Origin of the sequence: uncultured Desulfovibrio sp., assembly GCF_902477725.1 — a bacterium.
GTDB lineage: Bacteria > Desulfobacterota > Desulfovibrionia > Desulfovibrionales > Desulfovibrionaceae > Desulfovibrio.
The window spans coordinates 57,672-99,571 of the sequence record NZ_CABSIF010000013.1 but is presented as its reverse complement, the minus strand read 5'-3'; the positions used below and the strand labels follow the sequence as shown (position 1 = coordinate 99,571).

Sequence of the window (41,900 nt, the reverse complement as noted above, 5' to 3'; positions counted from 1 at the left end):
GACAAGGAAAAATCCTGCTTTTGAGCGCAGCGTACTCGTGTACGTGAGCATCAAAAACAGGACTTTAACGCAGTCCGGCCAAAAAAGACGGGTTTGCGTAAATGCGCTCGACAGGCTCACCCCGCCACCAAAAATTTTCTCTGCCTCTCCTGCCTTTCCCCTACACCTTTACAAGACCATGCCGGATGGCAATCTTGACCAAATCCCCCACAGAGCCTGCCTGCAACTTGGTAAGCAGATTGTACTTGTGGGTTTCCACCGTCTTGGGGCTGATATACAGCTCCGCAGCTATGCTCTTGACGCTCATGCCGTCAGCCAGCAAACGAAAAATCTCTTTCTCGCGGGGCGAAAGCGCCCCCAGATCAGCCCCGGCATCGGCATTCGCCGTATCGGCAGCCTCGCGCCGCTGACGCAGCATGGCCGCCACACGCCCGCCCGGATCGGAAAAACTCAGATAAATCTCGCCCGCGCGCACACTTTCAATGGCTCGCAGCAGCACGCCGGGCGATTCAGACTTGCGCACATGCCCCATGATGCCCAGATCAATAAGCTCCGGCAGCCAGCGCTGATCTTCATGCCCTGTATAGACCAAAATGCGCGTCTGTGGCCGCACCTCAAGCACGGCGCGCCCGGTTTCAAGACCGTTCATGCCGGGCATGCCAAGATCAAGCACCAGCAGATGCGGTTGCAGGGATGCCGCCAGCGCCACAGCCTCGCCTCCATTCTGGGCCATGCCCACAACGCGCAGATGCCCGTAAGGCGCAAGCAAACTGCGCACGCCTTCCATAAGCAGCTTGTGATCGTCCACCAGCAAAATGCGGCAGACCTCGCCCGGAATATCACCCATTGGCACGGCTTTGCGGCTCTCGCAGCTGATGTTTCGGCCCGCTTCCCCTGTGGCGGCTGTTGGCGTTGACTCCGGCAATGGGGGACAAAGCCGGAAGGCCTCCATGCCCAGGTCGCGCGGCAAGAAAGCCGCAGCGGCTATGATGCAGCACACGGGGCAACGCAAGGTTGCCCTGTAACAGCCGCGCCGTTGCAGGGGCATGATCCCTCAAACAGACCAAGGGTGACAAATTTTTTATAAAATGAACAGAGAGGCCAGGCCCAAAAAGATAAAAAAGCCTGCGCCATCGGTGATGGTAGTGAGAAAAATGCTTGAAGCCTGCGCGGGGTCACGCCCCAGCGCCCGAAAAATAAGCGGAATGGAGCCGCCAGCCACAGCACCCAAAAGCATGTCGCACAAGAGAGCCCCGCCCATGACAGCGCCCACCATGGGCAGGCCCGTGAACCACCATGCAGCGAAAAGGGCCACCACAGCCATGGCCATACCGGTGACAAGACCGATCTTGCCCTCGCGCACCACGGCCATCCAGGCTTTTTTCTGGTCAAAACGGTCTGTGGCCAACTGGCGGATCATCACCGCCAGAGCCTGCTGCCCCGTATTGCCCGCCTGATTGGCCACCATGGGCATGAGCACGGCCAGCACGGCCATCTGGGCGATGGACCCCTCAAACATATAGACCACAGAGGCCGACAAGGCGGAATTTATCATGTTCACAAACAGCCAGGGCAGGCGCTTGCGCACACTCTCAAGCCAGGGGGTATCCACGCTTTCTTCCGGGTCGGCGCCCACCATGCCCAGCATGTCGGCGCTGGCTTCTTCGTGCATGATGTCCATGATGTCGTCATAGGTAACTACGCCGAGGATATGCCCCTCGTTGTCCACAACGGGCATGGCCATAAAATTGTAGTGCGAAAGCAGGCTTGCCACTTCGCGCTCGTCCGTATCGTAGGTGACGCTGACAACGCTCTGGCCCGAAACCGCGTCGCCCACGATGGTGCCGGGCCGCGCCAGCATGAGGTCGCGCAAAGAAAGCACGCCCACAAGCACCTGATGTTCGTCCACCACATAGGCGTAGTAGGGGCTTTCCTTGTCTTCCATTTCACTGCGGATATGGGCGATAGCTTCGTCTGCCGTGAAATTCTTTTCCAGCAGAATAAGCTCGGTGTTCATGACACCGCCCGCAGAATCCGGATCAAAATTGAGCAGGTTGCGCAATTCTTCCGAATCTTCGCGGTCGAGCTTTTCCAGCAGGGCGTCGCGGTGATCCTCGTCCAGTTCGTCCAGCACGTCGGCGGCGTCGTCAGGCGACATCTCGGCGATAATCTGGGCGGCTACGTCGTCGTCCAGATTTTCCAGCACGTCCACGGCCATATTCTCGTCCAGTTCGGCCAACGCCTCGGCGGCGTCCTCCTTGGACATGCGGCTCAGGGTGCTGACCTGCTTTTCGAGACTCAGATTCTCCAGATGGTCGGCCATGTCAGCCGGATGCACAAACTCGGCATCGGCGTATTCCGCGGCAAAATCTTCATCATGGGCATCGGGGCGCTCCGCAGTCAGCAGAGAGGCCGCGTCCGGGGGCAGGGTGTCTTTTTCAGACGAAGGATGGGGAGGTACTACAGGAGGCTGCGCGCTGCCGGGCTGTTCCGCAGGATCGGTACGGAATTTGTCGTTGTGCTGATCTGCCATGGCGCGCCTCTAATCCAGTCTGTAGCCAAAGTGGAATGGTCGCGCCCAAGGCGCAACCCTGCAACAAGGAGCGGCAAAGCCCCACCACGGCCAATAGCCGGGGCAGCCGCAAAACACTGCCGACTGTTAAGCAAAAAATGCCTGATTGTCACCAGCACGTCATGCTTGTGAAAAAACTCATGAAGTCCCGGCAGCTTGACGCGAAACACGGGGCATTCTATCTATTACACCACACCCGTATTGGGCAACCGCCGCAATCGGGCCATATTTACAGTCTTGCAGCGTGTGCAGAGCGCGCCCTGACGGGCGAGTTTCCACTTAGCACGTGCAAGAAATGGGGACAAGCGCAATGTTCACGCCCTGGGCCGCATTTTTCTCTCCCGAAGGTCAGCGGCTACTCCAAAAATCCATCGATCTCGCTCTTGAGGAAGACGGCCCTGAAATGACCGCTCTGGGGCTTTTTGCCCCAGAATCCTCCATGAACGCCGTTATCCGCGCCAAGGAAGACACCCTGGTTGTGGGCCTGCCCGTTATCGGTGCTGTTTTCAAAAGCATCGGCGCGCCTTTTACGTGGCGCGCGCTGGTCATGGAAGCCGCCTCCGTGCCCTCAATGACAGAGGTTGCGCACATCACGGCCCCGGCCACGGCCATGCTCAAGGCCGAACGCGTCATTCTGAACTTCATCACCCATCTTTCGGGCATCGCCAACCTCACAGCCCGCTATGTGCGAGAACTGGAAGGCACTGGCGTGCGTCTGCTCGATACCCGCAAAACCACTCCCGGTCTGCGCTGGGTCGAGAAATACGCCGTTCAGGCGGGCGGTGGGCACAACCACCGCAAAAACCTGACCGAAATGCTCATGCTCAAAGACAACCACATCGACGCCGCAGGTTCCATCACCGCGGCGGTTGCCAAGCTGCGCGCGCATTACGCGCCCTGCCCGCCCATCGAGGTGGAGTGCCGAACCCTTGACCATGTGCGCGAAGCGGTAGCCGCCAAGGCTGACCGCATCATGATGGACAACATGGACGGCCAGCGCCTTTCCGAGGCTCTCGCCCTTGTGCCCCGCTCCATCGAAACGGAAGTGAGCGGCGGCGTGCGGCTGGATACCATCCGCGCCCTTGCGCTCACCGAGCCGCGCAGGCCCGATTTTATTTCTGTGGGGCGTCTGACCCATTCCGCAGTGTCGGCAGATTTCAGCATGACCCTGCTGGCAGTGTAGCCGCAGCAACAGCCATGCCCGCGTTCTGCTGCCATACTTCCGCACACCGCAAACCGCCAGCCGTGGAAACAACACGCTGACCCACGGCGGTAACCATACGGCGACATTGCGACAACACAGTGACATCACCGGAACAAAATTCCGCATTTGCCACTTCTTTTTTCATACTGCCTGCTGAGGAACCTGACATGCAAGACACAAGCGCTGCAATCGCATCCCTGAAAAAACAGCTTGGCGCGGATCTGTGTATAATGGGGCACCACTACCAGAACGATAACGTGGTGCGCCACTGCGACATCACCGGCGATTCGCTGGAGCTTGCCCGCCGCGTTCCCGGCATTGACGCGGCCCACATTGTTTTTTGCGGCGTCTATTTTATGGGTGAATCCGCCGCCCTGCTGGCAAAGCCCGGCCAGAGCGTGCATCTGCCCAGCCTGGACGCAGACTGCCTCATGTCGCGCATGACCCCGGCCCCCCTGGCCCGCAAGGTACTGGAGCAGCTCGCAGCCACAGGCCGCAAGATTATTCCGCTGGCATACGTCAACACAGATCTGGCCCTCAAGGCCGTGGTGGGCGAATTTGGCGGTGCGGTCTGCACATCGGCCAATGCCAAAATCATGCTGCGCTGGGCGCTGGATCAGGGCGACGGCGTGCTCTTTCTGCCCGACAGACATCTGGGCAACAATACCGCCGAAGCTTTGGGCATCAGCCAGGACGAACGCCATGTGCTGCGCGTGGGCGCTGCGGGGCTGGTACAGCCAGAAACCCAGCCCCTTGACCGCAAGCTGCTGCTCTGGCCCGGTTGTTGCGCCATCCACGCGCGTTTTGAACCCGATGATGTGGAAGCCATCCGCGCCGAATACCCCGGCTGCCGCGTCATCGCCCACCCCGAATGCAGGCAGGAAGTCATTGAAGCCTGCGATGGCGCAGGTTCTACGTCATATCTCATCAAGGAGGCGGCCCGCGTAGCCGCCGAAGAACCGGGCACGACCCTTATTGTCGGCACGGAAAACAACCTTGTGTACCGTCTGGCTGAGCGCCATGCGGGCCAATGCCGCATTCTGCCGCTTGGGCATGCCATTTGCGGCAACATGGCCAAGGTTACGGAAAAGAAGCTTCTGGCCACGCTGCAAAGCGTAGCCGCCGGAGCAGCCTCGCCTCTGCACATTGAGGAGAACCTCTGCCCCCCCGCCCGTCTCTCCCTAACCCGCATGCTTGAAGCTTGCGGTAACTGAGGTTTGCGCCGTGAATTCTATTCGCCGTCATGTGCCCGTGCTGATCATCGGCTCGGGCGTTGCCGGATGCACCGCTGCACTGACCCTTGCCGATTCCGGCTGTGACGTCCTCCTGCTCAACGCCGGAGACAGGCTGGCTGACGGCAACTCCGAGCTTGCCCAGGGCGGCATCATCTATCAGGCAAATCCCACGCCAGAGTATCCCTCGGACGCGCCAGCTCTGGAAAAGGACATTCTGGTTGCAGGGCACAATTATAATTACAACAAAGCCGTCAGTTTTCTGTGCGCGCAAGGCCCGCAGTGCGTGGATGAGGTGCTCATCAAGCGCGCCCAGGTTCCCTTTGACCGCAATGAGGACGGCACGTTCAACCTCACGCGCGAGGGCGGGCACTCCACCCAGCGCATTCTGCACTGCGCCGATTTTTCGGGCCGGGCCATCATGGAAGGCCTCACCGCCCAGGTGCTGGCCCACCCGCGCATCACGCGGCTGCACCGTCGCGCCGCCATCGATCTTCTAAGCAGCCACCACCACGCCAAGGCCTCGCAGTACCGCTACGAGGTGCGCAACCGCTGCCTCGGCGCGTACGTGCTCAATGAAGAAACCGGCGAAACGGAAACCATCCTCGCAGACTGGACAGTGCTTGCCACCGGCGGCGTGGGGCAGGTATTTCTGCACTCCACCAACGCGCCCGGCTGCGTGGGTACTGGCATGTCCATGGCCTTTCGCGCTGGCGTTGACCTTGCCAACCTCGAGTTCATGCAGTTCCACCCAACCGCGCTGTACGAAGAACGCAGCAACCGCCGCTCGCTCATTACCGAGGCCATGCGCGGCGAAGGCGCGCGTCTGCTTGACAGCAAGGGCCGCGCTTTCATGCTTGATCACGACCCCAGGGGCGATCTGGCCCCGCGTGATGTGGTGGCCCAGGCCATGATGGACGAAATGCTGCACACCGGCGCGCCCTGCCTGTATCTGGACGTGAGCGGCGTGGAGCAGGATGTGCCCACGCGCTTTCCTACCGTATACGAAAAGTGCCGCGAGGCCGGCATCGACATCCTCAAGGAACCCATTCCCGTGGTGCCTGCCGCCCACTACTTCTGCGGCGGCGTGCTCACTGACGTGCATGGCCGCACCTCGCTGCACGGGCTCTACGCCATCGGCGAATGCGCCTGCACCGGCCTGCACGGGGCCAACCGTCTTGCCAGCACCTCCCTGCTTGAGGCATTGGTATGGGGCGTGAGCAGCGGCAAGGATCTGGCCCACCGCGTTGTAGCCGAAAGCGGCCTGCCCAAGGCTCTGGCCGCCGCCATCCCCGACTGGAAACACGAAGGCGATGAACGCAGGGACGACCCCGCCCTTGTGGCTCAGGACTGGACAAACATCCGCAATACCATGTGGAACTATGTGGGCATTGCCCGCACTGAAGCGCGCCTGCGCCGCGCCTTTGAAGACATGCGCGACCTTGTGCGGCATATCCACGACTTTTACAAGCGCACGCGCATATCGCGGCGGCTGGTGGATCTTTTCCACGGCTCGCAGACCTCGTACATCATCACGCAGGCCGCGTTGCGTAACAAGGTAAGTATTGGCTGCCATCACCGGGTGGATTAAAGTGCATGTGGGCCACAGCCCTTGCCTGGACACATTTTAGCAAAATCGGCTGAATACCTGCGGTGCGCGACGCATGCCTGCAACTGCGATTTGGCCGCTGAAGTTTTGAAGCTGGAGAAAACTGAATGAAAAAAGCATATTTGCCAGCCGCCGTGGTTATTCTGATCGCGGCGGGTTTTCTGGGCTTGTTTTTCGGCCTGAGCCCTCTGGTGGAGGGACAGGTGCAGAGGGGCATCCAGAGCATCGGCATCTCCGGCGACGGCATATCCACGCAGGCTGCGGTGGATAGGGTGGAATTTTCGCCCCTGTCGCGTACCCTGACCCTGTACGGCCTGCGCCTGCGCGGCGAAACGCCCCAAGGGCCACTTGCGTATGAAGTGGCGGAGGTTTCGCTCCGCATTCCCATGCGCATGCTGCTGGCCTACACCCCCTTGCGGCCCATGGTGCTGAAGGATGTGGGCATGATGCCCGTGGCCGAGAACATCGTGCTGCGCAATCTGGCCCTACGCACGCCCGAGGCCCGTGGCTCGGTGCAGCGTGAAGAAATTGACGAACTGCGCAGCCAGAGCGAGCTGGTGGCCCGTTTTCTTGACGGAGCACCCATTGACGCGCTGGCCGCCACATACCTCATGGGTGCGGACAAGGCGCACAGCTTTTTTCTGAGCGTGAGCCTTCCCGGCAAGGAAGGCCTGGCTCAACTGACCATTAAAGAATCGCTGATCAAGGGATGGGACGGCGCTTCCGTTGAGCATATGCGCATCGAAGACATGCAGAGCCGTCTCGATGGGCACGAGAGCATGCGCATGGCGAGCTTTGAAGCCAACGGCCTCACCCTGCCGGAGCTGGGCCTGCTGCACCGCCTTATGGACACAGCTGCCATGAGCGAAAGCGACATGGACGCAGCCGTTAAGGCCCTTGCCCCGGTTGTGGAAGAAATTCTGGCTGCCGACCCGCCCCTTGTGCGGCAGGTGCGCGCCTCGGGCATGACCTTTGCCGTGGAAAACGGCAGCGTGACTGTTGGCAGCGTGGGTTTTGACTGGCTTTCCAACTCGCCGCGCCACACAACCAGCTTTATCCGCGATCTTGCGGCCTCCAAAAGCCTGCTTGAGGAGGCTTCCGGCCTTGCCATGCCCGCGCTCAAGGCCAGCATGACCTTTGAAAGCCTTGGCCTGAGCACTGCCTCGCACAAAAAAACAATGTCCATCAAGGCCGAAGGCCTCGCGGACGTGGACTGTTCGTTCACCCTGTACGATGCCGGAATCATCAGCACCAGCGAGCAGGCGTTGCTGATGCAAAGCTTCAGCGATCTGCACCTCGCCGTGAAGGATCACGGCGCGCTGGCCTGGGTTGGCCTCAATCTTTCCCACGATGGGCGCGCAGCGGCCACGGCCCTGCACCAGACCCTGGACAAGGGGCTGGATCTCGCCCCCACCCCGCAGAACAACGCCATCCGTCAGGCCCTGCTGACCTTTGTGCAACGCCCCGGCCAGCTTGAAGCCGCCAGCGCCAAAGGCCAGCGCATAGGCATTCTGCAAATACTGGCCGCCCTGAACGACCCCGGCGCGCTCTTTACCTGCACTGCGGTTCCCGGCCAGAAAACCCTGGAAGAACAGATCAACGCCCTTGCGGCGCAAACCGCCACAACATCCACCCCCGCCGAAGCAGCGGGAAAGTAACATATGCGCAAACTCTGTCTCAAAAAAAATGAAGATCGGCGTCTGCGCGCCGGGCACCTCTGGATTTTCGCCAATGAGGTGGACGTAAAACAAAGCCCGCTTACCGACTTTGCCCCCGGCGAAGCCGCAACTCTGTGCGACTGGCGCGGCGCGCCTCTTGGCAGCGTGTACGTCAATCCGGCTTCGCTTATCTGCGCCCGCCTGCACAGCCGCAAGCCCGATGTGGAACTGGACGAAGCCCTGCTGGCCCAAAGGTTGGAATCGGCACTGGCCCTGCGCCAGCGCCTCTACCCTGGCCCCTGGTATCGGCTTTGCCACGGCGAGGGTGATTTTTTGCCCGGTCTGATCATTGACCGCTACGGCGACCACCTGACCGTGCAGGTCACCACTGCGGGCATGGAGCATAGGCGTGAAGCGCTCACAGCCGCCCTGCACACGCTGCTGCATCCCACGTCCATTCTCTGGGCCAATGACCTTGCCGCGCGCGGGCTTGAAAACCTCTCCCGCGAGCAACAGAGCGAAGGGCAATTGCCCGAAAGGCTGGAAGTACCGGAAAACGGCTGCCGCTTTTTCGCGCCCTGCGCCACAGGCCAGAAAACCGGCTGGTTTTACGACCAGCGCCCCAACAGGGCGGAACTGGCGCGCTATGCCAAGGATGCCGATGTGCTGGATATTTTCAGCTATGTTGGCGGGTTCGGCGTTACCGCTGCGGCTGCGGGCGCGCGCTCCGTCACCTTTGTGGATGCCTCGGCCCAGGCGCTCGCCTTTGCGGAAGAAAACGCCAAGGCCAACGCTCCCGGCTGCGAAGCCCAGACCCTGTGCGGCGACGCCTTTGACCTGCTGCGCCAGATGCGCGACGAGGGCCGACGTTTTCAGGCCATCAGCCTTGATCCCCCGGCCTTCATCAAGCGCCGCAAGGACGCGGCCCTCGGGCTGGCGGCCTACAAGCAGGCCAATGATCTGGCAGTGCAATTGCTCGCTCCGGGGGGCATACTTGCCACCTCGTCCTGTTCACACCATCTTGAAACGCAGTCTTTGCGCGCTTGCTTGACGCAGGCCGCCGCCAAGCGCAAACTGCATGCCCGTATTCTTTTTGCCGGGGGCCAGGGGCCGGATCATCCCATCCACGCCGCCATGCCCGAAACGGCCTATCTGAAGTGCTTTATCGCCCAAGTGGGCGCGTAACTAGAAGGATTTGACATGCTGAACAAAGTCCGCCTGCTCACCCCTGGCCCCACGCCTCTGCCGGAGCGCGTACGTCTTGTGCTTGCCAAAGACATGATCCACCACCGCAAAAGCGAATTCAAGGCCGTGATGGGCCGGGTTCAGGAGCGCCTGCGCGTGCTGTTCGGCACGGACGATGTGGTTCTGCCCCTTTCCTGTTCCGGCACGGGCGCCATGACGGCGGCGGTGTACAGTCTGTTTACCCCCGGCCAGCGGGTACTGGTGGTCGAGGGCGGCAAGTTTGGTCAGCGCTGGCGCGAAATCGCGGTTTCACGCGGGCTTGAAGTCACCACTCTTGAAGTGCCGTGGGGCGAAGCCGTTGACCCGCAGGCCGTGGCAACGGCCCTCAAGGCCGATCCGGGCATCGCGGCTGTGCTTATCCAGCACTCCGAAACCTCCACCGGCGTCCTGCACCCTGTGGAAGAAGTGGCCCGCATCACGCGCGATACCGACACCCTGCTGTTGGTGGACGGCATCTCTGCCGTGAGCCTCGCGCCCTGCCCCATGGACCAGTGGGGCATCGACTGCCTTGTCACCGGCTCGCAAAAAGGCCTCATGCTGCCCCCCGGCCTAGCGCTGCTGGCGCTCTCGCCCCGCGCATGGAAAAGGGCCGAAAGCGTCACGCCCGGCTGCTTCTATTTCAATCTGCCCAAGGAAAGGGCCAAGATCGCCCAAGGGCAGACATTGTTCACCTCCGCGGTGAACCTTGTGGTCGGCCTGGACGAAAGTCTTGAAATGCTGCTGGAAAACGGGCTTGAAGCCATTTACGCCAAGCAGTGGGCGCTGACCATGCTGGCCCGCGCGGGCGTTGCCGCCATGGGCCTTGAGCTTTACGCCAAAACCCACTTTGCCTGGGGCATCACCAGTGTCATGCTGCCTGCGGGCGTTGACGGCACCGAGGTGCTGCGCATCGCCATGGACAACTACGGTGTCTGCATGGCTGGCGGTCAGGATCACATGAAGGGCCGCATGGTGCGCATAGGCCATATGGGCTGGGTGGACTGGGCCGATCTTGTGGCCGGGCTGCATGCCCTTAACCGGGGCATCATTGAAGCGGGTGGACACTGCGGCTCGCGTGACTATCTTGAAGAAGCGCTGGCCGCTTATCGCATGGCCCTGGCGGGCAAACCCGGCGAGCCGCTGCCGCTGATCCACAGCTAGGGCGCAAGCTCTTGCGCTGGCGGTAAAAGCTTGTATGTTGAACGCAAGCATTTGGCGCAAACTGCTGTTACCGTAACCGTTTACGTGCCACGAGGTCGCCATGAGTGACAATAACTGCGGCTGCAAGGCCGATGGCCCCATGCCGGAAGTGACGTTTTCGACCTTTATTATTTCCCTGGCGTCATCGGCTCTGGTGCATCTGGGCGAAGTGCCCAATCCCGAAACCGGCGGTACGGAAACAAGCCTGCCGCTGGCAAAGCACAGCATTGACGTGCTGGAAATGCTGCGCGCCAAGACCGAAAACGGACTGGAAGAACAGGAGCAAAAACTGCTGGAAAGCATCCTCTACGAGCTGCGCATGAAGTTCGTGATGAAGTGCGGCCCGGACTGCGCCTGTCAGTCAAAAAAAGCTTAGGGCACTGCGGTGCGGCACGGCCAGCGGCAATCTGCCGTCTGCGCGGCGCGGCTCCGTCACTACTATCGACCATAGTTTCCAAAGGATCGGCGGCATGAAGACAATCAATGTGGGTCTGGTGGGCATTACCGGCTACGCGGGCATGGAGCTGACGCGGCTTCTCGTGAGCCATCCTTCCATGCAGCTTACCATGGCCTGTTCGCGGGCGGAATCCGGCAAGCGGCTGGGGGATTTCTATCCTTTTCTGAACCACATGCCCGGCGCGGATGTGGTCATCAGCGTTTTTGACCCGCAGGAAGCCGCCCGTCAGTGCGATGTGGTCTTTCTTGCCGTGCCCGCAGGCACAGCCATGGACATGGCTGAAATGCTGCTGCGCGCCGGGGTGAAGGTTGTTGACCTCTCTGCGGATTTCCGCCTGCGCGACCCTGAAACCTATGCCGCATGGTACAAGCGCGAGCATGTGTGCACTGATCTGCTGCACAAGGCCGTGTACGGCCTGCCCGAACTGTATGCCGCTGAAATCGCAGGCGCCAAGCTTATCGCCAACCCCGGTTGTTACCCCACCTCGGTGATTCTGGGCCTGTACGCCGCCATCAAGAACGATCTCGTACATACCGACGACATCGTGGTGGACGCCAAATCCGGGGCCACGGGCGCTGGCCGCAAGGCGGCCGTGCCTACGCTGTTCTGCGAAATTTCCGACAATTTCCGCGCCTACGGCCTGCCCACGCACCGCCATACGCCGGAAATCGAGCAGGAACTCAGCCTGCTGGCGGGCCACGACATGCGGGTTTCGTTCAACACGCACATCTTGCCCACCAACAGGGGCATTTTGTCCACCATCTACACAAAGCTCAAAAACCCCGCCACCAGTCTGGACGAAGTGCGCGAGGCCTTTACCCGCACGTGGGAACACAGCCCGTGGATTCGCATTCTGCCCAAGGGGGCGCTGCCGGAAACCCGTTTTGTGCGCGGCAGCATGTTCTGCGACCTTGGTCTTGTGGTAGACCCCCGTACAGGGCGGCTCATCATCGTTTCCGCCATCGACAATCTGTGCAGGGGCGCATCCGGTCAGGCCATGGCCAACGCAAACCTCATGTGCGGGCTGCCGGTTGCTACCGGGCTGGATATGCTGGCCCCGCTGGCCTAATGATATATTAGCAATATGGCCCTGTTGCCCCCTGCCTGCGTCAGAAAGCCTTTTTATTCCTGCTGGATGCAGCACATGCGCGGCGGGTAAAAAGCCTTTCTCCTTGCCGGAACCGCCATTCGTGGCCGTATAATTGTCCCGGAGAATGCCGCCTGAGTTTTGCCCGCTGATCCCCTGCGGGCCGCAAAAAAGGAATGCCCATGCAACTGGAAACCGCCTTTCAGAATCCGCAACTGTGCCACAGCCTTCTTGATCGCCTCAACCGCGCCCTTGATGGTCGCACAATGCGCTTCATGGAAGTGTGCGGCACCCATACAGTTGCCATCTTCCAGAGCGGCCTGCGCTCGCTCCTGCCCAAATCGGTAACGCACCTTTCCGGCCCCGGCTGCCCCGTATGCGTCACGCACGATGCGGAAGTAGCCGCCTTTCTTGAGCTTGCGGGCCGCGACCGCGTCATCATAGCCACCTTTGGCGACCTTTTGCGCGTGCCCGGCCCCGGCGGCCTCAGCCTCAAACATGCACAGGCCCAGGGTGCGCGGGTTGAGATTGTCTATTCGCCTCTGGACGCCCTGACCCTGGCGGCGGCCAACCCCGGCGATACTGTAGTTTTTCTGGGCATAGGTTTTGAAACCACCGCCCCCACCGTGGCCGCCACACTGCTCACCGCCCAGCAACGCGGGCTGAACAACTTCTGCGTGCTTTCCCTACACAAGCTTGTGCCCCCCGCCCTGCGCATCCTGCTTGAAGACAGCCAGTGCGGCGTGGAAGCCTTTTTGCTGCCGGGGCACGTTTCCACCATTCTTGGGCTGGAGCCTTACGCCTTTCTGGCGCGCGATTTTCATGTGCCCGGCATTGTGGGCGGCTTCCAGCCCGCCGACATTCTGCTGGCCCTCTGCCTCATGGCCGAGCAGATGCGCGATGGCAAGCCCGATGTGGTCAATGCCTACCCCCGCGCCGTGGACGACACGGGCAACCCCCGCGCCCGCGCTCTGCTGGAACAGTTTTTCCAACCGGCGGACGCCCTGTGGCGCGGCATAGGCTGCATACCCCAGAGCGGCCTGGCCCTGCGCCCGGAATATGAGAGCATGGACGCCATGAAGCGCCTTGATCTCACCCTGCCGGACGTCCCCCCCCTGCCCGGCTGTCGCTGCGGCGATGTGCTCAAGGGGCGCATTACCCCGCCGGACTGCCCGCTTTTCGGCAAGCGCTGCACCCCCGCCACCCCAGTTGGCCCCTGCATGGTTTCCACCGAGGGCAGCTGCGCGGCCTACTTTAAATATTCGGAGCGATAATGGACGATTGCCTTCTTCTTGATGCTGGCAGCGGCGGCAGAGCCTCGCAGCGCCTTATTGCCCAGTGTTTCATGCGCCATTTTGCCAATCCCCTGCTGGAACGCATGGACGATGCGGCGCTTTTGACCGATATCTCCGGCCCGCTGGCCATGAGCACCGATTCATACACGGTGACGCCCCTGTTTTTCGCAGGCGGCAGCATCGGCAGTCTGGCTGTGCACGGCACCGTCAACGACGTTGCCATGCTGGGCGCGCGGCCCCGCTACCTGAGTTGCGGATTTATCCTTGAAGAAGGCCTGCCCCTCGAAACCCTTGAGCGCGTTGTGGCCGACATGGGCGCGGCAGCCCGCGAGGCCGGGGTGAGCATTGTGACGGGCGACACCAAGGTTGTGCCGCGCGGTGCTTGCGACAAAATTTTCATCAATACCACGGGCATCGGGCAGGTGTTTGCCTCACCCTCGCCCTCGGGGCACAATGCCCGGCCCGGCGATGCGGTACTGGTCAGCGGAGCCATGGGCGACCACGGCCTCACGGTCATGGGCAGCCGCGAAGGCCTGTCCTTCCTTACGGACGTGGCCTCGGACTCCGCCCCGCTCAACCACATGATTGAAGACATCATCAATACTGTGGGCGAGGTGCATGTGCTGCGCGACCCCACGCGCGGCGGTCTTGCCACCACGCTCAACGAAATCGCCGAGCAGTCGCAGGTGTCCATCCTGCTTGACGAGGCCAGCGTTCCCGTTCACGAAGCCGTGCGCAACGGCTGTTCCTTCCTCGGCATGGATCCTCTGTACCTTGCCAATGAGGGCAAGTGCATCTGCATTGTGCCCGAAAACAGCGCAGAAGCAGCCCTTGAGGCCATGCGCCGTTCGCCCTATGGCAAGGAAGCGGCCCGCATCGGCACGGTAACGGAAGGCAAGGCGCAGGTGGCGCTGCAAACCCGCATCGGGGGCCGCCGCCTGCTGGGCATGCTTGAGGGCGCGCAGTTGCCCCGCATCTGCTAGGGCATGACATTACGGTTCTTTTGTCCCCTGCCCACGTCAGAAAGCCTTTTTATTCCGGCGAGTAGCATCAGACCTATGCTCCCTCAATAAAAAGGCCTTCTTCCTTGGCAGGAAACACCCCCCCTCGTAGTGCCAACAGCCCAGAATAATTTATTAAAACAATTTGCCAAAACAATTCGAAAGCAGAGATAGTTACGGAGAAGCCCCTGAAACTGTTGTCTTTGTTTCAACCAAAAGCAGGAGCCTCCTGCCTGAAAGGAAAAAATATGGATTCCACCTACCAACGCGCCATGAACGCTACTGTGACCCCGCAGATTTTTTCCACCATGGTGAGCAATGCGCAAAAGGTGGCCGAAGCCTTTGCCGGTTCCGGCTCCGCCACTGTGGATGCAGAGAGCATTGCCGCCGTGTTCAGCCGCATGGTGGTCGCCCAGATCGAAATGTTTGAGAAAAAATAACTTTCGCTGCACAAGATATGCAAACGCAGAGGCCGTCCCTTGGGACGGCCTCTGCGTTATACGCGTTGCACATTCTGCTCTTGCCCCTGTTTCAGACAAGACCTGACAAAACTGCAAGTAAAACAGCTTGTTATTGGTGTGGGGCGCTTCCCACGCGAAAAATACCAGCTAAATACCCCAGGGCGACATGTCCGCCCCTTTGCGCAGGGCCTCGCGCACATCAGACCAGTGCCGTTCCATATCTTCCAATCGGGCCAGCAGGGCGTCTTCCGCCGGGGTGCGCGCCAGCACAGCGGCCACGGCCCCTTGCTCGAACACCAGCCGCCTGTCTGCCGCCAAGGCCAGCACGGGATCATGCGTCGCCATGACAATAATCTTGTCCGATGCCAGCAGCAGATCAAGGGCCTTGCGCTTGTCCACTCCGGCGTTTTCAATTTCGTCAATGAGCAGTACGGGCGACCAGCTGAGCAGGGCTGTATCCGCAATCATCAGGGCGCGCGACTGCCCGCCGGAAAGCTGGGTCAGCTGCGTGCTCCCGCCAAAGGATTCGCCAGCCAGTTCGTTGGCGGCGGCAAAAACCCTGGCCGCAGCGACTTCGGGGTCTGTCACCTCGCGGCTCAGGGCGTGGGTGCGCAAAAAATCCATGACGCCCATGTCCAGCACAAAGTTCATATTCTGGGTCAGCTGGGCCACCAGCCGCCCCTGCAGATCAAAGCGCGTGTCTTCGTCGGGTTCTGCGCCGTTGAGCAGCACGGTACGGCCCGTTGGGGTATCGCCTGCGGCCAGTGATTCAATATCGCTCAAAAAGCGGCTCTTGCCAGCGCCCGTTGGCCCCAGCAGGGCCGTGATTTCACCGGGGCGGAAGTGAATCTCCGTCTTTTCCGGCTGGCCTGCCTTGTCGCGGCCTGGGGTCAGGCTCAGACTGCGCAGGGCCAGTTCCATATTTTCACGCTCCATGACCTTCTCCAAATTCCGCCTTTTTGACGTTGCCCTTCTGGTAACGCGCGCCAATGCGCATTTCGCTCAGGCAATAGGAGCAGATAGCTGCGGGCATGGCGAAGCGCAGCCGCATGTCGGTAACGGAGGCAATGTCCGGCGCGATGGCCATGATGGCGGCAAGCTCCGCGCAACCCTGCCCTGTCAGACCGTTCACGTGCCGGATAACGGCCCGTTGGTTCATCTGCCGGATGCGGTAGCGGTAGACCTCGCGTTCTGCCTGCGAAACAAGATCACCCTTGGTCACGGCCACCACATCGGCCAGCCGCAGCATGGGGCCAATTTTTTCCGGCGCGTCTATGCCCATGAGGTTGTCGATGACGCACAGGGCCAAAGCCCCGCGCAGATGCGGCGAACAGCGGTTGCACAGGCCTGCGGTTTCGATAATGCAGATATTGGCCCCGGTTTCTCCGGCCCAGGCAAAGGCTTCTTCCAGATTGGTGGCAAAAAAGTGGTCGGGGCAGAGCCCGCCGGAAAGCGCAACGGAAACGGGAATGCCCGCCGCCGCGTAAAGTTCGTCATCGCGGGTTTGCAGGCAGTCAAACTTGATGACGGCGCAGGTCGCGCCCCGCGCCTTCAGGGCCGCGCCAGCCCTGACCACAAGCGAGGTTTTGCCGCACGCGGGCGGCCCCGCCACGGTTATGAGACGCATGCCGTGCCCGCCTGCAACCGCCGGAACTTCAAGGCCAGAATATCGCGCAGGCTGTTCACGTCGTTGCTTTCCACAAAATCCCAGCCCACCCATTTGAGCTTTGCCCCTGCGGGCAACTGCGAGGGGCGCGAACCGTCCACGGGGATGAACCAGGCGGCGCTGTCTATGCCGCCAAAGCCATTGGCAAAGAAATCCAGCACCGGAGCCAGACGCGCCTTTTCTGATTTTTTTGCCAGCAGATAGAGGGGGCTTGCGGCTGCGCCGTCCTCGGGCCAGACAATTTCCACATGTTCCGGCAGTTTGGTGCTCTCGGCAAAAAACAGGGGGATGATAAAGATGCCTCCGGCATCGGGCGCGGCGGTGCCGCAGACCTTTGCCATGCGCGAGGAGTGCATGAAGCTTTTGATGTTGGCGGCAAGCCCGGTAACGCCCGGTTCGCCAAAATCCTTGTACTGGTTGAGCAGCACGGCGTCAGCCATGTCGTCGCCATCGCCGCACATGACAATCTGCCCGCGATAACGGGGGTTCATGAGGTCTGCCCAGTTTTTCGGCGCTGGCAGGCCGTCCAGCTTTTTGTGGTCTACCAGAAAAATGTACGGGGTCACACCGTAGATGGTATAGGCCCCGGCAGGGTCAATCAGCCCGGCATCGGCATACAGGGGGTTCAGCACGCAGGGCTGGATGCTTTCAAATATGCCCGTGCTGACAAAACGCCGCACAAATTCGCCGCGCCAGAAGTCGCCGTAGCCAATGGACGCTATAACGGCGGGCAATTTGTTTGCATCAGATTCCATATACAGCGGGTCGTAAGGATCAACCGATGTGCAGCCCATGGGAATATGCACCGTCAGAGGCGGATTTTCCGCTGCGGCAATGGCCTCGATGCGCTCCTTGACCACAAGCTTTACCGGGCAGGGGGCATAGAGCAGCAGGTCGGTTTTGCCCATGACGGGGATGTCCTCCTGCTGTTGCAATGCTTGCATGAGATGTTCAAGCCTTTTCATGGTGCCTCTTTCCGCAAAAAGTTTGGGAACCGCTCTGGGTAGAGCAAGGAACATGCCGATGAAAGGCCCTGCTCAACATACCGATATGTATATTAATTTACCGTTCACCTTCAGCCGGAGTCCAAACAATATTGTACTATAGCCGCACGACAATACAATATTGTGTCCGCAGTCCGGGACATATTGTGGGTGGTCTCCGAAGCGTCGCTAATCCAGCGCGCTGAAGAGCAGCATGATGTTCAGCACGGTCACGATGCCTGCGAGTGTGTAGAGCAGCAGCTTTGTGCCCTTGCCGTTGGCGTATTTGCCCATGACCTTGGGGGACGATGTCAGCGCCACCAGCGAGACCATGGTGATGGGCAACTGCACCGAGAGAGCCATTTGCGAAAGCAGCAAGCCCTTGAAGGGATCGCTGGTCAGCCAGATGAGCACAAGGCCGCAGCCCAGCGAGCCAACAATGCCCATGACGCTGTGCTTGTCCTTGGTGTTGTAGGCTTCGCCCGCCATGCCCGAGGTCATGATGCCGCCCGCCATGCCCGATGTGACGGACGAGGCCACCCCGGCAAACAGCAGGGCCACGGCAAAAATCACGGAGGCGCTGTCGCCCAGCAGGGGCTTGAGCAGATCGCGGGCCTGCTCAAGTTCCGTCACGTGCTCCCCCGCTGTCCAGAACACCGCAGCTGCCAGAATAATCATGGCGCTGTTGATGGCCCAGCCCACCAGCATGGCAAAGAGCGTGTCAAAAAATTCATAGTCGAGCCTTTTTTTGATAAAGGCGTCGCCCTCAAGATTCCACTGGCGGCTCTGAATAATTTCGGAATGCAAAAAAAGATTGTGCGGCATCACCACTGCGCCAAGCACGCTCATGATCACCAGCATGGAACCTTCGGGAAAGGCTGGCATCACCCAGCCCACGGCAGCCTGGGGGAGCCAGCCGGCGGGCACCAGCCACAACTCATACAAAAAGGCGATGCCGATCAGCGACACAAAACCGATGATCCACTTTTCAACTTTATTGTATGAATTGAACAGCAAAAGGGCACCAGCAAGCAGTGCCGTGAGAGTTGCGCCAATGGGTAGGGGGATGGAAAAGAGCATACGCAGGGCAATGGCCCCGCCGAGGATTTCTGCCATGCTGGTCATGACCGAAGCGCCAAAGGCGCTAAACAGCACAAGCCGACCAATGGTGCAGGGAAAATACTCCGTTATGGCCTCGGCCATGCATTTGCCCGTCACAATACCCAGGTGGGCCGCATTGTGCTGCAATACAATGAGCATAAAGGTGGAAAGGCTCACCATCCACAGCAGGGAATAACCATACTCCGCCCCGGCGGCCAGATTGGCGGCCCAGTTGCCAGGGTCGATAAAGCCCACGGTCACCAGCAGCCCCGGCCCTACAAATTTAAGGAACTCTTCGCCCTTGTGGGTAATGCCCGACACATTGCACTTGTTCCAAAAGCTTGTTGCACTCATGCAAACCTTCCCGATCTTTAATTTTGATTAACCGGCGGTGCGCAGCCCGACCGCGCAGCAACACCGGATGCTGCCGTATTGCAACCTGACGGTATACGCACTCATGGGCAGCAGGCAAGTACGGTCTGCCCCTCTTGCGCGCACGGGGGATAGTACGTATGTGTCCCTTGCCCCCCATCGTTTTTTTCATGTTACATTTGTATTTCAGATATTAAGCTTCTGAAAAACAAACCGATAGTTTTATTAGCGTCAGATCCGCCAGGCTGGACGCACGTCCACTTCAGATTGAGCAGGAGCCTTGCTATGACTATCAGACTGCGCGTTATTCTAGGATTCCTTTTTACAATTATTGTGATGGCAGCAGGCACCCTGCCCTTCATGATCATGACCATGCGCAACAATGCCGAGGAAAGCTATATTTCCAATTCCTCAACCCAGTTGCGCCTCATGAACAACTATGTGGAAACATTCATCAGCGGGGCGGAACGCGATGTTGCCCTGCTCGCGCAGGAACCTTACATTGCTGAAGCTGTGGGTCTTTTCCCCAACTTCTCCAACAATAAAGAAGCGGACGTTTTTCTTCGGGCCGATCTTTCGGTAGATGCCTTCAAAACTGTTCAGCCGCTGGTGCGGCTTGACGAAGGCTCCGAAGATTACGTTGAAGCCTACGCAGGTTACACTGACGGCAGCTACGCGACCTCTGCCGACAATACCAAGGTGCCCGCTGGCTACAATACCAGCAAGCGCCCCTGGTACACGCAGCGCGCGGCTTCGTCGCAAAAGGTCGGCCTGGCCGACAGCTACCTTTCCATCACTGGTGAACTGGTGGTGGCCATCACGCACAAAATGTTTTCGCGCCGGGGCGACTTTACAGGCGTTCTGGGCATCGACGTTTCGCTCAACGGCCTGTCGCAGCGCTTTGCCGAACTCAATTTCGGCAAGACCGGCTACTTCATGCTGCTTGAAAACACGGGGCGCATCCTCTGCGACCCGCGCAACAAGGATCTGACGGGCAAGATCATTGGCAAGGACATACAGGATCCCGGCCTTGTGAAGCTCTTCAACACCAAGGACGGCTCTCTGCAAACAGTTGTAAACGGGCGGGATGTGCGCGCCAATGTGCTCACCACGCCGCACGGCTGGAAGATCCTCATGCTCCAGTCTGAGGAAGAGATTTTTGCGGCCACCAACACCGCCGTGCACGCCAGCGTGATCATTACCCTCAGCGTGGCCCTGATCATGCTGCTGATCGCCTGGGTCATAGCGCGCTCCATCAATCGGCCCTTGAGCCTTATTGTTAAGGAGGCCGACAAGGTCGCCACCGGCGATCTCAACGTGAACCTTGATGCCCGGCAGTTTTACGGCGAACTGGCCGAGCTGCACGCTGCCCTGCTGAACATGGTGAGCAATCTGCAGGAAATGATCACCACCGCCCGCCAGAAAGGCGAGGAGGCCGAACAGCAGACCGCCCTGGCAAAAGCCGCCACAGAGCAGGCAGAGGCCGCCCGCAAAGAGGCGGAAAACGCCCGCCGCGAGGGCATGCTCTCTGCCGCCATGCAACTGGAAGAAGTGGTGAAGGTGATCTCGTCCGCTTCAAACGAGCTTGAAGCCCACATCGGTCAGGCCAACCACCTTTCGAGCGAGTCTGCCCTGCGTCTCGGCGATGCCGCCACCGCCATGAACCAGATGAACGCCACCGTACGCGAGGTGGCGAGCAATGCCTCGTCCGCTTCAGACATGTCTGACCAGACCAGAGCCAATGCCGAAAACGGTGAAAAAATCGTACAGCAGGCCCTGCAAAGCATTGACCGGGTGCATTCGGTTTCCATGGCGCTCAAGGGCGACATGGGTACGCTCAACGAACATGCCCAGGCCATCAGCCGCATCATGAATGTTATTTCAGACATAGCCGACCAAACCAACCTGCTGGCCCTCAACGCCGCCATTGAAGCCGCCCGCGCTGGCGAGGCAGGACGTGGCTTTGCCGTGGTGGCCGATGAAGTGCGCAAACTGGCGGAAAAGACCATGGCTTCGACCAACGATGTGGGCAACGCCATTGCGGCCATCCAGCAAAGTACATCCAAGAGCGTGCAAAGCATGGACAATGCCCTTGAGCAGGTGCAAACCGCCACAACGTTTGCCAACAAATCGGGCGAAGCCTTGCGCGAAATCGTCAACAACGCGCTTTCCACAGCCGATCAGGTACGCGCCATCGCAACGGCCAGCGAGGAACAGTCCGCAAGCAGCGACGAGATCAACAAGTCAATCCTTGAGGTCAATGAACGCTCCGAGCAGACAGCCCACGCCATGAACGCCGCTTCCGGCTCTGTGGCGGATCTGGCAACTCAGGCGAGCACCCTGAGCAAGCTGGTGGCCGACATGAAGCGCGGCTAACACGACACTGACAGTGCAAGACCCATCAGGGCGTCCGCCATGCACAGGCGGACGCCCTTTTTATTTGGCGCGCGGCAAATGCGGCAAAGCCTTGCCCGCGCATCGGCAAATACAGGCTTGCGCCACGCAATTGTAACAAATCCATCATACATAACAGTCGTAAGCGCGGGTAGTTATTGCCCTGATGTTTACGTCAATGCCACGGGAGCACACGATGAAGCCTTCGGCTGTTATGAACAACAGGGAACTGAGCTGGCTCAGCTTTAACGAACGAATATTGCAGGAAGCCCGCGACCACTCCACGCCGCTTATGCAGCGGCTGCGCTTTCTGGGTATTTTTTCCAGCAATCAGGACGAGTTCATCAAGGTTCGCGTGGCTTCCCTTGTGCGGCTCACCCGCTCCAAGAGCAAGATAAAGCCCTTGCTCATGGGCGGCTTAACGCCGGATGAGGCCTTGCAGCGCGTTAACGACAAGGCCGCCACCGCGCAAATGGCCTTTCGCGAAACCTACGAGGAAGTGCTGGATGCCATGGAGCACGAGGGCATACGCGTGCGCGACGAAACAGAACTCAGCGAAGGCCAGGATGCCTTTTGCCGTGGCTATTTCGGCAACGTGGTCTATCCGCATCTGGTGCCGCTTATTCTGAACAAATCCGCCAGGCTGCCCTTTCTGCAAGACAGCCAGATATACCATACCGTCAAGATGGAATCAGACGCAGCCCCCGGCAAATGCCGCTATGCGGTGCTGCGCATCCCCGTCAACGCGGCCTGCCCGCGCTTTGTGGAAATGCCCTCGTCGCCCGGCTGCCACGACATCATCTTTGTGGACGACATCATCAGGCTGTGCCTGAACAATATTTTCTTCATGTTCAACTACGACCGTATTTCGGCATACACCTTCAAGGTAATGCGCGATGCGGAGCTGAGCCTTGACGACGACGTGTCCAAAAGCCTCATTGAAAAAATGGAAGAAGGGCTGGAACACCGCCTGCGGGGCCGCCCGGTGCGCCTTATCTACGACAGCGCCATGCCCGAAGACCTGCTCTTTCTGCTGGCCTCAAAGCTCAACCTCAAAAAGAGCGAGCTTGACCCCGGCGCACGCTACCACATGATGCGCAGTCTCATGAGTTTTCCGCGTGTGCGCCCAGATCTGGAAAACGCCGTCATGCCCGCCCTCACCCATCCGGATATCAAACCCTTTTCCAGCATTCTCAAGGTAGTGCGCAGCAAGGATATTCTGCTGCACTTTCCCTACCATACCTTCAACCACGTGGTGGAATTTCTTTGCGAGGCGGCCATCGACCCCAAGGTGACGGATATTTCCATCACCCTGTACCGTACTGCTGACCATTCACGCATCATCAACGCCCTTATAAACGCAGCGCAGAACGGCAAAAGGGTTACGGCATGCGTGGAGCTCATGGCCCGCTTTGACGAGGAGCGCAACGTCAAAAGCATCGACATGCTGCATCAGGGCGGGGTGCGCGTCATCCACGGCCTCAAAGACCTCAAGGTGCACAGCAAGGTCATTCTTGTGGAGCGCGCCGAGGGCGGCAAAAAAACAGGCTATGTCTACATAGGCACCGGCAACTTCAACGAAGACACGGCGCGCCTGTACAGCGACATGGGGCTGCTGACAGCCAATCCCGGATTTGCGGAAGACGCCCGCACCATCTTCAATTTTCTTAATGCCTCGCACAAGCCGGTTTCGTGTCGGGAGCTGGTGGCGGCCCCCCAGTGCATGCGCGCCTTTTTCACCAACGCTATCGAGCGAGAAATACGCAATGCCAAAGCCGGGAAAAAGGCGTACATCCACGTAAAACTCAACAGCCTCACCGATGAATCCATGATCCGGCTGCTTTACCGCGCCAGCAAGGCCGGGGTGGAAATACGCCTTATTGTGCGCAGCGCCTGCTGCCTCAAGCCGCAGGTTCAGGATCTGAGCGAAAACATCCGGGCCATCAGCATTGTGGACAAATTTCTCGAACATGCGCGCATTGCGCTCTTTTGCAACAACGGCAGTGAACTGGCCTATATTTCAAGCGCCGACTGGATGCCCCGCAATCTTGACCGCAGGCTGGAGGTTGCTGCCCCTGTCCACTGCCCGGCCCTGCGCCAGAACCTGCGGGATATTTTTGACATTCAGTGGGCGGATAACGTCAAAGCCCGCATTCTTGACGGCACCGGGGTCAACAAATACAGCAAGGGCGAATCCGTGGCCCCCTGCCGCTCGCAAACGGTACTGCACGAATATTACAGCCGTATGGCCGCCCGCCCTGCGGCAGATGCGCCTGCCGCTCAGAACGAAACCAGCCGGGCCAAAAAGTCGCGGTCACCCGCAGCCAGAAACCGAAAACCCACGCGCACGGCAGATGCTATCGCGCGCGACGAAACGGCTGCCGCTATGGCCGAACCATAGAGCTGCTTGCCATTCAAAGGTCTGACTGCTCAGCATGAGCGCTGAAAAAATCCGCGCCGACATGCAGGCAGTCAATGTAAAGAAGCCCTGAAGGCGCAGGCTTTCCTGCACCCCTCGCCCTAAAAACCAGTGTATATTCCTGCGGTCTTGGTGTAGTCTTACCGAACCGCGCCTCAGGGCGTGTGGTAACTACCGCAAGGCATTTCACCCACTGCCGAAAGAGCAGTTTACGAATGAAGTGAGTTAACTGCTCTACAAGGATTTTTCAGAAAATCCTTGCCGCGAAATGCGAGCAGGCAGGCTTCGCCTGCCGTAAGCGAGTATTTCAAGTGTTAAATGCTCCAGAGGAGACAGAGTGAAACCCAGCATGCTTGCCGCCATTGACGTGGGCTCCAACGCCATACGCTTTCTCATCAGCAATGTTGAAGAGCTGAGTCCCGACAAGCCAGTCAAAAAAAACGCCTACCTTCGCATTCCCATTCGCCTTGGGACGGATGTTTTCCTTTACGGGGCCATCTCTGAACAAAAGCAGGCTGCCTTTCTGGACGCCATGATCGGCGTTGCCCACATCATGCGGGCATACGGGGTTGGCCACTACCGCATCTGCGCCACCAGCGCCATGCGCGATGCCGCCAACGGGCAGGACATCATAAATCTTGTGCGCGAAAAAACAGGCCTGCGCATCGATATCATCAGCGGGCTGGAAGAAGCGCAGATTCTCTTTAACGCCAACGCCCTTGCCAGATACACCGATGTGGACAGCGCCCTGTATGTGGATGTGGGCGGCGGTAGCACAGAGGTGGTTGCCCTGCGCGATGGCAAGCTGCAAGAGGCTTTTTCCTTTCAGCTCGGCACGGTGCGCATTCTCGCCAAGGCGGTGAACCCGGCAGAGCGCGAGCGCTTTGCTGCAGAAATGCGCAGACTGGGCGAAACCTACGCGCCGGAATGCGTCATTGCCTCTGGCGGCAATATCAACAAGGTTTCAAAGCTGCTTGAAAAACGGGACGGCAAGCCCGTTGGCGCGCCGGAACTGCGCGCCCTCTACAAGGATCTGCTGGCCCTGCCGCTGGAAGGCCGCATGGAAAAATACAGCCTCAACGCCTACCGGGCGGACGTTATTGTTCCGGCACTGGACATATTCCTCGGCGTGGTTGACATGTCGGGCGCAAAGCAGCTTGTCATACCCAAGATAGGCCTCGTGGACGGCATCATCCGCCATATGTGGCTCAATGCGGACAGCCTTGAAGACCGGGCCTGCCCAGGGCTGGCGGACTAGGATGGCGTACTAGGGCGGCGCGATTATGCGCATCTTCCTGTACGTGCAGATTGCGCGGTCCAGCACATTCCTTCATCTTCTGCGGATTGCGCCTCCCCCCGGCGCAATCCGGCAGCACCCGTCCCTGCTTCATGACCGCCGTAGACAAATACTGCCGAATCCGGCATTCATAGCATAGCACCTGTTAACGCGTAGCGTTAGCGGGCACTTTCTTCATAATTCCACCTGTTTTGCAGCGCTCCGGGCCATGTGGGCACCGGATTTTCGCTCCTGCCCTTTACCGCACTGCGGAGGAATCATGCCGACAACGCCACTGCGTTTCCTGCTCATAATTCTGGCTGTTTTTCTGCAAGCCGCTCCCGCGCTGGCCGGGCCTGCCTATAGGGTGGCCGCGCCCAGCAATCCGCAGGAGGACAACTGGCTACGCCGCGAAGGATTTTCCATAACTTTTCAGGTGGATGAAGCCCGCTGCAAAAAAGAATACGGTGCGGACTGGTCGCGCCAGTGCGCCTCTTCCCCCGCAGGGGAGGAGGGCCGCGTTGTGGACGGCGTGCGCATGACTCCTCCCGTGGCTGGCGTGTGGCGCTGGGTTGACGACTCTACCATGGAGTTTACCCCCAAGGAGCACCTGTCGCCCGATACCCGCTACTCCATTTCTCTGGAAAAAATGTCCCTGCCGGGGCGTTTTTCCCTCAAGCGGCAGGCGGTGTACGCCACCCAGCCCCAGGCCGTGCGCGTTGGCAAGGAAACGTTCTGGATTGATCCCTCGCCCAAGGGCGCGCATGCCGTTTCCGTCCCCTTGCGTTTTATCTGGCCCGTGGGCACGCAGGATATGGATGGGCGCATTAGCATTACCCCCAGCGATGCCAAAAGCGGCCTTGCCCTTGGCGCGCCCCGCCTTGTGTGGAACGAACGCCGCGACGAGGTTGTCGTCACCGCGCCCGTCACAGCCTTGCCGGAAAACAACGCCGCCGCCCGCATCAGCATCAAGGGTTTGCCCGCCTTTGCCGAAGGCTCGGGCAAGTGCGTGGTTGCCGCGCCCAAAAAAGACGCCAAGGCCCCGCCGAGCGTGGAGGCCCTCTTCTCCATCACCGGGCGTGCCCGCCTGATGGATGTGGCTAAAATTACCATTAATCCCGTCTATGACGACAAACTGGACAAAAAATTCCAGCTCGAGGTCAAAACCACCCTGCGCGTTCTGCCCACAGAGCTGCTGCGCAAGCTTGAGCTTATCCAGTTGCCCCGCAAGCTCACCGCCGAGGCAGGGAAAGATGCTGACTGGACAAAAATGCCCGCCATCAGCCCTGAAGACGTTAAAAATGGCACTCGCCTCAAGCCGGAGCTGATGCAGGCAGCCGATGAACCGGCAGACCGCATCCTGCTGCGCATTCCCGCAGAGGCCGGGCGCGGCCTGCTGGCCGCAGTGGACAAGGGCCTGCCCTCCACCGCAGGGCCGGAAACAGCGCAGGTTCGCCGCTTTATCATGACTGTACCCTCCCTCGGTACAGAAGTGGGCTTTTTGCAGCCCGGCAACGTGCTGACCCTGAGCGGGCAGAAAAAGCTGGATATTTACGCCACGGGCCTTACCTCCGTGGCCTGGCGCGCCGAGCGCGTCCGCGATCCTTTCCTGGCCCTTGCCGCAAAAGAATCGGGGTTTGAGTATCCCACGGCAGACATGGACGTCATGAGCGATGTGGTGGAAGGCCGCATTGAAGTACGCAAGGAACAGGCAGGCACTTCTTCGTTTCCCGTGCTTGATCTGGCCCCACTGCTGCGAGGCGGCAAGGAGCCGGTGCACGGGCTCATGCGCATAGAGCTGACCGGATACAACGGCGATAAATCCATTGCCTATGCTGCTCGCCTGCTGCTGGTTACAGATATGGGCCTGACGGTTAAAATGGCGGGAGACGGAGCGCGCACGGTCTTTGTGCAACATCTGGGCACTGGTCAGCCCGTGCAGGGCGCGGAAGTGCGTCTGCTGGGCCTTAACGGTTTGCCCCTGCAAAGCGCCGTCACCAACGCGCAGGGCCGCGCCGACCTGCCGCCCGCCAATGGCCTTGAACGCGAAAAACGCCCCGTGGCCGTGGTGGCTCTGGCCCCCGCAGCCGGAAAAACTGCCGATACTGGCAAAGATTCTGGTACGCAGGATCTGGCGTGGCTCTCACTGGACGATGCTACCCGCATGGTGGATTACAGCAACTTTGCCATTTCCGGTCGCCACACCTCGGCCGATGGCCTGAGCGCCTCGGTTTTCAGCCAGCGCGGCATCTACCTGCCGGGCGAGACCCTGCATTTTGGCTGCATTGTGCGGCGGTTTGACTGGCAACCCATGCCCGCCGGGCTGCCGCTGGAGGCAGTGCTGGTCAGCCCCACCGGGGCGGAGGTCATGCGCCGCGCCTTTACCGTGGGCGAAGACGGTCTAAATTCCTTTGACTGGGCCTGCCCCGAAGATGCAGCCGTTGGCTCATACCAGCTTGATGTACGCCTGCCGGGGGACACCACCCGATCCGGCGCTTCTCCCGTGTTGGGCAGCACCCGTGTACGCGTTGAAGAATTCCAGCCCGACACTCTGGCCCTTGCGGCCTCGTTTACGCCCGCAGCGCCCAAGGGCTGGATACGCACCGGGCAGGACGCCCCGGCTGTGGAGGCTCAGGCGCGGCTGGACAATCTGTATGGCGAACCTGCGGTCAATCACCGGGTTCAGGCCACCCTGCGCACGGAAAAAAGCCGCCTGCACTTCGCAGGGTACGAAGACTATACATTCTATGAGCCTGCGGGCTTTGAGGGCGAAGGCCAGTCGCTGGAACTGCCCGCCGCCTTTACCGACAGCAAGGGCATAGCCGCCTTTGCCCTGCCCCTGGGCAGGTTGCAGGCCGGTACCCTGCGCGGGGCTGTGCAGATAGAAGGCTTTGAGCCAGCGGGCGGCAGGGCCGTTACCCGCCAGCTTGATGCGCTGTTCTCGCCTCTGGCGGTGGCCCTTGGCTACAAGCCTGAAGGCGAGGTCAACAACCTTGACTACATTCCGCAAAACGCCAAGGCATCCCTGCGCCTGCTGGTGCTGAACAACGACCTTGCGCCCGTAAACCTTGCCAAAGCCGAAGCCGTGTTTTCTGCCCGGCGCTACGTCAACAGTCTGGTGACGGATTCCAGAGGCGAATATCGCTATGACGCCACGCCCGTCGATACGGAACTGGCGCGAAAAACTCTTGATTTCGGAACGCAGGGCCTCTCCCTGCCCCTGCCCACCACTGATGCGGGTGATTTTCTGCTCACCGTGCGTCAGACAGACGGGGCCGTGCTGGCGGTCATTCCCTACACGGTGGCTGGCGACAGGCTTGCCCAGCCTTCGGCACTTTCCACCGAATCCCTTGCCAAGGGCGATCTGCGCCTCAAGCTCGACAAGCAGCAGTACGCCCCCGGCGACACCATCAAGATGCGCATTTCCACGCCCTACGCGGGCGCGGGCCTCATAACCATTGAACGCGAAAACGTGCTGGCTCAGGCATGGTTCACAGCCCAGGCTGGCGAAAGCGTGCAGGAGATCCGCATTCCCGACGACTTCCAGGGGCGGGGCTATGTAAACGTTTCCTACGCCCGTTCGCTGGATTCGGACGTGGTCTATATGAAACCGCACGTGGTCGCCGTGGCTCCCTTTATGGCGGGCATTGACCAGCGCGATCTGGGCCTTGCCCTCACCGCCCCGGCGCGCGCCTTGCCGGGCGATACCGTCACCGTGCGGCTTACCTCCCGGGTGCCGGGCCGCGCGCTGATCTTTGCCGTGGATGAAGGAGTGTTGCAACTCACGGGATTTACCACGCCAGACCCGTTGCGCGACCTTTTGGGTGACCGGGCGCTGGATGTGAGCACCGCCCAGATATTTGACCTGCTCATGCCCGACCATGCGCGCCTGCGTGGCCGTATTCCCGGTTTCGGCGGCGACATGTCCGGCCCCGGCGGGCGCTTCCTCAATCCTTTCAAGCGCAGGGGCGAGCCGCCCTTTGCTCTGTGGCAGGAAATTGTGCCCGTGGACGCCAAGGGTACTGAGGTGCGCTTTACCGTGCCGCAGTACGCCAGCGGCAAAATCCGCATCATGGCCGTGGGCAGCGCCGCGCCCAAGCAGGGTATTGCCCTGGCGGGCAGAACAGAGGCTTCCATGGAAGTGCGCGGCACGCTTATTCTCAAGCCCCTGCTGCCGCTGGCTGCCGCCCCCGGCGACGAGTTTGACGGCGCGCTGGTTGTGGCCAACACAGTCGAAGGCAGCGGCCCCGGCGCTCGGGTACGCGTAAAGATGGAAAGCACCTCCGGCGGTCTTGCCTTTGCTCAGGAACCCGCCCCCCAAACCGTGACCGTGGATGAAAACGGCGAGGCAACCATCAACTTCCGCATGCGGGCGCAGGATACCCTTGGCGAAGCCGCCGTGCGCTTTACGGCAAGCCTTGAAAATCCCAAGGCAGACAAAGCCGGAGCAGACAAGCCCGTTATCCGCACGCAGACGGTATCCATACGCCCGCCCATGCCGCGCCTGCGCACGGAGAGCGTTACCCCGCTGCGCGGCCCCACAAGCGTTGACGTGCAGCGCAACCTGTATCCTTTTGAAGCTCAGGGGCAGGCCAACGTGGGCGCCATGCCCGTGCTTGCCCTGCGTTCCCTGCTCACAAGGTTGAACACCTACCCATACGGCTGCACGGAGCAGCTCATCAGCCGCGCCATGCCTTATGCGGCCCTGCTGGGTTCGCCCGAGGCACGGCACGAGGTGTTGCGCAGCCCCAACACCAGCCCAGAAACCATGCTCAAGCGCGGCAACAAGGTCATCAGCGCCGCATTGAGCGCGATTATGGGCAACTTTATCCAGTATGAAGGGGTAAGCCTGTGGCCCGGCGGTACGGCCAACGACTTTGTCACCGCCTACTCGGCGGACTTTCTGCTGACCCTGCGGGACAGCGGAACCGTCACGCCTGAAGGCCTTTCGCACAACCTGCTCAATACCCTTGAATCCATTGTGGGCCGCTCGCCCACAGACATGGCCGATGCCCGCGTCAAGCTCTACGGAGCCTGGATTCTGCAACGTGATGGCCGCATCATGACGCAGGATCTGGAGCGCATCGAGCAGTGGCTCAAGGACAACTTCAAGGGATGGGAAAACGACATAGCCGCCGCCTTTCTGGCGGACAGCTATGACATGCTGCGGCTGCGGCGCAGGGCCGAACAGCGCATGCCTGCGGTACTCACCCGCTGCGATGACGAATTCATGAGCAACGGCGCTGTCCGGGCGCTGCACGCCCTCATGGTGGTACGTCACTTCCCGGAAAAGAAAAAACAGCTCCGCATGGCCGACCTGCTGGACAGCGCCTTCAGCACTTACGCCACCACTGTGGATATGGGCCTTGGGGCCAGAACCCTGCTGGCCATGGGCGAGGCAACTGCCCTCAAGGCAGACAGCCTCAGCCTGACCTGCCAGCAGTACGCGCAGGGCTTTAGTCCGGCGGAGGGCAAGGCATCGCCCCTTGGCGGAGCGCTTGTTCTTGATGCGCCGGGCTGCACCCGCTACCGCGTCGAAATGCCGCAGGGCGAACCATTGCTCAGCCTGTTGGTAACCACAGAGGGTTTTGACCGCACGGTCATGAGCGATGCCTCCAATGGCATCAGCCTGCAACGACGCTACCTTGATTCCAAAGGCGAGGCCATTACCACGGCCAAACTTGGCGATGTCATCACGGTTGAACTGGCGGTTCAGGCCAGCGGAGAAATCAACAACGTGGTGTTGCTGGATCTGCTGCCCGGCGGCTTTGAACCCGTGCTGGAAAAGAACGGCCAGAGTCAGCCGCAGGACGGGCTGGTGCGCTACGAACGCCGCGAGGACAGGGGCATCTTCTTTGTGGATCTGAACGGCGACCGCCAGACCTTTACCTACAAGGTGCGGGCGGCCTCCAGAGGGCGCTTTGTACTGCCCGCAGCCACGGCGGAAGCCATGTACAACCCGGCTGTAAACGCCCGCACGGGCGGCGGTAATGTCACTGTCGAATAAACTTCTGGCCCGGTTCCGTATGGCTTTGCCGCTTGTGCGGAACCGGGCTGCCCATATGCCTGACGCCTTCTGTACCCTGCTGCGGCGCAGAAGGCGTTTGGCAGTTGCGGCAGGCCTGCTGGCTCTGCCGCTGGCGGCCCTGCTGCTTTGGCTGGCCTTTGCCCCCTGCCCTCACCCACTGGCGGGAGTGGAGTTCTCGCGCATGGTGCTGGACAAACGCGGCGGCATCATGCGGGTCAGCCTTTCCGCCGATCAGAAATACCGCATCCGCACACGGCTGGCGGATATTCCCCCTGCTGCCGTGGACACCGTTCTTCGCTACGAGGACAGGTTCTTCTGGCGCCACCCCGGCATCAATCCCCTTTCGCTCTTCCGCGCCGCCGCAGGCATAGTAACGGGGGGCCGCCGCATGGGCGGTTCCACCATCACCATGCAGGTGGCCCGCCTGGCATACGGGCTGGAAACCGGGAAAATGGGGGCAAAGCTGCGGCAGATGCTGCTGGCTCTGCAACTGGAATGGCACTTCAGCAAGGAAGAAATCCTCGAGGCCTACTTCAACCTTGCTCCCTACGGCGGCAACGTGGAAGGTCTGGGTGCCGCAGCGGTGTGCTACTTTCACAAAACAGCCGCTCAGCTTGCCCCTGCGGAAAGCGCCGCCCTCATGCTGGTGCCGCAAAACCCCTCCCGTCGCAGGCCGGCCCGCGACAACAAGGCATTCAGCCAGGCCGTGCACAGGCTCAACGAGACGTGGTTCGGCAAAAAGGAATCAGCTCCCCTGCGCGTTTACAGCCCGCAGGACATGCCCTTTATCGCGCCGCATCTCAGCACCGAACTGTTGCAGCGCCCCGGCGCAGACATACTGCGCACAACGCTGGACACCACGGCCCAACGCCGCATAGAGCGCCAACTTGCCCGTTTTGCAGCGCGGCACAGCGCCTACGGCCTCACCAACTGCGCGGCCCTCCTGCTGCACTGGCCCAGTATGGAAGTCCGCGCGCTGGCTGGATCCGCCGACTTTTTCAACAAATCCATCGAAGGGCAGGTGGACGGCACTCGCGCGCGGCGCTCCCCGGGCTCCACCCTCAAGCCCATGATCTACGCTCTTGCGCTGGAGCAGGGCCTTATCCATCCGCAAAGCCTGCTGGCAGACACGCCGCACAGCTTTGCAGGCTATGATCCGGAAAATTATGACGGAGCGTTCCGTGGCCCCCTCTCTGCGGCAGAAGCCCTGCGCGCCAGCCGCAACGTACCAGCCATAACTCTCGCAGCCAAACTGACCCGCCCAAGTCTCTATGAATTCTTGCGTCGCGCCGGGGTGGAATTTGCCGATGGCGCAGACCACTACGGCCTGTCGCTGGTGCTTGGCGGAGCGGAAGTGAGCATGCGCGAACTGGCGGGCCTGTATGCCATGCTCGCCAACAAGGGCGTATGGCGGCCCCTGCGTTTTCTTACGGACGAAGCGCCGTCAGCACCCGCCCTGCCCCTGCTGACGCCGGAGGCGGCCTTTGTGACCCTCTCCATGCTGGAAGCGCCGGATCCGGACAAGATGGCCCGCTCGCAGGGCGGCGCTGTGCTGCCCGTGCGGCTCAAAACCGGCACGTCCAACGGCTTTCGCGATGCCTGGGCCGTGGGGCAGTTCGGCCCCTATGTGCTGGCCGTGTGGGTGGGCAACTTCAACAATACCGCCAATCCGCTGCTGGTGGGCGGCATGGTGGCCGCGCCGCTGTTTATGGATATGGCCCGCGAGCTGACGGCAGCGGAACCCATGACAGATCCCTTCCGCGATCCGGCCCCTGGCCTCAATGTGGAAAAACTGCGCGTCTGCGTGGCAACTGGCGATCTTGATACGAGCCTCTGCCCGGAAACCACGCTCACATGGTTCATCCCCGGTGTGTCGCCCGTGGCGCCCTCGGGCGTTTTCCGCACCATCCTGATAGACAAGGCCAGCGGTCTGCGGGCCTGCGCCCCGCAGGATGGCCGCACAGAGCCGCGCGTGTGGGAATTCTGGCCCAGCGATCTGGCCCGCATGTTCGCCCGGGCGGGCATGCCCAAGCCGCCGCCACCGCCTTTTGAGGAGCAGTGCCGCCGCGAGCAAAAAATCTCCGGCCAGCCGCCCACCATCATTCAGCCCAAGAGCGGGCTTATCTACCGCCGCACAACAGACGCGCAAAACGGCAACATGGTTTTTATGGCCCATGCCGAGGCTGGTGTGAACGAACTTTTCTGGTTTGCCAACGATAGTTATGTGGGCAGCACCGCACCGGGCGAGCCGTTGCTCTGGCAGGCCGCGACAGGTGATGTGAGCGTGAGAGTGGTGGACGATGCGGGCCGGGCGGCACGGCGCAATATTCGCGTGAGGCCTGCACCCTAGGGATGCTGCTCAATAATTCTTTTGTCCGATCCCTGCGTCAGCCAGCTTTTTTACTCCAGTCATGGACAGAAAGAGTCCACTTCTGTCGTAAAAAACACTGTTTTCCTTGTCCTCGGCACAAAATCATTTATTGAGAAACAGCTCCTAGAAGGGGTAGTAGTTTGACGGTCGGCAGTGTTGCAGGGGAAAGAAGCAACCGCGCGCAAACCGCTACTTCTGGCAATGTGGGCAGTACACGGTGGCGCGGCCAGCCACCTTGATTTTTTCAAGTGCGCGGCCACAGGCCTTGCAGGCCTGACCGTTGCGGCCATAGACGGCAAAGCTGTTCTGGAAAGCACCCACATTGCCGTTGGCATCGCGGTAATCGCGTATGGAGCTGCCGCACTGCGATATGGAAAGCTCCAGCACATCCTTGAGACTGTGCAGCAAACGACTGCGCTGCGCCGCCGAGAGCGAGGCCGCCTTGCGGCGCGGGTCGATGCCTGCGGCAAACAGGCTTTCGTCCGCATAGATATTGCCTACTCCCGCAATGACCTTCTGATCCAGCAACGCTGCCTTGATGGCCGAATTTTTGCCGTCGAGCCGGGCGGAAAAGGCGGTGTCCGTCAATTCCAGCGGTTCAGGGCCAAGCTCCCGCCAGAAGCTCCACTGCTGCATGGTTTGCGGCGTTCCTGCCAGCAGCAGGCCAAAGGCCCGCACATCATCAAAAAAAAGGCGGCGTTCCCGCCCTTGCGCATCCGTGAGGTCAAACACGCAGCGCGTATGCGGGCCGGGCGCGGTATGGGCGGCATAGGTCATGAGGCGGCCCGTCATGCGCAGGTGCAGGGCTAGGCGCAGGCCGGTTGCGTCGCGCAGGTCAGCCCTGGCGGCTTTTGCGGCGTCCAGCTCAAGCAGCAGCAGCTTGCCACGTCTGCCCACGCCAGTAATGACGCAACCCTGCAAATCCTCGGGCTTCAGACTCAGGGGGTGCAGGCTTGAATCGCGCAACAGGGTTGCACCCGTGATGACGCAGCCTTCCACATGGGGACGCAAGGTGCGTGCCACTGTTTCAACTTCTGGCAATTCCGGCATGGTCATTCCTGTGTGCTGCTGTCGGTGCGTACAATGACTTCGGGGGAAGAACCTTCCGCCGAAAGTTCCTCCCCCGTTTCAGTGCGGCGCATGCCGCGCAATCAAATCTTGCCCGCCAGAACAGCAGAAAACCTTGCGCCGCACAGCCTGCGCCGTGCCTTAACTGTTTTCAGCCTTGTCCTCTGGCTTGCTTTCGGCCTTGCTCGCGGCCTTGCTCTCGGCAAGATAAATATCCAGCAGGCCTTCGGGAGGGTCGATGACCACAGCGGGAATTTCCAAATCAAAACCCGCAATAAATTCAGGCCGCGCGGGGAAGAGCACTTCCTTGTCATCGTCGGTCATGATGACCCACATTTCAAGGCCCGCGGGGTACTCAAAATGGTCGAGCCTGCCTACGCGGGCACCGTCAGGCAGCACCACGTCGCAGCCGAGCAGATCTTCCAGATAGACTTCGTCGTCATCAGGCTCCGGCAGGTCTTCGCGCCGCACAAACAGCTTGCAGCCGCGCAGGGCTTCTGCCGCCGTGCGGTCGGCCACGCCCTCAAGCAGGAGCAAAGGCCGCTCCTTGTGGCTGCGCACAGCCGCAATCTTGACACGGCGCGGCGCGTCCTTGCCCTTCTGTAGCCAGAGGGGGGTGTCCAAAAGCAAGGGGGAGTCCGCATGCCAGTCGATGCAGATCTCCCCTTTGATGCCGTGGGGCCGCGCCAGCGTGCCCATATGAATCCAGGTTTCCGTCATACTTCCAGTTCTGCCGGGTTTCCGGCGGGCTGAGGCGTAGCTGCAATGCCAGGCATTGCAGCAGGCGGAACCGGGTTTTTCCCATTCCCCGTTTCCGTCAGGAAACAAAGGACTGGAAAGAACGCGGCGCTACTCCAGAATTTCCAGCACTGTGCGTTTTTTGCACTTGATGGAAGCGGCGCCCAGAATGGTGCGCATGGCCCTGGCCGTGCGCCCCTGTTTGCCGATAACCTTGCCCAGGTCCTCTTTGGCGACCTTGAGCTCAAGAACCGTGGTCTGCTCGCCTTCTACTTCGCTGACTTGCACTTCTTCGGGATGATCCACCAGGGATTTGGCAATGTATTCTATCAGGGCCTTCATGTGTACCTCCAGTGGGGGTCAGCCAGTGGGCCTCGGGCGCGCCAAGCGCGCCCCCGGCTCAAACGGGGCCTGCTTGCAGACCACCGCCGGTTCTGATGAACCGGGACAGATATTGCCTGAGCTTTCCCAAAAAACAGCCAGCAGCAAAGTTCTCCTTCAGGGCATGCCTGAAAGAGATTTGCCGTAGGCTCTGCGCTGCCGCAAAGATAAGCCCAATAAACTAGCCCAGGTGCTCTTTGATAAGAGCGCGCACCGTGTTGGTGGGCTCAGCGCCACGACCCAGCCATTCCTTGATCTTGCCAGCGTCAAGCTTCACTTCAGCCGGATTGACCATGGGATTGTAGTAACCCAGAAATTCCAGCGGACGGCCATCACGACGGGTTTCGTCATTCGCGGCCACCACACGGTAGAAGGGGTGCTTCTTGCTGCCGAGGCGGGTCAATTTCAACTTTACTGCCATGAGTCCAACTCCCTTTGATTGATGTTATGTTAGCGTTGCGCCCGGGAAAGGGCAAGGGCGGGAAGCCCTGGCGCAAAGAGATTCATCGCCGCGCGTGGCGGCGCTCCTTGCCCCGTAAATATTGTTACTTCTTCTTGCGCTTGGGGCGCTCTTTTTTCTTGCGCTTTTTGGGCGCAGCCTTGGTTGCGCCAGCGCGAGCGCCGGGCATACCTTCCATGCCGGGCATTCCAGGCATTCCACCCATCCCCGGCATGCCGGGCATTCCGCCCATGCCGCCAAGATTGGGCATACCGCCAAGTCCCTTGGGCAGGTTCATACCGGGGGGCATACCACGCATGCGCGGCATTGCGGGCATTTTGGCACCCTTGCCGCCCATCATGCCCTTCATCATCTGGCGCATCTGCTCAAACTGGCGCACAAGCTGGTTAACCTGGGCAACAGTAACACCTGCGCCCTTTGCTATGCGCGCCCTGCGGCTGCCGTTGAGGATGTCGGGATTGCGGCGTTCAGCCATGGTCATGGAACTGATGATAGCCTCTGTGCGCGCCATTTCCTTTTCAGGCATGGCCCCGCTGGCCTCGGCCAGCTTGTCGCGCAGGCCGCCCATGCCGGGGATCATTTTAAGGATGCTGTCGAGCGAGCCGAGCTTTTTGATACGGCGCATCTGAGTGCGGAAATCTTCAAGATCAAAGCTGGCCTTCTTCATTTTGAGGGCCAGTTCTTCGGCTTCTTCTGCGTTGATGGCGCTCTGCGCCTTTTCAACCAGGGTGAGCACGTCGCCCATGCCGAGGATGCGGCCAGCGATACGGTCGGGGTGGAAGACTTCCATCTCCGACAGTTTTTCGCCCATGCCCACAAACTTGACGGGCGCGCCCGTAACCGAGCGGATGGAGAGTGCAGCGCCACCGCGCGCATCGCCGTCCATCTTGGTGAGCACCACACCGGTAATGCCGAGGCGCTCGTTAAAGCTTTCGGCCACGGTCACGGCGTCCTGACCGGTCATGGCATCGGCAACAAACAGGATTTCCTGCGGCTGCACGGCCTGCTTGATGGCGGCCAGCTCCTGCATGAGCGGTTCGTCCACATGCAAACGGCCCGCGGTGTCGATCAGCAGCACGGTGGCCTGCTCTTCGCGGGCTTTTTCAAGCGCGGCCTTGGCAATGTCCACGGGGTTCATGTCCACCGTGGAGGGATAGCAAGGCATGTCGAGCTGCTTGGACAGCACGGTCAGCTGTTCAATAGCCGCCGGACGGTAGACGTCGGCTGGCACCAGATAGGGACGCAGCTTCTGCTTGCGCAGGATATTGGCGATCTTGCCCGCAGAGGTGGTTTTACCAGAGCCCTGCAAGCCCACAAGCATGATGACCGCAGGTTCGCGCCCTTGCAGATTCAGCCCGGCGGTTTCGCCGCCAAGCAGCTGCACAAGTTCATCGTTAACAATCTTGATGACTTGCTGGGCAGGGCTCACGCCCTTGAGCACATCTTGCCCCAGGCACTTTTCGCGCACGCTTTCCACAAAGTCTTTAACGACCTTGAAGTTGACGTCCGCCTCAAGCAGGGCAAGGCGCACCTCGCGCAGGCCAGCCTGCACATTTTCTTCGGTGAGCTGCCCGCGCCCGCTGAATGTGCGGAATACGCCTGAAAGTCTGTCGGAAAGGCTCTCGAACATGAAGTCCCCATTGCGCCGCAGCCTCTGCGGCGAAAAAATCGGCGCTCTCGCGCCCTCCCTACGGCAGCCGCTGTTCACACAGTGCAGCCGCGCATTGGTCGAAGTGCTGATTCATAGGCTGTTTGATGCACCACGTCAAGCCTTAGACGCAGAATGCCCGCGCGAAGCCCGGCTTTTCAGAAGGCCGCCTGCTGAGCCGCACCGTACAACACACTGCGGGCCTCTTGCAAATTTTCGCTAAAAGCTGTACGCCGCCAGCACCCCATTGAACTACAGCAGCGCGCCACGCCCTGCCGCAATTCAATGCTACCAGCCGCGCCACGCTGTGGCATACTGCGGCATACCCAAGCGGATTGACACAAAAACCAGTAGCCTAAGGGCGCAGACAGCCCTTACATGCCCCTGATTTCTGGTCGCGCTGACTTTACCTTCACCCAGCGGCGCAAACACGATTGCCAGCTGACGCGCCCCGCCTTGCGGGCCTTGCGCAGTCAGCACATGCACCGCCCGGACGTAAAGCACGCCTTCATGCTTTAGCGCTGAAACCGCCACCGGCAGGAATATCCCGCGTACCCGCTGCCCCTTGCAACACAAGGGCTGGCGAGCGCTGCCATCATTGACATATGGGGCACAAGGGGATAGTCTTTTGGATTATAATTTGCATAATTATCACAGCTAATTACGAGGACGTCATGTTCACCAATCGCGGTAAGGCGCTGACCTTCGACGACATTTTGCTAGTCCCCGGCTTTTCGGACATCACCCCCGACGCCGTTGACATCTCCACCTGGCTCACCCCCGAAATTCCCCTGCGCATCCCCCTGCTCTCCGCCGCCATGGACACCGTGACTGAAGCGGCCATGGCCATTTCCATGGCCCGCATGGGCGGCATCGGCATCATCCATAAGAACATGCCTGTTGCGCGGCAGCGTCTTGAGGTGGAAAAGGTCAAGAAGAGCGAAAGCGGCATGATCCTTGACCCTGTGACCATTTCGCCCAACAACACCGTGCAGGAAGCCCTGGACCTCATGTCCGACTTCCGCGTGTCGGGCTTGCCCGTGGTTGAGAATGGCCGTCTGGTGGGCATTCTTACCAACCGCGACGTGCGCTTTGTGCAGGACGGCGCGGCAGTGCGCGTTTCTGAAGTGATGACCAGCACCAACCTCGTGACGGTGCCCATGGGCACCTCGCTTGAAGAATCCAAGCGTCACCTGCACGAACACCGCATCGAAAAGCTCCTGGTAGTGGATGAGGAAGGCCTCTTGCGCGGCCTCATCACCATGAAGGACATCGACAAAGTCCAGAAGTACCCCAACGCCTGCAAAGACTCCAACGGTCGTTTGCGCGTGGGCGCCGCCATCGGCATCGGGCGCGACTGCGAATCCCGTTCCGAACAGCTGATCGAGGCTGGCGCGGACGTGCTGGTGCTCGACTCTGCCCACGGCCACTCGCTCAACGTGCTCAACGCCATCCGCATGGTCAAGGGCGCGTTCCCCAACTGCCAGCTCGTGGCGGGCAACGTTGCCACCTACGAAGGTGCCAAGGCCATTCTTGAAGCTGGCGCTGATTCCGTCAAAATCGGCATCGGACCCGGCTCCATCTGCACCACCCGCATTGTGGCTGGCGTGGGCGTGCCGCAGGTTACCGCCGTTATGGACGGCAGCCGTGCCGCGCGCGAGATGGACCGCTGCTGCATCGCCGACGGCGGCATCAAGTTTTCTGGCGATATCGTCAAGGCCCTTGTGGTGGGCGCGCACTCGGTGATGATCGGCTCCCTCTTTGCCGGCACCGAGGAAAGCCCCGGCGAAACCATTCTGTATCAGGGCCGTACCTACAAGATTTATCGCGGCATGGGTTCCATTGACGCCATGAAGGATGGCAGCTCTGACCGCTACTTCCAGGAAAAAAGCAAAAAGCTCGTGCCTGAAGGCATTGTTGGCCGCGTGCCTTACCGCGGCCCGGTCATGGAAGCTGTGTACCAGCTCATGGGCGGCCTGCGCTCCGGCATGGGCTATGTGGGCGCGCACAATCTGAACGATCTTTTTGAAAACACCACCTTCTGTGAAATTTCACCTGCGGGCCTGCGCGAAAGCCATGTCCACGATGTTGTTATCACGAAGGAAGCGCCGAACTACCGCATCGAGAACTAGGCAAAACCGCTGCCAGCGGTCTTTTGCCCTCTGCGGTATGAGATTTCGCCTGCTTTTCCGGCAACGTGCCGCTAAAGCACCAACCGGGAAAGCAGGCGCGTCTTGTTTGACGGAGGACAAAAAATCCCGCGGTAACACAAGAGGCAAACGCAGCGGCTCCCAAAGCCGTAGATAGCCCACAGGCCCCGGCATCACGACCATCGGGCAAAAGATCAGAAAAAGATCAGGCGAACGATCAGGAGCAAGATCAACCGGGCGCGCAGTAGCGACGCACAGCAACAGGCCACGGCCAGCACCAGGCGAGGACACATATGCCCAGCAAAGTCATAATTATTGACTACGGCTCACAGGTTACCCAGCTCATCGCGCGCCGCGTGCGCGAAGCCGGGGTTTACTCCGAAATACATTCATGCATCACCACCGCCGCCCAGGTGGCGGCAATGAAGCCTTCCGCCATCATCCTTTCCGGTGGCCCGGCCAGCGTGGGCGAAGCCGATGCTCCGGTTCTTGACCCCGGTTTTCTTGAGCTTGGCGTGCCGGTGCTCGGCATATGCTACGGCATGCAGCTGCTGGCCCAGAACCTTGGCGGCCAGCTTGCCCAGTCGCTCACGCGCGAATACGGCCCCTCCGACCTTACCCTCACCGCGCCATGCGCGCTGTGGGAAGGCATTGAATCCACCAGCCGCGTGTGGATGAGCCACGGCGACAAGGTGCTTGCGCCGCCGCCAGGCTTTACCGTGACGGGCCGCACGCCTACCCTGGATGTGGCCGCCATGGCTGACGAAACCCGCAAAATCTACGCCGTGCAGTTCCACCCCGAAGTGCACCACAGCGTGGATGGCGAGCGCATGCTGCGCAACTTTCTGTTCAAGGTTGCGGGCATCAAGCCCGACTGGACCATGTCTTCATTTGTGGAGCGCGTGGTTGCCGAAATGGCCGAGCAGGTGGGCGACAGCCACGTGGTCTGCGCCCTTTCGGGCGGCATCGATTCCACCGTGGTGGCCGTGCTGCTCAACAAGGCCATCGGCAAGCGCCTGCACTGCATCTTTGTGGATAACGGCCTGCTGCGCCTTGGCGAAGGTGATGAAGTGGTCAGCTATCTGCGCGAACACTTTGACCTCAACCTCGACTTTGTGCAGGCGCAGGAGCGTTTTCTTTCCAAGCTTGCGGGCGTGGATGATCCCGAAAAGAAGCGCAAGATCATCGGCCACACCTTTATTGAAATTTTCGACGAAGAATCCAAAAAACTGCCCCAGGTGGACTTTCTGGCGCAGGGCACCCTGTACCCTGACGTTATCGAGTCCATCTCGCACAAGGGTCCCAGCGCCGTTATCAAAAGCCACCACAACGTGGGCGGCCTGCCCGACACAATGAAGCTCAAGCTCATCGAGCCCCTGCGCGAACTCTTCAAGGACGAAGTACGCAAGGTTGCCGCAGAGCTTGGCATGCCCGACTCCATCGTGTGGCGGCATCCCTTCCCCGGCCCCGGCCTCGCCATCCGCGTGCTTGGCGAAATCACCGAAGAACGCCTCCAGATTCTGCGCATGGCCGACAAGATCGTGCAGCAGGAACTGCGCGAATCCGGCTGGTACCGCAAGGTATGGCAAGGCTTTGCCGTGCTGCTGCCGCTCAAGACCGTTGGAGTTATGGGCGATGGCCGCACCTACGAGCATGTTATTGCCCTGCGCGTGGTTGACAGCGTGGACGCCATGACCGCAGACTGGGCGCGCCTGCCTGCGGAACTGATCGAGCGCATGTCGAGCCGCATCATCAACGAGGTCAAGGGCGTCAACCGCGTGGTGTACGACGTTTCTTCCAAGCCGCCGAGCACAATTGAGTGGGAATAAGGGGGCAGCATGTTCG

The 41,900-nt window shown here is 60.4% G+C and carries 30 protein-coding genes (1 of these 30 only partly in view); 19 read left to right on the top strand and 11 right to left on the bottom strand.

The window, feature by feature from the left end:
• Window positions 1–160: 160 nt before the first annotated feature.
• A complete protein-coding gene (locus RDK48_RS12315) occupies window positions 161–1,048 on the bottom strand; it encodes a response regulator transcription factor (protein ID WP_298992530.1) in 888 nt (295 codons plus the stop codon).
• A 33-nt stretch (window positions 1,049–1,081) separates the two neighbouring features.
• Window positions 1,082–2,533 (bottom strand): magnesium transporter, encoded by a 1,452-nt coding sequence (gene mgtE, locus RDK48_RS12310; protein ID WP_298992527.1) that lies wholly within the window; start codon window positions 2,531–2,533, stop codon window positions 1,082–1,084.
• A gap of 349 nt (window positions 2,534–2,882) precedes the next feature.
• On the opposite strand from mgtE, the gene nadC reads away from it, so the two are divergent.
• The 11 genes from nadC (at window position 2,883) to RDK48_RS12255 (ending at window position 14,979) form a co-directional block, all read left to right on the top strand.
• On the top strand, window positions 2,883–3,755 hold the full coding sequence (nadC, locus tag RDK48_RS12305; RefSeq protein ID WP_298992524.1) for a carboxylating nicotinate-nucleotide diphosphorylase: 873 nt from the start codon (window positions 2,883–2,885) through the stop codon (window positions 3,753–3,755).
• 188 nt (window positions 3,756–3,943) lie between these two features.
• Complete coding sequence (nadA, locus tag RDK48_RS12300) at window positions 3,944–4,990, top strand: quinolinate synthase NadA (RefSeq protein ID WP_298992521.1); 1,047 nt, start codon at window positions 3,944–3,946, stop codon at window positions 4,988–4,990.
• Between the two features lie 10 nt (window positions 4,991–5,000).
• Window positions 5,001–6,599: an L-aspartate oxidase gene (nadB, locus tag RDK48_RS12295; protein ID WP_298992518.1), complete on the top strand. Its 1,599-nt coding sequence runs from the start codon at window positions 5,001–5,003 to the stop codon at window positions 6,597–6,599.
• A gap of 125 nt (window positions 6,600–6,724) precedes the next feature.
• A complete protein-coding gene (locus tag RDK48_RS12290; protein ID WP_298992515.1) occupies window positions 6,725–8,275 on the top strand; it encodes a hypothetical protein in 1,551 nt (516 codons plus the stop codon).
• A gap of 3 nt (window positions 8,276–8,278) precedes the next feature.
• Window positions 8,279–9,460: a class I SAM-dependent rRNA methyltransferase gene (locus RDK48_RS12285; protein ID WP_298992513.1), complete on the top strand. Its 1,182-nt coding sequence runs from the start codon at window positions 8,279–8,281 to the stop codon at window positions 9,458–9,460.
• Between the two features lie 15 nt (window positions 9,461–9,475).
• Window positions 9,476–10,660, top strand: coding sequence for an alanine--glyoxylate aminotransferase family protein (locus RDK48_RS12280; RefSeq protein ID WP_291443921.1), 1,185 nt, complete (start codon window positions 9,476–9,478; stop codon window positions 10,658–10,660).
• Window positions 10,661–10,760: 100 nt separating this feature from the next.
• Window positions 10,761–11,075, top strand: coding sequence for a DUF1844 domain-containing protein (locus RDK48_RS12275; protein ID WP_298992509.1), 315 nt, complete (start codon window positions 10,761–10,763; stop codon window positions 11,073–11,075).
• Window positions 11,076–11,169: 94 nt separating this feature from the next.
• Window positions 11,170–12,225: an N-acetyl-gamma-glutamyl-phosphate reductase gene (argC, locus tag RDK48_RS12270; RefSeq protein ID WP_298992506.1), complete on the top strand. Its 1,056-nt coding sequence runs from the start codon at window positions 11,170–11,172 to the stop codon at window positions 12,223–12,225.
• 200 nt (window positions 12,226–12,425) lie between these two features.
• Complete coding sequence (gene hypD, locus RDK48_RS12265) at window positions 12,426–13,517, top strand: hydrogenase formation protein HypD (protein WP_298992503.1); 1,092 nt, start codon at window positions 12,426–12,428, stop codon at window positions 13,515–13,517.
• Window positions 13,517–14,521, top strand: a complete 1,005-nt coding sequence (hypE, locus tag RDK48_RS12260) for a hydrogenase expression/formation protein HypE (RefSeq protein ID WP_298992500.1) — start codon at window positions 13,517–13,519, stop codon at window positions 14,519–14,521. The genes hypD and hypE overlap by 1 nt, the downstream gene beginning before the upstream one ends.
• A gap of 266 nt (window positions 14,522–14,787) precedes the next feature.
• Entirely contained in the window at window positions 14,788–14,979 is a 192-nt protein-coding gene (locus RDK48_RS12255) for a hypothetical protein (protein ID WP_022659567.1), read from the top strand.
• A 168-nt stretch (window positions 14,980–15,147) separates the two neighbouring features.
• Here RDK48_RS12255 and RDK48_RS12250 read toward each other — a convergent pair whose 3' ends face one another.
• The 4 genes from RDK48_RS12250 to RDK48_RS12235 form a co-directional block, all read right to left on the bottom strand.
• Window positions 15,148–15,936: an ABC transporter ATP-binding protein gene (locus tag RDK48_RS12250; RefSeq protein WP_298992492.1), complete on the bottom strand. Its 789-nt coding sequence runs from the start codon at window positions 15,934–15,936 to the stop codon at window positions 15,148–15,150.
• A complete protein-coding gene (locus RDK48_RS12245; RefSeq protein WP_298992489.1) occupies window positions 15,926–16,627 on the bottom strand; it encodes a GTP-binding protein in 702 nt (233 codons plus the stop codon). The genes RDK48_RS12250 and RDK48_RS12245 overlap by 11 nt, the downstream gene beginning before the upstream one ends.
• Entirely contained in the window at window positions 16,615–17,631 is a 1,017-nt protein-coding gene (locus RDK48_RS12240; protein ID WP_298992485.1) for an ABC transporter substrate-binding protein, read from the bottom strand. The genes RDK48_RS12245 and RDK48_RS12240 overlap by 13 nt, the downstream gene beginning before the upstream one ends.
• A gap of 207 nt (window positions 17,632–17,838) precedes the next feature.
• Complete coding sequence (locus RDK48_RS12235) at window positions 17,839–19,104, bottom strand: Nramp family divalent metal transporter (protein WP_298992482.1); 1,266 nt, start codon at window positions 19,102–19,104, stop codon at window positions 17,839–17,841.
• 303 nt (window positions 19,105–19,407) lie between these two features.
• On the opposite strand from RDK48_RS12235, the gene RDK48_RS12230 reads away from it, so the two are divergent.
• From RDK48_RS12230 to pbpC, 5 genes are all read left to right on the top strand, one after another.
• Window positions 19,408–21,498, top strand: a complete 2,091-nt coding sequence (locus RDK48_RS12230; protein ID WP_298992479.1) for a methyl-accepting chemotaxis protein — start codon at window positions 19,408–19,410, stop codon at window positions 21,496–21,498.
• Window positions 21,499–21,712: 214 nt separating this feature from the next.
• Entirely contained in the window at window positions 21,713–23,917 is a 2,205-nt protein-coding gene (gene ppk1, locus RDK48_RS12225) for a polyphosphate kinase 1 (protein WP_298992476.1), read from the top strand.
• 355 nt (window positions 23,918–24,272) lie between these two features.
• Complete coding sequence (locus RDK48_RS12220; RefSeq protein ID WP_298992473.1) at window positions 24,273–25,193, top strand: hypothetical protein; 921 nt, start codon at window positions 24,273–24,275, stop codon at window positions 25,191–25,193.
• A 298-nt stretch (window positions 25,194–25,491) separates the two neighbouring features.
• Entirely contained in the window at window positions 25,492–31,218 is a 5,727-nt protein-coding gene (locus RDK48_RS12215; protein ID WP_298992470.1) for an alpha-2-macroglobulin, read from the top strand.
• A complete protein-coding gene (pbpC, locus tag RDK48_RS12210) occupies window positions 31,202–33,589 on the top strand; it encodes a penicillin-binding protein 1C (RefSeq protein ID WP_298992467.1) in 2,388 nt (795 codons plus the stop codon). The genes RDK48_RS12215 and pbpC overlap by 17 nt, the downstream gene beginning before the upstream one ends.
• Window positions 33,590–33,799: 210 nt before the next feature.
• Here pbpC and mutM read toward each other — a convergent pair whose 3' ends face one another.
• The 5 genes from mutM to ffh form a co-directional block, all read right to left on the bottom strand.
• Window positions 33,800–34,660, bottom strand: coding sequence for a bifunctional DNA-formamidopyrimidine glycosylase/DNA-(apurinic or apyrimidinic site) lyase (mutM, locus tag RDK48_RS12205; RefSeq protein WP_298992464.1), 861 nt, complete (start codon window positions 34,658–34,660; stop codon window positions 33,800–33,802).
• Between the two features lie 159 nt (window positions 34,661–34,819).
• Window positions 34,820–35,398, bottom strand: a complete 579-nt coding sequence (gene rimM, locus RDK48_RS12200) for a ribosome maturation factor RimM (protein ID WP_298992459.1) — start codon at window positions 35,396–35,398, stop codon at window positions 34,820–34,822.
• Window positions 35,399–35,527: 129 nt separating this feature from the next.
• Window positions 35,528–35,758, bottom strand: coding sequence for a KH domain-containing protein (locus RDK48_RS12195; protein WP_022659553.1), 231 nt, complete (start codon window positions 35,756–35,758; stop codon window positions 35,528–35,530).
• 220 nt (window positions 35,759–35,978) lie between these two features.
• Entirely contained in the window at window positions 35,979–36,218 is a 240-nt protein-coding gene (gene rpsP, locus RDK48_RS12190; protein ID WP_022659551.1) for a 30S ribosomal protein S16, read from the bottom strand.
• A gap of 124 nt (window positions 36,219–36,342) precedes the next feature.
• Window positions 36,343–37,887: a signal recognition particle protein gene (gene ffh / locus RDK48_RS12185; RefSeq protein ID WP_298992447.1), complete on the bottom strand. Its 1,545-nt coding sequence runs from the start codon at window positions 37,885–37,887 to the stop codon at window positions 36,343–36,345.
• 692 nt (window positions 37,888–38,579) lie between these two features.
• On the opposite strand from ffh, the gene guaB reads away from it, so the two are divergent.
• The 3 genes from guaB to tatB all read left to right on the top strand — a co-directional run.
• Window positions 38,580–40,037, top strand: a complete 1,458-nt coding sequence (guaB, locus tag RDK48_RS12180) for an IMP dehydrogenase (RefSeq protein ID WP_240824858.1) — start codon at window positions 38,580–38,582, stop codon at window positions 40,035–40,037.
• Between the two features lie 311 nt (window positions 40,038–40,348).
• Complete coding sequence (guaA, locus tag RDK48_RS12175; RefSeq protein WP_298992442.1) at window positions 40,349–41,884, top strand: glutamine-hydrolyzing GMP synthase; 1,536 nt, start codon at window positions 40,349–40,351, stop codon at window positions 41,882–41,884.
• Between the two features lie 9 nt (window positions 41,885–41,893).
• On the top strand, window positions 41,894–41,900 hold the start of the coding sequence (tatB, locus tag RDK48_RS12170; protein ID WP_298992437.1) for a Sec-independent protein translocase protein TatB. Its footprint extends 713 nt past the window's final position; the window shows 7 of its 720 coding nt (coding positions 1–7); it begins with the start codon at window positions 41,894–41,896; its stop codon lies off the right edge, out of view.

Coding starts and splice junctions, on each gene's coding strand:
- RDK48_RS12255 (WP_022659567.1), top strand. CDS start 14,788: ATGGATTCCACCTACCAACGCGCCATGAACGCTACTGTGACCCCGCAG.
- mgtE (WP_298992527.1), bottom strand. CDS start 2,533: ATGGCAGATCAGCACAACGACAAATTCCGTACCGATCCTGCGGAACAG.
- hypD (WP_298992503.1), top strand. CDS start 12,426: ATGCAACTGGAAACCGCCTTTCAGAATCCGCAACTGTGCCACAGCCTT.
- RDK48_RS12290 (WP_298992515.1), top strand. CDS start 6,725: ATGAAAAAAGCATATTTGCCAGCCGCCGTGGTTATTCTGATCGCGGCG.
- RDK48_RS12315 (WP_298992530.1), bottom strand. CDS start 1,048: ATGCCCCTGCAACGGCGCGGCTGTTACAGGGCAACCTTGCGTTGCCCC.
- RDK48_RS12240 (WP_298992485.1), bottom strand. CDS start 17,631: ATGAAAAGGCTTGAACATCTCATGCAAGCATTGCAACAGCAGGAGGAC.
- rpsP (WP_022659551.1), bottom strand. CDS start 36,218: ATGGCAGTAAAGTTGAAATTGACCCGCCTCGGCAGCAAGAAGCACCCC.
- rimM (WP_298992459.1), bottom strand. CDS start 35,398: ATGACGGAAACCTGGATTCATATGGGCACGCTGGCGCGGCCCCACGGC.
- guaA (WP_298992442.1), top strand. CDS start 40,349: ATGCCCAGCAAAGTCATAATTATTGACTACGGCTCACAGGTTACCCAG.
- argC (WP_298992506.1), top strand. CDS start 11,170: ATGAAGACAATCAATGTGGGTCTGGTGGGCATTACCGGCTACGCGGGC.
- ffh (WP_298992447.1), bottom strand. CDS start 37,887: ATGTTCGAGAGCCTTTCCGACAGACTTTCAGGCGTATTCCGCACATTC.
- ppk1 (WP_298992476.1), top strand. CDS start 21,713: ATGAAGCCTTCGGCTGTTATGAACAACAGGGAACTGAGCTGGCTCAGC.
- RDK48_RS12280 (WP_291443921.1), top strand. CDS start 9,476: ATGCTGAACAAAGTCCGCCTGCTCACCCCTGGCCCCACGCCTCTGCCG.
- RDK48_RS12235 (WP_298992482.1), bottom strand. CDS start 19,104: ATGAGTGCAACAAGCTTTTGGAACAAGTGCAATGTGTCGGGCATTACC.
- RDK48_RS12250 (WP_298992492.1), bottom strand. CDS start 15,936: ATGGAGCGTGAAAATATGGAACTGGCCCTGCGCAGTCTGAGCCTGACC.
- RDK48_RS12275 (WP_298992509.1), top strand. CDS start 10,761: ATGAGTGACAATAACTGCGGCTGCAAGGCCGATGGCCCCATGCCGGAA.
- mutM (WP_298992464.1), bottom strand. CDS start 34,660: ATGCCGGAATTGCCAGAAGTTGAAACAGTGGCACGCACCTTGCGTCCC.
- RDK48_RS12245 (WP_298992489.1), bottom strand. CDS start 16,627: ATGCGTCTCATAACCGTGGCGGGGCCGCCCGCGTGCGGCAAAACCTCG.
- guaB (WP_240824858.1), top strand. CDS start 38,580: ATGTTCACCAATCGCGGTAAGGCGCTGACCTTCGACGACATTTTGCTA.
- RDK48_RS12285 (WP_298992513.1), top strand. CDS start 8,279: ATGCGCAAACTCTGTCTCAAAAAAAATGAAGATCGGCGTCTGCGCGCC.
- RDK48_RS12195 (WP_022659553.1), bottom strand. CDS start 35,758: ATGAAGGCCCTGATAGAATACATTGCCAAATCCCTGGTGGATCATCCC.
- RDK48_RS12230 (WP_298992479.1), top strand. CDS start 19,408: ATGACTATCAGACTGCGCGTTATTCTAGGATTCCTTTTTACAATTATT.
- nadC (WP_298992524.1), top strand. CDS start 2,883: ATGTTCACGCCCTGGGCCGCATTTTTCTCTCCCGAAGGTCAGCGGCTA.
- RDK48_RS12215 (WP_298992470.1), top strand. CDS start 25,492: ATGCCGACAACGCCACTGCGTTTCCTGCTCATAATTCTGGCTGTTTTT.
- nadA (WP_298992521.1), top strand. CDS start 3,944: ATGCAAGACACAAGCGCTGCAATCGCATCCCTGAAAAAACAGCTTGGC.
- pbpC (WP_298992467.1), top strand. CDS start 31,202: ATGTCACTGTCGAATAAACTTCTGGCCCGGTTCCGTATGGCTTTGCCG.
- hypE (WP_298992500.1), top strand. CDS start 13,517: ATGGACGATTGCCTTCTTCTTGATGCTGGCAGCGGCGGCAGAGCCTCG.